The 55,824-nt window shown below is 60.9% G+C and carries 59 protein-coding genes (2 of these 59 running past the window's edge); 22 read left to right on the forward strand and 37 right to left on the reverse strand.

The features are described 5' to 3' along the window. On the forward strand, window positions 1-528 hold the final stretch of the coding sequence (locus GR198_RS13760) for an argininosuccinate synthase (protein ID WP_029870561.1). The gene continues 684 nt to the left of window position 1, outside the view; 528 of the gene's 1,212 nt are visible here — the last part of the coding sequence; its start codon lies beyond the left edge, outside the window; the stop codon is at window positions 526-528. Window positions 529-873: 345 nt separating this feature from the next. Continuing rightward, window positions 874-1,047 (forward strand): hypothetical protein, encoded by a 174-nt coding sequence (locus GR198_RS35385; protein ID WP_172643789.1) that lies wholly within the window; start codon window positions 874-876, stop codon window positions 1,045-1,047. Between the two features lie 35 nt (window positions 1,048-1,082). Here the strand turns inward: GR198_RS35385 and GR198_RS13765 are convergent, their stop codons facing one another. Beyond that, complete coding sequence (locus GR198_RS13765) at window positions 1,083-1,466, reverse strand: VOC family protein (RefSeq protein ID WP_029870560.1); 384 nt, start codon at window positions 1,464-1,466, stop codon at window positions 1,083-1,085. Window positions 1,467-1,678: 212 nt separating this feature from the next. On the opposite strand from GR198_RS13765, the gene ubiA reads away from it, so the two are divergent. From ubiA to GR198_RS13780, 3 genes are all read left to right on the forward strand, one after another. Then, on the forward strand, window positions 1,679-2,593 hold the full coding sequence (gene ubiA / locus GR198_RS13770; RefSeq protein ID WP_029870559.1) for a 4-hydroxybenzoate octaprenyltransferase: 915 nt from the start codon (window positions 1,679-1,681) through the stop codon (window positions 2,591-2,593). Window positions 2,594-2,615: 22 nt separating this feature from the next. Further along, window positions 2,616-3,392 carry a phosphodiester glycosidase family protein gene (locus tag GR198_RS13775; protein ID WP_029870558.1) on the forward strand — a complete coding sequence of 259 codons (777 nt, stop codon included), beginning with the start codon at window positions 2,616-2,618 and terminating at the stop codon, window positions 3,390-3,392. Between the two features lie 241 nt (window positions 3,393-3,633). Continuing rightward, window positions 3,634-4,260: a family 16 glycoside hydrolase gene (locus tag GR198_RS13780; RefSeq protein ID WP_029870557.1), complete on the forward strand. Its 627-nt coding sequence runs from the start codon at window positions 3,634-3,636 to the stop codon at window positions 4,258-4,260. A gap of 68 nt (window positions 4,261-4,328) precedes the next feature. On the opposite strand, the gene GR198_RS13785 is transcribed toward GR198_RS13780, so the two are convergent. The 3 genes from GR198_RS13785 to GR198_RS13795 all read right to left on the reverse strand — a co-directional run bounded on the left by GR198_RS13785 (window position 4,329) and on the right by GR198_RS13795 (window position 7,684). Then, window positions 4,329-4,925 carry a demethoxyubiquinone hydroxylase family protein gene (locus GR198_RS13785; RefSeq protein WP_029870555.1) on the reverse strand — a complete coding sequence of 199 codons (597 nt, stop codon included), beginning with the start codon at window positions 4,923-4,925 and terminating at the stop codon, window positions 4,329-4,331. A 140-nt stretch (window positions 4,926-5,065) separates the two neighbouring features. Beyond that, on the reverse strand, window positions 5,066-6,946 hold the full coding sequence (locus GR198_RS13790; protein WP_029870554.1) for an ABC transporter ATP-binding protein: 1,881 nt from the start codon (window positions 6,944-6,946) through the stop codon (window positions 5,066-5,068). 171 nt (window positions 6,947-7,117) lie between these two features. After that, window positions 7,118-7,684 carry a YybH family protein gene (locus GR198_RS13795; protein ID WP_029870553.1) on the reverse strand — a complete coding sequence of 189 codons (567 nt, stop codon included), beginning with the start codon at window positions 7,682-7,684 and terminating at the stop codon, window positions 7,118-7,120. Window positions 7,685-7,772: 88 nt separating this feature from the next. On the opposite strand from GR198_RS13795, the gene GR198_RS13800 reads away from it, so the two are divergent. Together GR198_RS13800 and GR198_RS13805 are read left to right on the forward strand one after the other, a co-directional pair. Next, window positions 7,773-8,744: a LysR family transcriptional regulator gene (locus GR198_RS13800; RefSeq protein ID WP_050573638.1), complete on the forward strand. Its 972-nt coding sequence runs from the start codon at window positions 7,773-7,775 to the stop codon at window positions 8,742-8,744. Window positions 8,745-8,850: 106 nt separating this feature from the next. Next, window positions 8,851-9,252: a GFA family protein gene (locus GR198_RS13805; protein WP_029870551.1), complete on the forward strand. Its 402-nt coding sequence runs from the start codon at window positions 8,851-8,853 to the stop codon at window positions 9,250-9,252. A 79-nt stretch (window positions 9,253-9,331) separates the two neighbouring features. Here the strand turns inward: GR198_RS13805 and GR198_RS13810 are convergent, their stop codons facing one another. Continuing rightward, window positions 9,332-9,805 carry a VOC family protein gene (locus tag GR198_RS13810; RefSeq protein WP_029870550.1) on the reverse strand — a complete coding sequence of 158 codons (474 nt, stop codon included), beginning with the start codon at window positions 9,803-9,805 and terminating at the stop codon, window positions 9,332-9,334. Window positions 9,806-9,945: 140 nt separating this feature from the next. Between GR198_RS13810 and GR198_RS13815 the strand changes: the two genes are divergently transcribed. Then, window positions 9,946-10,530, forward strand: coding sequence for a nucleotidyltransferase family protein (locus GR198_RS13815; RefSeq protein WP_029870549.1), 585 nt, complete (start codon window positions 9,946-9,948; stop codon window positions 10,528-10,530). A gap of 158 nt (window positions 10,531-10,688) precedes the next feature. Continuing rightward, window positions 10,689-11,291, forward strand: a complete 603-nt coding sequence (locus tag GR198_RS13820) for a histidine phosphatase family protein (protein ID WP_029870548.1) — start codon at window positions 10,689-10,691, stop codon at window positions 11,289-11,291. A gap of 239 nt (window positions 11,292-11,530) precedes the next feature. Here GR198_RS13820 and GR198_RS13825 read toward each other — a convergent pair whose 3' ends face one another. Both GR198_RS13825 and GR198_RS13830 read right to left on the reverse strand, forming a co-directional pair. Continuing rightward, window positions 11,531-12,535 carry a carbon-nitrogen hydrolase family protein gene (locus tag GR198_RS13825; RefSeq protein WP_164069129.1) on the reverse strand — a complete coding sequence of 335 codons (1,005 nt, stop codon included), beginning with the start codon at window positions 12,533-12,535 and terminating at the stop codon, window positions 11,531-11,533. Between the two features lie 181 nt (window positions 12,536-12,716). Beyond that, window positions 12,717-13,148 (reverse strand): VOC family protein, encoded by a 432-nt coding sequence (locus tag GR198_RS13830; RefSeq protein ID WP_029870546.1) that lies wholly within the window; start codon window positions 13,146-13,148, stop codon window positions 12,717-12,719. 192 nt (window positions 13,149-13,340) lie between these two features. Between GR198_RS13830 and GR198_RS13835 the strand changes: the two genes are divergently transcribed. Further along, on the forward strand, window positions 13,341-13,556 hold the full coding sequence (locus GR198_RS13835) for a hypothetical protein (protein ID WP_029870545.1): 216 nt from the start codon (window positions 13,341-13,343) through the stop codon (window positions 13,554-13,556). A gap of 131 nt (window positions 13,557-13,687) precedes the next feature. Further along, entirely contained in the window at window positions 13,688-14,458 is a 771-nt protein-coding gene (dapB, locus tag GR198_RS13840) for a 4-hydroxy-tetrahydrodipicolinate reductase (RefSeq protein WP_029870544.1), read from the forward strand. 9 nt (window positions 14,459-14,467) lie between these two features. Here dapB and GR198_RS13845 read toward each other — a convergent pair whose 3' ends face one another. From GR198_RS13845 to GR198_RS13855, 3 genes are all read right to left on the reverse strand, one after another. Further along, window positions 14,468-15,388, reverse strand: a complete 921-nt coding sequence (locus GR198_RS13845) for an ornithine cyclodeaminase family protein (RefSeq protein ID WP_164069130.1) — start codon at window positions 15,386-15,388, stop codon at window positions 14,468-14,470. A gap of 99 nt (window positions 15,389-15,487) precedes the next feature. Beyond that, window positions 15,488-15,994, reverse strand: a complete 507-nt coding sequence (locus tag GR198_RS13850) for a GNAT family N-acetyltransferase (RefSeq protein WP_029870542.1) — start codon at window positions 15,992-15,994, stop codon at window positions 15,488-15,490. A gap of 136 nt (window positions 15,995-16,130) precedes the next feature. Then, window positions 16,131-16,604 (reverse strand): hypothetical protein, encoded by a 474-nt coding sequence (locus tag GR198_RS13855; protein ID WP_029870541.1) that lies wholly within the window; start codon window positions 16,602-16,604, stop codon window positions 16,131-16,133. A gap of 313 nt (window positions 16,605-16,917) precedes the next feature. Here GR198_RS13855 and GR198_RS13860 point away from each other — a divergent pair, with 313 nt between their 5' ends. Together GR198_RS13860 and GR198_RS13865 are read left to right on the forward strand one after the other, a co-directional pair. Continuing rightward, window positions 16,918-18,321 (forward strand): pyridoxal phosphate-dependent decarboxylase family protein, encoded by a 1,404-nt coding sequence (locus tag GR198_RS13860; protein WP_029870540.1) that lies wholly within the window; start codon window positions 16,918-16,920, stop codon window positions 18,319-18,321. A 142-nt stretch (window positions 18,322-18,463) separates the two neighbouring features. Further along, window positions 18,464-18,784 (forward strand): low molecular weight protein tyrosine phosphatase family protein, encoded by a 321-nt coding sequence (locus GR198_RS13865; protein WP_012758013.1) that lies wholly within the window; start codon window positions 18,464-18,466, stop codon window positions 18,782-18,784. 81 nt (window positions 18,785-18,865) lie between these two features. On the opposite strand, the gene GR198_RS13870 is transcribed toward GR198_RS13865, so the two are convergent. Further along, window positions 18,866-19,342: a GNAT family N-acetyltransferase gene (locus tag GR198_RS13870; protein ID WP_029870539.1), complete on the reverse strand. Its 477-nt coding sequence runs from the start codon at window positions 19,340-19,342 to the stop codon at window positions 18,866-18,868. 154 nt (window positions 19,343-19,496) lie between these two features. Between GR198_RS13870 and GR198_RS13875 the strand changes: the two genes are divergently transcribed. Next, on the forward strand, window positions 19,497-20,282 hold the full coding sequence (locus tag GR198_RS13875) for a class I SAM-dependent methyltransferase (protein ID WP_029870538.1): 786 nt from the start codon (window positions 19,497-19,499) through the stop codon (window positions 20,280-20,282). A gap of 64 nt (window positions 20,283-20,346) precedes the next feature. On the opposite strand, the gene GR198_RS13880 is transcribed toward GR198_RS13875, so the two are convergent. From GR198_RS13880 to tyrS, 3 genes are all read right to left on the reverse strand, one after another. Further along, window positions 20,347-20,769, reverse strand: coding sequence for a TIGR02594 family protein (locus tag GR198_RS13880; RefSeq protein ID WP_012758016.1), 423 nt, complete (start codon window positions 20,767-20,769; stop codon window positions 20,347-20,349). 500 nt (window positions 20,770-21,269) lie between these two features. After that, on the reverse strand, window positions 21,270-22,445 hold the full coding sequence (locus GR198_RS13885) for an MFS transporter (RefSeq protein WP_029870537.1): 1,176 nt from the start codon (window positions 22,443-22,445) through the stop codon (window positions 21,270-21,272). Window positions 22,446-22,732: 287 nt separating this feature from the next. Further along, entirely contained in the window at window positions 22,733-23,998 is a 1,266-nt protein-coding gene (gene tyrS / locus GR198_RS13890; RefSeq protein ID WP_312876447.1) for a tyrosine--tRNA ligase, read from the reverse strand. Between the two features lie 341 nt (window positions 23,999-24,339). Between tyrS and GR198_RS13895 the strand changes: the two genes are divergently transcribed. Next, the gene (locus GR198_RS13895; protein ID WP_029870535.1) at window positions 24,340-26,241 is read left to right on the forward strand and encodes a potassium transporter Kup; all 1,902 of its coding nucleotides are present in this window, start codon (window positions 24,340-24,342) and stop codon (window positions 26,239-26,241) included. Window positions 26,242-26,270: 29 nt separating this feature from the next. Here GR198_RS13895 and GR198_RS13900 read toward each other — a convergent pair whose 3' ends face one another. Next, window positions 26,271-27,854, reverse strand: a complete 1,584-nt coding sequence (locus tag GR198_RS13900) for a Na+/H+ antiporter (protein WP_029870534.1) — start codon at window positions 27,852-27,854, stop codon at window positions 26,271-26,273. A 343-nt stretch (window positions 27,855-28,197) separates the two neighbouring features. Here GR198_RS13900 and GR198_RS13905 point away from each other — a divergent pair, with 343 nt between their 5' ends. Next, window positions 28,198-28,974: a dioxygenase family protein gene (locus GR198_RS13905; RefSeq protein ID WP_029870533.1), complete on the forward strand. Its 777-nt coding sequence runs from the start codon at window positions 28,198-28,200 to the stop codon at window positions 28,972-28,974. A 100-nt stretch (window positions 28,975-29,074) separates the two neighbouring features. On the opposite strand, the gene GR198_RS13910 is transcribed toward GR198_RS13905, so the two are convergent. From GR198_RS13910 to GR198_RS13920, 3 genes are all read right to left on the reverse strand, one after another. Beyond that, complete coding sequence (locus tag GR198_RS13910; RefSeq protein ID WP_029870532.1) at window positions 29,075-29,851, reverse strand: molybdopterin-binding protein; 777 nt, start codon at window positions 29,849-29,851, stop codon at window positions 29,075-29,077. Then, window positions 29,848-30,690, reverse strand: coding sequence for a cytochrome b/b6 domain-containing protein (locus GR198_RS13915; RefSeq protein ID WP_029870531.1), 843 nt, complete (start codon window positions 30,688-30,690; stop codon window positions 29,848-29,850). The genes GR198_RS13910 and GR198_RS13915 overlap by 4 nt, the downstream gene beginning before the upstream one ends. A gap of 86 nt (window positions 30,691-30,776) precedes the next feature. Further along, window positions 30,777-31,046 carry a pentapeptide MXKDX repeat protein gene (locus tag GR198_RS13920; protein ID WP_018485766.1) on the reverse strand — a complete coding sequence of 90 codons (270 nt, stop codon included), beginning with the start codon at window positions 31,044-31,046 and terminating at the stop codon, window positions 30,777-30,779. A 234-nt stretch (window positions 31,047-31,280) separates the two neighbouring features. On the opposite strand from GR198_RS13920, the gene GR198_RS13925 reads away from it, so the two are divergent. From GR198_RS13925 to GR198_RS13935, 3 genes are all read left to right on the forward strand, one after another. Then, a complete protein-coding gene (locus GR198_RS13925) occupies window positions 31,281-31,829 on the forward strand; it encodes a sigma-70 family RNA polymerase sigma factor (protein ID WP_029870530.1) in 549 nt (182 codons plus the stop codon). Beyond that, complete coding sequence (locus GR198_RS13930; protein WP_029870529.1) at window positions 31,826-32,470, forward strand: NrsF family protein; 645 nt, start codon at window positions 31,826-31,828, stop codon at window positions 32,468-32,470. The genes GR198_RS13925 and GR198_RS13930 overlap by 4 nt, the downstream gene beginning before the upstream one ends. Before the next feature lie 136 nt (window positions 32,471-32,606). Beyond that, complete coding sequence (locus GR198_RS13935; protein ID WP_029870527.1) at window positions 32,607-32,888, forward strand: hypothetical protein; 282 nt, start codon at window positions 32,607-32,609, stop codon at window positions 32,886-32,888. Window positions 32,889-32,954: 66 nt separating this feature from the next. On the opposite strand, the gene GR198_RS13940 is transcribed toward GR198_RS13935, so the two are convergent. The 9 genes from GR198_RS13940 to GR198_RS13980 all read right to left on the reverse strand — a co-directional run bounded on the left by GR198_RS13940 (window position 32,955) and on the right by GR198_RS13980 (window position 44,616). After that, window positions 32,955-34,448 (reverse strand): right-handed parallel beta-helix repeat-containing protein, encoded by a 1,494-nt coding sequence (locus GR198_RS13940; RefSeq protein ID WP_029870526.1) that lies wholly within the window; start codon window positions 34,446-34,448, stop codon window positions 32,955-32,957. A 437-nt stretch (window positions 34,449-34,885) separates the two neighbouring features. Next, window positions 34,886-36,373: a right-handed parallel beta-helix repeat-containing protein gene (locus GR198_RS13945; protein ID WP_029870525.1), complete on the reverse strand. Its 1,488-nt coding sequence runs from the start codon at window positions 36,371-36,373 to the stop codon at window positions 34,886-34,888. Between the two features lie 526 nt (window positions 36,374-36,899). Continuing rightward, window positions 36,900-37,871 (reverse strand): DMT family transporter, encoded by a 972-nt coding sequence (locus GR198_RS13950; RefSeq protein ID WP_029870524.1) that lies wholly within the window; start codon window positions 37,869-37,871, stop codon window positions 36,900-36,902. 138 nt (window positions 37,872-38,009) lie between these two features. Further along, a complete protein-coding gene (locus GR198_RS13955; RefSeq protein ID WP_164069132.1) occupies window positions 38,010-39,212 on the reverse strand; it encodes an ABC transporter permease in 1,203 nt (400 codons plus the stop codon). A 4-nt stretch (window positions 39,213-39,216) separates the two neighbouring features. Then, the gene (locus tag GR198_RS13960; RefSeq protein WP_029870522.1) at window positions 39,217-40,356 is read right to left on the reverse strand and encodes an ABC transporter permease; all 1,140 of its coding nucleotides are present in this window, start codon (window positions 40,354-40,356) and stop codon (window positions 39,217-39,219) included. Beyond that, window positions 40,353-41,057 carry an ABC transporter ATP-binding protein gene (locus GR198_RS13965; protein ID WP_164069133.1) on the reverse strand — a complete coding sequence of 235 codons (705 nt, stop codon included), beginning with the start codon at window positions 41,055-41,057 and terminating at the stop codon, window positions 40,353-40,355. The genes GR198_RS13960 and GR198_RS13965 overlap by 4 nt, the downstream gene beginning before the upstream one ends. After that, window positions 41,054-42,286: an efflux RND transporter periplasmic adaptor subunit gene (locus tag GR198_RS13970; protein WP_029870520.1), complete on the reverse strand. Its 1,233-nt coding sequence runs from the start codon at window positions 42,284-42,286 to the stop codon at window positions 41,054-41,056. The genes GR198_RS13965 and GR198_RS13970 overlap by 4 nt, the downstream gene beginning before the upstream one ends. 170 nt (window positions 42,287-42,456) lie before the next feature. Further along, window positions 42,457-43,530 (reverse strand): helix-turn-helix domain-containing protein, encoded by a 1,074-nt coding sequence (locus GR198_RS13975; RefSeq protein ID WP_029870519.1) that lies wholly within the window; start codon window positions 43,528-43,530, stop codon window positions 42,457-42,459. A gap of 105 nt (window positions 43,531-43,635) precedes the next feature. Beyond that, the gene (locus GR198_RS13980) at window positions 43,636-44,616 is read right to left on the reverse strand and encodes an SDR family oxidoreductase (protein WP_029870517.1); all 981 of its coding nucleotides are present in this window, start codon (window positions 44,614-44,616) and stop codon (window positions 43,636-43,638) included. Window positions 44,617-44,880: 264 nt separating this feature from the next. Here GR198_RS13980 and GR198_RS35390 point away from each other — a divergent pair, with 264 nt between their 5' ends. Both GR198_RS35390 and GR198_RS13985 read left to right on the forward strand, forming a co-directional pair. Then, the gene (locus tag GR198_RS35390) at window positions 44,881-45,057 is read left to right on the forward strand and encodes a hypothetical protein (RefSeq protein ID WP_003540910.1); all 177 of its coding nucleotides are present in this window, start codon (window positions 44,881-44,883) and stop codon (window positions 45,055-45,057) included. 8 nt (window positions 45,058-45,065) lie between these two features. Beyond that, window positions 45,066-45,440 carry a VOC family protein gene (locus tag GR198_RS13985; protein ID WP_003540912.1) on the forward strand — a complete coding sequence of 125 codons (375 nt, stop codon included), beginning with the start codon at window positions 45,066-45,068 and terminating at the stop codon, window positions 45,438-45,440. Between the two features lie 25 nt (window positions 45,441-45,465). Here GR198_RS13985 and GR198_RS13990 read toward each other — a convergent pair whose 3' ends face one another. The 5 genes from GR198_RS13990 to GR198_RS14005 form a co-directional block, all read right to left on the reverse strand. Further along, entirely contained in the window at window positions 45,466-46,077 is a 612-nt protein-coding gene (locus GR198_RS13990) for a dienelactone hydrolase family protein (RefSeq protein WP_164069134.1), read from the reverse strand. Between the two features lie 43 nt (window positions 46,078-46,120). Then, window positions 46,121-46,906 carry an ATP-grasp domain-containing protein gene (locus tag GR198_RS13995; protein WP_003540916.1) on the reverse strand — a complete coding sequence of 262 codons (786 nt, stop codon included), beginning with the start codon at window positions 46,904-46,906 and terminating at the stop codon, window positions 46,121-46,123. A 74-nt stretch (window positions 46,907-46,980) separates the two neighbouring features. Continuing rightward, on the reverse strand, window positions 46,981-48,969 hold the full coding sequence (locus GR198_RS14000) for a primary-amine oxidase (RefSeq protein ID WP_164069135.1): 1,989 nt from the start codon (window positions 48,967-48,969) through the stop codon (window positions 46,981-46,983). Between the two features lie 76 nt (window positions 48,970-49,045). Continuing rightward, complete coding sequence (locus GR198_RS35395; RefSeq protein ID WP_003540919.1) at window positions 49,046-49,219, reverse strand: hypothetical protein; 174 nt, start codon at window positions 49,217-49,219, stop codon at window positions 49,046-49,048. Continuing rightward, on the reverse strand, window positions 49,216-50,667 hold the full coding sequence (locus GR198_RS14005) for an APC family permease (RefSeq protein WP_029870514.1): 1,452 nt from the start codon (window positions 50,665-50,667) through the stop codon (window positions 49,216-49,218). Before GR198_RS14005 ends, GR198_RS35395 begins: the two co-directional genes overlap by 4 nt. Window positions 50,668-50,788: 121 nt before the next feature. Between GR198_RS14005 and GR198_RS14010 the strand changes: the two genes are divergently transcribed. Beyond that, the gene (locus GR198_RS14010; RefSeq protein ID WP_029870513.1) at window positions 50,789-51,826 is read left to right on the forward strand and encodes an AraC family transcriptional regulator; all 1,038 of its coding nucleotides are present in this window, start codon (window positions 50,789-50,791) and stop codon (window positions 51,824-51,826) included. Between the two features lie 65 nt (window positions 51,827-51,891). On the opposite strand, the gene GR198_RS14015 is transcribed toward GR198_RS14010, so the two are convergent. The 5 genes in view from GR198_RS14015 to GR198_RS14035 are tightly spaced (at most 45 nt apart) and all read right to left on the reverse strand, a layout consistent with a single transcriptional unit that may run on beyond the window. After that, entirely contained in the window at window positions 51,892-52,257 is a 366-nt protein-coding gene (locus tag GR198_RS14015; protein WP_029870511.1) for a cytochrome C oxidase subunit IV family protein, read from the reverse strand. 7 nt (window positions 52,258-52,264) lie between these two features. Then, window positions 52,265-52,984, reverse strand: a complete 720-nt coding sequence (locus tag GR198_RS14020) for a heme-copper oxidase subunit III family protein (RefSeq protein WP_029870510.1) — start codon at window positions 52,982-52,984, stop codon at window positions 52,265-52,267. Between the two features lie 11 nt (window positions 52,985-52,995). Then, window positions 52,996-53,715: a cytochrome c oxidase subunit 3 gene (locus GR198_RS14025; protein WP_029870509.1), complete on the reverse strand. Its 720-nt coding sequence runs from the start codon at window positions 53,713-53,715 to the stop codon at window positions 52,996-52,998. Then, complete coding sequence (ctaD, locus tag GR198_RS14030; protein ID WP_029870508.1) at window positions 53,712-55,490, reverse strand: cytochrome c oxidase subunit I; 1,779 nt, start codon at window positions 55,488-55,490, stop codon at window positions 53,712-53,714. Before ctaD ends, GR198_RS14025 begins: the two co-directional genes overlap by 4 nt. A gap of 45 nt (window positions 55,491-55,535) precedes the next feature. Continuing rightward, window positions 55,536-55,824: the final stretch of a cytochrome c oxidase subunit II gene (locus GR198_RS14035; RefSeq protein WP_029870507.1), read on the reverse strand. Its footprint extends 530 nt past the window's final position; the window shows 289 of its 819 coding nt (coding positions 531-819); the start codon falls outside the window, past its right edge; it ends in the stop codon at window positions 55,536-55,538.

Genomic DNA, 55,824 nt, shown 5'->3' on the forward strand with positions numbered 1-55,824 from the left:
GGCGATCCGGTTTCGGTGAACGGCAAGGCCATGACGCCGGCCGCATTGCTGACCGAACTCAATGGGCTGGGCGGCCGGCATGGCGTCGGGCGGCTCGATCTCGTTGAAAACCGCTTCATCGGCATGAAGTCGAGGGGAATTTACGAAACGCCGGGAGGCACGATCCTGCTCGCAGCCCATCGCGGCATTGAATCGATCACGCTCGACCGCGCCGCCGCCCATCTGAAGGATGAAATCATGCCCCGCTACGCCGAGCTGATCTACAACGGCTTCTGGTTCGCGCCCGAGCGGGAAATGCTGCAAGCCCTGATCGACCACAGCCAGGCTTTCGTCAGCGGCGAAGTGACGCTCAGGCTCTACAAGGGAAGCGCCTCGGTTATCTCCCGCGCCTCCCCCTGCTCCCTCTACTCCGCCGACCTCGTCACCTTCGAAGAAAGCACCATCGCCTTCGATCATCACGACGCGGAAGGTTTCATCAGGCTCAACGGATTGCGGCTCAGGAGCTGGGCCGCCCGCAACGGCAGATGACCGCCCGATCTTACGTCAGCCAGCGCACTCAACGCTCGACGCTCCAAACGCCTTTACTTCGACCGGCAGGAACCGGACGAAACGAGCGGTTCGGATCCCAATAAGCTGCGAGGGTCAGATGGGCGGATAGGTCAATGCCCGCATTGACGGCATCTTCCCTCGCGGTTGGCCGAAGCAGTCCAGGCATCCATGGAGAAGCCCCGAATCCAATTTCAAACGATTTTAAAATAGCCACTCCGAAAGCTAATCGATTTTAATTTTATCGTTAAAATTTTCTTGTTGCGGCGCAAAAGAATTTAGACATTAATTTTTGCAGATGCTCAGTTTATTCGTTGGAGAACTCGCATGACTGTGACATTTCCGCTAACCGAAAAGCGCGACGCCGAGACATTGCTGAGACACTTGACGTCGCACAATCTCAGCGTTCCGGGAAACTGCGTCGTGTCGCTCAAGGCGCACGTCGCCCAGGTCTCATCCTCCCATACGACCGCGCTCGGCACCGCCCGTACCGCCTGGTAGTCCCGAGACGTCGAATTGCGGCAATCAAACTGGCCTCAGCCGTCGTAGACGACAGCAATCTTGTTCCCAGCCGGGTCGCGCACGTAAGCGGAATACCAGTTCGGCCCGTAGTGCGGACGTAGACCGGGCGCGCCGTCGTCCGCTCCGCCATTTGTCATGGCCGCATCGTAAAAAGCGTCCACCTCGGCATGGGACTTGGCCATGAAACCAACCATCGAGCCATTTCCGGCGCTCGCCGGCTCGCCGTTGATCGGTTTGCAAACCCATAGAACGAAACCGTCGCCCTTCCCGCCTTCGGAATAGGCGCTCCATCCGGGAAATTCCCGATGTTTGCTCCATCCGATCGTTGCCAAGGTCGCATCATAAAACCCATTCGATTTGACGGAATCGATTGCACCGACTGTTGCGTAGACACTCATGATCTTCCTTCCCTGCTCCAAGATCGCAAGAATCCATATCGCAAGCATGTGAACACAACAAGAACAGGTAGCTGCATTTCCCGCGGAAGGTCAGCGACCAATCGCAGCGGATGGTTATTGCCGTGTCTGCAAAAATTCCTATTCTGGGCAGCGCCGATGGCGACAAAAACCTGAGGCTTCACGGCTATTTATGACAGGAAATTTGGATCATCATGACGATTGTGAGCCGCCCTGATCTCAGCGATATCCACCGTGGCGACTGGGTGGATCGCCGGTTGCCGGCCGCATGGCGGCCATATACGCGGTTGGCGCGGCTGGATCGCCCGGTCGGAATATGGCTCACGCTTTTCCCCTGCTGGGCCGCCCTGATCCAGGCATCGCACGGTCTCCCAGACCTCAGATGCCTCGCCATCTTCTCTCTCGGCGCCTTGCTGATGAGAAGCGCAGGCACCACCGTCAACGACATCGCCGATCGGAAGTTTGACGGCCATGTCGAGCGGACCCGCTTTCGGCCTTTGGCAAGCGGAGAAATCGCCATGCTGCCGGCCTTTGTCTTTTTGACCATTCAGCTTGCGCTTGCCGCTTTGCTTCTGTTTTTCCTGACGCCCTACACGCGCCTCATCGCGATATGTGTCCTGCCGCTCGTCCTCGTCTATCCGCTCTGCAAGCGCTTCACCCACTGGCCCCAGGCCGTCCTGGGCGCGGCGTTCAACTGGGGGATGCTGATGGCATGGGCCGAGGCTACAGGACATATCCCGGCTGGCGCCGTGCTGATGTGGGCCGGGGCCATCGCCTGGCAGATTGGCTATGATACGATCTATGCCTATGTCGATCTGAAGGACGACGCCCGCCTTGGCCTGAAATCGACGGCAATCCTGTTCGGCCGGCACGGCAAGGCCCTGATCGGCCTGTTCTATGCTCTGGCGGTCGGCGCGTGGTCACTCGGAGGCTGGCTATTGGAAATGTCGCCGCCTTATGCGATCGGAATGCTGGCAATCGCCGTCCATCTTGCCTGGCAGACACAGCGGATCGATCTTGCCCGCCCGGAGGTGAATTATCGCCTGTTCCTGGCGAATATCTTGACCGGGGTATTGCTCGCCTGCACGGCTTTGTCAGGCACATGGTAAGCAGCGCGAGGACGTGGCACAGATGACCTATCTCAAACATCCCGTGCTCGCGGCCGCCATAACGCTGGCAGCAATGATGACATCCCTGCATCAGGCGCATGCCGAACAATGTGAGCAGGAAAGCTTCGAAGAGGCAAAATACGTCGTCTGCACGCTGGAACCGGGCAAAGCCGACCTGCGATTGTTCTGGAAGAATGCCGACGGCGCGCCATACCGCACTTTTTCAAGCCTTGCCGAAGCCGTTCGCGCCGAGGGGCGAACGCTGACTTTCGCCGTCAACGCCGGGATGTACCGGGCCGATTTTTCGCCGATGGGACTTTACGTCGAGAACGCCAGGGAATTGCAGCCCGCCAATACGACAAAGGCCGAAAGCTCCTCGGGCCAGGTACCGAATTTCTATAAGAAGCCGAACGGCGTATTCTTTCTGGGTGAAGCAGGCGCCGGGATACTCCCGACCGATGAATTTCTGAAGCGTCGGCCCAAGGTGCTGTTCGCCACTCAGTCCGGCCCGATGCTCGTCATCGCCAACAAGCTGAACCCGATCTTCATCGTCGGCTCGACAGACCGGACCCGCCGCAGCGGTGTCGGAACCTGCGAGCGCGGCGCAGTTCGTTTCGCGATCAGCGAAGACGGGGTGAATTTCCACGATTTCGCACGCCTCTTCCGCGACCACCTGAAATGCCCCGATGCCTTGTTTCTCGACGGCGGACGAGGTGTCGGACTTTACAATCCTGAAATGGGCCGTAACGACTGGTCCTGGCACGGCGGCTACGGCCCTATCTTTGGGCTTGTCGAATAGCGCATGAGGGAGTCGTCTTCATCAAAGCCCGCGATCCCGTCAGCGGGCCTTTGGATCTGGCCGGACGCGGAGCGGCCGCTGTTCCGCCCGATATGCAAACAAAATCTGGAAGAGGCGCTTTGAAAATCAATTGCGGCAATCGCTACGATCCTATGTCTTTCTTTGCGCGGCGATTCTAACGTCGATCGGCTGATCGATTGGAAGTCCTCAGGAGGAGATGAGTGTGAGTGATCCAGCTTCGATGATCCTTGTTCTCGCCACGGTGCCACAGGGTTCCAAAGCAAGATCAGTCGAGGTCGCGACGGCAGACAAGGTCGGACGGACGGCTCTGAGCGTGACGTTCGATGAGCGCACGGCCCGAGGCACCCCGAATATCGACTACATCGACATGCCGACGTTTCTCGAACTGCCGATCGAGTTTGAGAACGGCGAGATTTCGGTCGACATCCTGGGCGAGCTCCGAGCAGATGCGCCCGACTACGCAAGAGCATTCGCCGGGGTCGCCTATCGCATAACCGAAATCGGATTCGAAGCCGTTTACCTAAGGCCTCTGAATGGTCTCCGGCTTGAGCCTAATCCTCCGCGCTCGCGTCGGGCCGTCCAGTATTTCTCCTATCCTGATTGGCGGTTCGAGCGTCTGCGCGAGGAATATCCAGACGGACGCTATGAGGCCGGAGCCGATATCAGACCCGGCGAATGGATAGAGTTGACACTTCGGATTCAGGATGATCACGTCGCAGCGTCCGTAAACGGCGAGACGGTTCTGGAGATAACGAAGGCCAAGTCACCGCCTTCGGCCGGCCGCATCGGCCTGTTCGTCGACATCGGAACGCAGGCCTATTTCTCAAACTTGAGGATAAGTTCCTAATTCATGTGAGCCAGCCGTCATCCGATCACAGCAAGACCCGGCGGCGGAAGCCGCCGTCCTCCACAAAGCTAGCTCCTCCCCGCACGCACCATTTCGGCGCGCATCCAACTCGAATCTCCCCATGTGGAGAGCCAGATCATTAAATCGGTAAGGGAACCAACGACGGGCAAGAGCAGGGCGTGGCTGAGGCCCCGCCCTTTCTGGCTGTTTTCGGCCGTCCTGAGATGCGCCAGTTCCTGTTCCTGGATCGACGCGATGAGGGCATGAAGCCCGGGATCGCGCTGCGGAAGGAAAGCCAGCTGGTCTTCGAGATGGCGATGGACCGTGCTTTCGACCGCCTCGGTGCAAATCCAGATCATGTTGCGCCCGCCGAGCGCCGTCAGAAATCCGAGGGCAGAACCGCCGAGGCTCCAGAATGACATGACACGGCAGGGCTTGGCGCTCCTTGCAGGCATCGCCTCGCGAAAAAGGCGGCAATGGTCGATCTCGTCCCGACGCATCTCTTCAAGCGCCGGCACGATGTCGGGGAACAGCCGCCGGGCCACCAGGATCTGGGCGCCATAAATTCTGATAGCACCGAACTCGCCCGCATGGTTGACCTTCAAGATACGACGGATGGTGACATCGGGGTCGCGCCTGCCCGACCTGCTCGACGGATTCATCATGACCAGCCTGCCCCCGATTCCCTTGCCGGCAATAAGCAGGACGGTCGCCGCCATCGTCAAGGGGCGCGGCGATGGAGAAGGTCCCGGCCGCCTGCTCCTAGTCCGCTGATGTTATCCCAATTTACGTGAGGACCAGCCACTCAGGTCGCAGACGAGATCGGCAAGGGTTCGTCGATCTCTTCGGGAATAAAGCCGCCGGTCTGGCGTTTCCACAAGCGGGCAAATAGGCCGTCTTGTTCGACCAGTTCGTCCGGCCTGCCCTCCTCCACGATGCGCCCATGATCGAGCACGACGATCCGGTCCATCTTGGCGATGGTCGACAGGCGGTGGGCGATGGCGATCACCGTCTTTCCCTCCATGACGAGGTTGAGCCTTTCCTGGATGGCGGCTTCGGATTCGCTGTCGAGGGCGGAGGTCGCCTCGTCGAGCACCAGGATCGGCGCGTCCTTCAGGAGAACGCGGGCAATGGCTACGCGCTGGCGCTGGCCGCCTGACAGTTTGACGCCACGGTCGCCGACGAAGGCTTCGTAGCCCTTGCGGCCTTCGCCGTCGGAAAGATCGGCGATGAAGACATCGGCACTCGCCATCTTCGCCACCGCTTCGATCTCGTCCTTCGTCGCCTCCGGCCGGCCGTAACGGATATTGTCGCCGACCGAACGGTGCAGCAGCGCGACGTCCTGCGCGATGACCCCGATGGAGCGGCGCAGGCTCGCCTGGGTGACGGCGCGGATATCCTGCCCGTCGATGAAGATCGCACCATCCTCTATGTCGTAAAAACGCAGCAGCAGGCTCACCAGCGTCGTCTTGCCGGCACCGGAGAGGCCGACGAGCCCTACCTTTTCGCCGGACCGAACCGTCAGCGACAGGTCATCGATAACAGGCTTGCCGGACTTGTAGGCGAAGCGGACATTTTCGAAACGGATTTCACCACGCTCGACCACGAGGTTCTTCGCATCCGTCCGGTCGGTGATAGTGGGCGGTGTCGTCATAACAGGCATGGCATCCTTGATCGTGCCGATCGCCTGGAAGATCTGTTGGCCCATTTGCAGGAAGGTGAAGGTGTGGCCGGACAGCCGTTGGAGGACATAGACGGCGCCGGTAAATTCGCCGATCGTCACGAACCCCTCGACGAGGCCGATAAAGCCGATCGACAGGATGGATAGCCAGTGCAGCACGTTGAGGACGACGACCGTCAGCTCAGCTGTGCGATAAATGCGTTGTTCGCTTTGCTGCGTCTCGATCGACTTGCCGATAATACCGCGGATGGTGCCCGCCTCGCTTTCTTCGGCGGCGAACTGCTTGACCATCTGCATGTTGGTGTAGAGATCGGTGATGGCGCCGGCGATCAGGCTGCGCCGCTTGGCGGAGCGGCGAGCGCGCTCGGTAAAGATCGGTGCCAGCCTGACGGCGAGCAGGACGTTGAGCGTGATCCAGATGACGGTCGGCACGGCGAGTTGCCAGGACAAGGCGCTGAGTAGGATTACGGAGCCCACCATCTGCATCAGGAAGCGTGGAATGGACTGGAAGGCGGAAATGAGTTGCTGCTGGACAGCAGAGGCCACTTGCTGCAGGCGCGAGGCGACCTGGCCGGCGTAGAGATCATGGAAGAAGCCGAGATCCTGCCGCTCCACCGCCTTGTGGCCCTGCCACTGGATGGCGGCCGGCATGCCGATGCCGAGCGTATGCGAAGTCAGCGTGTTGACGAGGAACGAGGCGATCGGGATGGCCGGAAAGAGCAGCAGGCCGAGGAAGGTCAGCAGCGGCCATTCACTCGCCAGGAAAGCGGATGCACCCTGTTGCGTAACACCGTCGACGATGACCGACAGCCCCCAGACAATGCTTAGATTCATGGCCTCGTTCGCCATGGTGCAAAGCGTCACCACAATCAGCACGCCGCGAAACATCGAGATGAAATGCAGGAGCACTGCCACCGGCCCCTTGGACGGCAGTGGCCGGTAGGGAATATCGAGCGGCCGGATCAGGCTTTCGAAAGGACGATAGATCGCATCTGAAATCGACATGGGCCACTCGGATTAAAATCGGGAGGAGGCGTGGACTCAGCTACGCAAGGTCGCAGAAAACCATCTCCAGACTGCAATCTCAATTATAAATTTCAGAAAATCTATGAAAGGGGCGTTGCCGCGAGAGCCGGGGTCCACGGCAAGGCGATCGTTTTCAAATCCGGACGGACATCATTCGCCCCGGGCCAGGGCTGCGGCCTGTTCCAGCGAGATCTTCTCAACCAGGGGATCGGCATGACGGTGGGCGAGCCGCCAATCTGATCCATGCCGGCGATAGACCTGAGTGACGCGCAGCGACCAGTTCTGGTCCGGCAGGCCGCCTACCTCACCATGCTGGCGCTCGATCATCACCAGTACGATCAGGTCGCCGCTGACATAGGACTTTTCCACCTCCAGGGTTCCGCCGCCATTGCGGAAGAACCGGGCGAGCTCAGCCAGATGCTCGGGACTGTCGTCGAAGCCATGGCTGGCGGAACCACCGAAAGGCTGCATCAGGGTGAAATCGTCATCGAGCCGGATGAGGCTCGCCCACCGTGTCATGTCGCCGGCCATAAAAGCCGCCGCCTGTTGTTCTGTGCGGCGGATGATGGCGAGCAATGCCGCATCGGATGCCGGAGCGGCCTGCGCGACGCGCCCTGTTGCGGCGACCGCCATTGCCAGGGTGGCTCGCCGGGAAAGGGTTGCGGCCTCGTGCACGGACTTGTCGCCGCGCGCCGTTTTGTTTTTGAAAGGGGACATTGGATCTTCCTGTCGGTGGCCAGCAATGGCGAGTGATTGTGTTTCCCACTTTTCAGGGTAATGAATCCAATGATATGATTTCAGCAATATGCTGAACCAAATTGATCTATCCAGAATCGACCTCAACCTGCTCGTGCTGTTCGAGACTGTCATGGAGGAACGCCATGTCGGGCGTTCGGGGCAGCGGTTGAACCTCTCGCCTTCGGCGATCAGTCACGGCCTTGGCCGGCTGCGCATGCTGCTGGGTGACCCGCTTTTTCTCAAAACACCGAAGGGCGTCGTTCCGACAGACCGGGCCGAGGAACTTGCAGCACCCATCGCCGATATATTGGCGCGTGTTCGCAGCGTGGTGGCGACAGCGGAGCCAGTCGATCCAGCGCGCTCTCAGCGACGATTTACAATCGGCGCGCCCGATGGTGTTTCGTCTGTGTTTCTGCCGCCGTTGCTCGACCTGTTGGCCAAGTCCGCTCCCGGCATCGCAATCAGCATCCGGCAATTGTTACCCAGACAGGGCGAGCCATCGCCTGATCTGGCTTGGCGCGATGCGTTAGCCGCGTTGGAAGCCCGTGACATGGACATCGCCATCATTCCTCAGGCCGAGTTTCCAGTCCGCTTTGCAAGCCTGCTGCTCTACGAGGAGGATTTTGTCATCGCGGCCCGTCAGGGCCATCCTTTGCTGACAGATCCGACACTGGCCAACTACTGCGCCGCGCACCACCTTGTGGTCTCGCATCTGGGCGATACACATGGCTTTGTCGACAATGTGCTGGCCAGCCATGGATGCTCCAGGCGGGTGGCGCTGACGGTGCCGAACTTCATGTTCGCGCTCGCCGTGCTTGCGGAAACCGACTTTATCTCGGCCTTGCCACGCCGTTTCGTCGAGATGCATGCCACGCGGTTCGGCGTCGTCAGCGTCAATCCTCCCCTGCCACTCGGACGCTTCGCCATAAGCGCGACTGTGCCGAAGGCGGCAATGCGTGACGAAGGCGTGGCCTGGCTCGTAAGGCTCCTGCAGGCATCGCTCGCAGCGGACGTCGGCCCGCGAAAGGTGCGCGCTTGAGCCGCCGATAGCGTAAGTCCCGGCGCCTGGATCGGCCAATTGCGGTCATCGCGCGATTGAGGCAGGATGCCGTCCTTGAATAGCAAACAGGATCGAACCGACGCTCATGCTGACGGGCTCATGTCATTGCGGCAAGGCAAGCTGGACACTCGAAGCTGATCCGGGCTCGATCACCGCCTGCAACTGCACGCTCTGCCGACGCTACGGCACGCTGTGGGCCTATGACTACGAAGGAGAGCGCATCGCTCTCACCGGGGAGACCGCCTCCTACACCCGCGCAGACAGGGACGAGCCGTCTCTCGAAATCTTGTTCTGCCCATCCTGCGCCTGTGTCTTGAGTTGGCGCGGCCTGCGGCTTCCAAAGGATGGCCGCAGGCGCATGGCCGTCAACATGCGGCTTGCGCCGCCGGATCTCGTTCAGCATCTGCCCATCGATCATTTCGACGGCCTGGACACATTTGAAGACCTTCCATCCAAGGGGCGCTGCGTGCGCGATCTCTGGTTCTGAGCCGACTGCGAAGATCGCCACACGGCCGGATCGCGCCAGATGCGAGCCCTGGTAAAAGATCGTTCTGCGCAAGGCTACCTCAGCCGCGCCTGGCGGCCTCGATCGCCGCAATGTCGATCTTCCTCATGGTCATCATCGCGTCAAAAGCACGCTTTGCCTGGCCACCACCTGCCGAAAGGGCTTCGGAGAGGACGCGCGGCGTAATCTGCCAGGATACACCCCACTTGTCTTTGCACCAGCCGCACTCGCTTTCCTGGCCACCATTGCCGACGATCGCGTTCCAATAGCGATCGGTTTCTTCCTGAGTGTCCGTTGCGATCTGAAAGGAGAAGGCTTCGTTGTGTTTGAACGCAGGACCGCCGTTCAGGCCGATGCAAGGAATGCCCGCAACGGTGAATTCAACAACCAGGACGTCTCCTTGCTTGCCGTCAGGATAATCTCCCGGTGCCCGAATGACGGCACCCACGGCGCTATCGGGAAAAGTCGCGGCATAGAAGCGGGCGGCGGCCTCAGCGTCTTTGTCGTACCATACGCAGATCGTGTTCTTTGCCATTGCGCGGTCCTTTCGCTCTTCGTTTCGCATTGCCCACTGAAATAAGAGGCAAACCGTCTTTCTCCAGCCCATAGAAGCGTTTTCACGCGAGCGATTGCGAAAAGAGAATCGACTATAGTCGCAGAGAGGAAGGGATAAACGTGACCATCACCACTGAACAATTTTTTGCCCGCATTCGACTTAATCCGGTCAACCATCTGCTCCTGGAGAAATTGCCGGCTCTGGGCCTACCGCAATGTATGCTGACGGCTGGCTGCCTCTTTCAGACGGTATGGAACTTGAAGACCGGAAATGATCCAGAGCACGGCATCAAAGATCATGACATTTTTTATTTTGACGACCACGATCTCTCATGGGAAGCCGAGGACAACGTGATCCGTCGTGGCAAGGCTTTGCTGGGAGACCTCGCAGACAAAGTTGACATAAAGAACCAGGCTCGCGTCCACCTCTGGTATGGCGAGAAATTTGGCAAAGACTTCCCTGCCTTCGAATGCACTGAAGACGGCGTTGATCGTTATCTTATCTCCTGTACTCGGCTGGGGGTGAGAGTTCATGACGGCAGCCTCTATGCACCCGATTACCTCGACGACATGTGGCACGGCATACTCAGGATGAACCCACTTAACGCTCAGCCCGAATTGTTCGCCCGGAAATGCAAGCAATATCAGCAACGCTGGCCGTGGCTGCGTGTCGAGCCAGGGGCATCGAGCGAGGAGGTCCAGTGAGTTCCTTGGTAGCCTTGAGCCAGTAGAAGAACGTCGGGTTCACTTGGATCGCTCCAATTGCAGTCATCATTGAACTGTCGCATGACCTAGCTGCTACAACCGCTCCTCGGGCGGGTAGCTCAGCTAATTGTTTCATCAATTCATTTAGGACAACGCCAATGATTTACCTGCTTCGCCACGGCGAGACCATTTGGAACACCTTAGGTCGGTTCCAGGGCCAAAAAGATTCACCGCTTACAGAGCGCGGTATCGAACAGGCCGAACAGATGGCGAAGCTTCTGAAAAAGGAAATGTCAGGAAGCGAACAATCTTTCCAACTCCATGTCAGCCCTCTCGGCAGAACGCAGGAGACCGCGGCTCGCATCGAACGTGTATTGCCGCTGACGGCTCGTCCGGAATCGCGGCTAATGGAGGTGACCGTCGGTTCTTGGGACGGCATGACCAAGTTCGAGATCGACAACGAGTTTCCAGGAATGCTGGACGGGTCCAACGCTTTTGATTGGTATTTCAAATCTCCAGACGGGGAGAGCTTCGATGCCGCCTGTGCGCGAGCAAAGGACTGGATCGTAGGCATACGTGCACCGACAGTAGCGATTTCTCACGGGCTGTTTGGCAGATTGGTTCGTGGTGTATATGCTGGCCTTTCGACGCAGGAAATGCTGAAATTGCCCGTTCCCCAAGACGGGTTTTATCGTCTTTGTGACGGTGAGTTCAGTCTGGTAAACGGTTCGGCTGATATGATATCCGGCGTGGTCGCTTAGGAAGGGTTCATCGCTGAGTGACCGCTCGGCCGCCAAGCGTCATTGCTGATTATAACGCGGCTCGCTGCCAGAGATTGACGCCTCGACTTGCGACCATCGACCTTCAGGCCCCTCAGAATGCGGCTCTTTTGGTGCTGCATCACCGGTGGGGTCGAGCCACCGGTGATAAAATTTAACGCGCCTGAGCCACAGGAAAATCATTGGGCAAGTGCGTCGCATGGATGAGGTTCGATACGGCTCTAAAACCTATCCCGCGCATCGCTGCGCGGGTCGCCGTCAACGCGATGCGGCTCGTAGAGGCCGCTCCGCGCCTTGCGCCGCCACGGCCGGGAAAGATCGCAGGGATTGTCGTCGATATCGGCAAGCGATATCGCGGCCGTTCCATCCGCAGGGCATTGCGCCGCCCACCGGCCGCCAGGCGCGACGATCCCGGAAGATGCCGGATCAGCCTGACCGGGATGGGCAAGAATCGAGAAGCTGACCCAGTAGCTGTTGCTCGCCGCATGCCCTTGTGCCTCGGCAGCAAAGGACGGCTCGTTGGCCGGCGAGCCCCCGGTCGTCGAGAACAGCACACAGTGGACGTCGAGCCGCTCATATTCGCTGAAAATCTCCGGATAGTGACACTCCATACCGAGCGAGCAGCCGAAGCGGATGCCGTCGACCTCGAAGGTCACGGGGATCGAACCCGGCGTGTACATGAAGGAAATCTTGGTATTCGACAGCAGGCGCTCATCGTAACGCGTCACCAGTTCGCCGCGGTCGGAGACAACATAAAGGCTGTTGTGCGGCCGGTGCGGCGCCGTCAGCGGGTGCACCGAGCCGATGACCGTCCAGAGCCCGAGTTCGCGCGCCAGTTTGCGCGTTGTATCCAGCTCCTCACGCAACACGGCCCATTCGAACCGCCGCCAATCGGACGGCCCGATCTCTCTTGGCCCGATTTCCGACATGATGCGCTTGTTCGGCGATGATGTCGTTCCTTCGGGAAAGTGAATAAGCCGCGCCCCTGCCTCTCGCGCCTGCCGCATCAGCAGGCGCATCTCCTGTCCGCTCTGGCGAAGCTTGTCGGCATCGCGGGGATCGTCGGCATGGGAGGTCTGGGCCACGGCAAGACGCAAGCGCCTTGCCTCAGGCAGTGCATCGTTCGCCGACCTGGGAAGAACATGCATGCGGGCGGCGGTGTAGGATTCACCCGTCTTGGCGGCGCGCGCACGCACCCGCCGCTTGAAATTTCCATTCTCAGTCATATCAGGGCCTCTCACGTTCCGGACATCGTTCCCCAGCAACAGGCCCGAAACATCAGGACCAAGGATCACGACCCGAGACGAAAGTCCCTTTGCCTCCGGTTGAAGACCCTGCTGGAGAAGGTCCTGGGAGGTTCGGCGTTAGGCCACGCCGACACAAAGATGCCGAGGCGACCGCGATTCGTCAATTCGGGGAACGGCCGGGATAGGCAGGCGCCGAGGCTGCCTGCTTCGGGCGGTCCACCTTATCCACGCGCCACGGCGGATCGGTGCGGTTCGGTCCGGCGAAATAAAGGATGATGCGGTTGCCGCCGGGGTCGAAAAGCTCCGCCTCGCGCCAGAGCCAGCTCTTGTCCTCCGGTCCGGTGACGAAACGAAGACCGGCCTCGCTGAGATTGCGGACCGTCTCGTCCAGCTTCTCGCACTCGAAATAGACCGTGGTGCCGCCACCGCCGCCTTCGCCCTGATGCAGGGAGAAGGTGCTGTCCCCGTCCGGGCAGACGAAACGCGCATAGCGAGGACGAGCGTCGACGACCGGCCTGAGACCGAGAGCGCAATAGAAGTTCCAGCCCGCATCGAGGTCAGGCATCGTAACGGTTACTTGATTCAGGCGCATGATCTATCTCCTCGGCTGAGTTCGCCAAAACTGTGCGGCGGCTTGGCACCACGACATTCATAAAAACAAAGACCTGAAGCCGTCGCATGAATCAAATTCTAAGCGAGCAGTTTTAGTGTCATCGACACAAAACTCGTGTCAGACTGTGCAAGCCACGCACACGCCGGCGCACCGATCGAGAGGGCCGAAGCCATGCACAAGTTCACCGTATCAATCACCCGGGAGATCGAGGCCGACACCGCCGAGGAGGCCGCCTTGCTCCTGTATCAGGAACTATCAAGGGGACCGATCCCCGACCGCTACTCGGTCACCGACGAGACGAAGGCTGCCACGGAGGTGAAGCTGGATCGGCAAAAGGCCGACGACTTCGCCAGCATCGATCACACCGCCGACCCCGGCAACTGGTAGGCGGCAGACGACCAGAGGAGATCCCTGCTTTGCGCCGGGAGCGCAAGTGCGGTAGTTGCAGATCCCGTTCGCCGGCGTAATGACGATGCAAATAGCCGTCCGTCGGAAATATCGCCAGCCAAGGAAAGTCCGTGACCTCACCAATCAAAATAGCCGTCGCCGGCGCGAATGGCCGCATGGGTCGTGCCATCCTGCCGCTGCTGGCGGCCGATCCGGATTTTGCACTCGTCGGCGGCATCGGCCGCGAGGGCTCCGCAGGCGCCGGGCTGATTGACCGTTCGACCGCGATTAAGGCGGCCGACGTGATCCTGGATTTCACGACGGGAGGTGCGGCCGCCGAACTTGCCGGCCTGTGCGCTTCGGCCGGCGGACCGGCCCTGGTGATCGGGGCGACGGGTTTCGAGCCGGATGAGCTCAAACGGATCGCAGAGGCCGCCCGCAGAATTCCGATCCTGCGCTCCGGCAATTTCTCCATCGGCGTCAACATGCTGGTTGGCCTCGTCGCCCAGGCCGCGCGCGCCCTTCCCGCTGAAGGTTGGGATATCGAAATCCTCGAAGCCCATCACAACAGGAAGATCGATGCGCCGTCCGGCACGGCGCTGATGCTCGGCGAAGCAGCCGCCGAGGGCCGTGGCGTTTCCCTCGCATCCGTCGAGCGGCGCGGGCGCGACGGCATCACCGGCGAGCGGCCGCCCGGTGAGATCGGCTTCGCCGTCTTGCGCGCCGGCGGGCTCGTCGGAGAACACAGCGTTCTCTTTGCCGCCGCCGAAGAAGTCGTGACGCTCTCGCATTCGGCTCTCGACCGCGGCATGTTCGCCCGCGGCGCGCTTGCCGCCGCCCGCTGGATCGCAGGACGCGCACCCGGCGAATACGCCATGGGGGATGTTCTGGGCCTCGCTTGAGAAACAGGCTCACAGCATATCAAGGATTGCCGAGGCGACGACGACCTCGGTTCCAGCCAATCCGACGGAGCAAAACAGCGTCGTATCGCCAGGCGATCCTCGCCCGACCGCTTTCCCGGCCATAATATCGGCAAGGTCGGCCATGCGGTGCTCATTGCCGGAGCCGGCGAGGAATAAGGGCGAAGCATAGGCGCGCGTCTGTTCGGGAGAGTCCGTTGCGATCACGGCTGCGGCATCGGCAATATCCAGGCCGAGTTCGTATCCCTCATGCGTTTTCGGGCCGACGGTGTTGACGTGCACGCCGGGCTTCAAATCCCTGGCATGAATGACGGGCGTTCGGCTCGTCGTCGCGCAGATGACGATGTCGGCGTCATCGATGGCTTCAGAGGCGCTTCCGGCAGGCTCCACTTCCATACCCAAGGTGTGCTGCATCTCAGCTGCAAAGGCGGCGCGATTATTCTCGTCGCGGCTATAGACGCGGGCGCGGTCCAGTTTTCGAACGGCGGCAGCCGCGGCAAGCTGGGTTCGCGCTTGCGCTCCGCTGCCGAGGATCCCGACGATGCTGGCGTCAGGCGCGCTGAGATGCCGGATGGCGAGCCCTCCGATCGCACCGGTTCTGAGGTTGCCGAGACGCTCCCCGAGAATAATGCCCTTGAGCTTCGCATCGTCGGCGGACCACACCGCGACGATCTGGGAATGCTCAGCCCCGTCGAATGTTTCATAGACCCGGAAGCCCGCAAGCGGTTTCTCACCGAGCATGCCGCCGACGGTGAAGACGAGATCGCCTCGACCGGGAAACGAGACATGGTGCCGGGGTGGAGAGATCAGTCGATTGCCTGCCCTCGCGAGAAAAGCGGTCTCGAGCGCATCGATTGCGACCACCATCAGCGCGCTGCCGACCAGATCCTCGTCTTTCAGAATTTTCGTCACGGCCAAACCTCCAGCCCATGCCGGCATGCTGCAACCCCAACCCCGCTTGAGGTCAATAGGTGAGGCAAGCCGATATGCGCTGAAACATCGGCGTGAGACCTAACCGACCAGACGGCGAGCCATCATGACGTCGTCGATCTCCCTGCCCTCCTCCAGAACCCCGCCGGGAACCCTGCCGATCTCGGAGAAGCCTTCCCGCTGATAGAAGCGTATTGCCGCCGGGTTTTCTGCGCTGACGAAGAGTTCCAGTTGCAGAATGCCGGTATCGCGCGCGTGATCGACCACCGCGCCGAGCAGTTTGCCGGCAAGGCCCGTTCCGCGCAGGCTCCTTCTCACGTAAACCATGATGATCGTTGCGCGATGGGCCATCTTGCTCGACCGCTGCCGAACTAGGCCGGTTATGCCGACGGGTTCGTCACCCTGAAAGGCGATGAAAACCGGCTCATTCAGGCGATTGCGCCACTCCTCGAGAGAAAGAGCCTCCCAGTCCTCGTAGCGGCTTGCAAAGAGAGACGGTTCGGTGCGAAGCGCTTCCAGACGGATGCGCCGGAAAGCCTCCACTTCGTCTGCCCTGACATGCCTGATCGTCGTGCCACTTCCATCCATCGGGACCTCCTGCGAGATGAGAGGTACTGTCAATACAGATGGCCTCAGCCGATGCAACCGGTGTCAGGAAGCTTCGTAGTTCAGCACATGCTCGAAGTGACGAGATCGAACGGAAATCCGTCGTCTCAGGCGCCGGTCACTGCGCCGGGCTCCCCAGCCGGCCACCCTTCCGGACGACCGGTTCGCCGGGCGGGCCGACCACCGATTGATCGGTCGGCCTCGCTGCCGGTTCGCCAGTTGGCCCGACCACCGGTTCACGGGCTGGCCCGTCGACCGGCTGGCCGGTGGATCGGACGACCAGGGGATCGGCTGGCTGGACGGCGGATTGATCGGTTGTTGGCCCGGGCACCGGCTTCCCGGTTGCCCCCGGCACCGGCTGGCCGGTTCCCGCGTTCAGGGGCTCACCGGTTGGTCGGGCCGCTGATTGCTCGGTTGGCCCGGCAACTGGCTCATCAATTGAGTCGGCCACCGATTGATCGGCTGGCTTGTCGATCGTGAACGGTACAACTTCACGGATGATGAAGAGAAGAACTATCCCGACCAACGTGCACGTCAGCGCGTAGAGAAGGAAATATTTCAGTGCATATCCCTCGCTGATTGGCAGCACCAACTTGACAATGGTGCAAGTGATATTTCCGCATCATTGAACGATACTTGAAGGGAAGGCAATCACTTTCAACAAGAGCCCCGAAATTTCAAAAATGCACAGAACGGGATAAGGTAGTTATTGTAGATATTTAGGAAGCACCTCCCCGAGGCTCACTTTGTCTTGAGGTCTCGGCAAGCCCAAGGAAGGCCTCGGAACCCAGATCCGAGATTTGTCAGGCGAAGACAGCCTCGGCGATATGGGCTAGATTGCGTGTGCCGGCAGCCTGCTTTCGAGGGTGAGGCCCTCCAGGATCGGTAGCGGCAGGGGGATCCGCATGACGGCAATTGCATCTCTGTTTCAGGAAGCAGCCCGCCTTGCGGCAGGATTCCGGCAGGCAGCGCCCGCCCGCCATATGCCCGCCCACGACTACGCAGCCTCGCTTGCCTGTTTCGAAGAGCCGCTGCCGGCGGCCGGTTCCGATATGCTTGATGTCATCAGGCGTCTCTCGGACGGCGCCGAACCCGGGCTGCATGCAACCACTGGGCCGCGCTTTTTCGGCTGGGTCATAGGCGGCTCCCATCCGGTCGGCGTCGCGGCCGATTTCCTCACCAGCGCCTGGGGCCAGAACGCCGGAAACCATGCCGCCGCCCCGGCCGCGGCAGCCGTCGAGACCGTCGCGGCGAGATGGCTTCTCGATCTCCTGAAGCTGCCGGCCGAAAGCTCGGTCGGCTTCGTCACCGGCGCAACGGTGGCGAACTTCACCTGCCTTGCCGCCGCCCGCGGCGAGGTGCTGCGCCAGGTGGGCTGGGATGCCGATGCAAAGGGCCTGTTCGGAGCGCCTGAGATTACCGTGCTGATCGGCGACGACGCCCACACGACCGTCTTCTCCGCGCTTCAGTTCCTCGGCCTCGGGCATGATCGCGTGCTACGCCTGCCCACCGACGCGATGGGACGGATAGACCCGGCCGCGCTGGCGGCCACGCTCGATACTGTATCTGGACCCGTCATCGCCGTTCTCCAGGCGGGGCAGATCAATACTGGCGCCTTCGACGATTTCGCCGCCATCATCCCGCTGTTGAAGGCGAAGCGCGCCTGGGTGCACGTCGACGGAGCCTTTGGCCTCTGGGCGCAGGCATCAGTGAAGACCAGCCACCTCAGCCCCGGCATCGAAGCGGCCGACAGCTGGGCGACCGACGGCCACAAGTGGCTGCAGACGCCCTATGATTGCGGCTATGCGATCGTCCGCAACGAGCTCGCCCATCGCCGCGCCATGACGATCGCCGCGAGCTACCTTCCGCTCGCCGGCGAAGGCGAACGCGATCCCTCGCACTACGTGCCCGAGCTTTCGAGACGGGCCCGCGGCTTTGCCACCTGGGCGATGCTGAAACATCTCGGCCGCGACGGCATCGCCGCCTTGATCGACCAGTGCTGCGCCTCAGCGCGGCTGGTTGCCGATCTCCTGTCGCAACAACCGGGCATCGCCATCCTGAACGAGGTGACGCTGAACCAGCTCGTCATCCGCTTCGGAGCCGACCTGCCCTCCGAAGAAGGCGACGCGTTGACCCGAAAGACGATCGAAAAGATCCAAGCTGACGGCATCATCTTCGCCGGCGGCGCCAAGTGGCGCCGCCGCGACGTGCTGCGCCTTTCCGTCACCAATTTCCAGACGACATCAGATGAGGCGCAACGCGCCGCACAAAGCATCATCGCTGCGTTCAAGAGTGTGAGCGGCGGCTGACGCAACGCGCGACAGCGAAGGCAATTCTTCTGCCGACCTCAACGGACGCAGGGCCGCCGGTATTCTGTCGATGGATACCTGGTTCGTTAGCGAGTGAAATTGTGCTATCGCGGGCCTCGCTCGCTTCAAGAGAGATCGAAACGTGAAAAACGTCCTGTTCGTCTGCAGTCAGAACAAACTTCGCAGCCCGACGGCCGAACAGGTCTTCGCAGGCTGGCCGGAGATCGAGGTCTCCTCGGCCGGCACCAACAACGATGCCGAAAACCCACTATCGAACGAGCTGATCGAATGGGCCGATATCGTCTTCGTCATGGAGAAGGCTCACCGTGCGAAAGTTCAGGGCAAGTACCGGTCAGCTCTCAAGGACAAGCGGTTGATCTGCCTTCATATTCCTGACGATTACGACTTCATGGATCCCGCGCTCGTGCAGCTGCTGAAGGCAAAGGTGCCTCGGCATCTCTAAGCTCGGTCATGCGACCGTAAAATCGCCGCCCCGAACAAGAAGGGGCGCGTGCCAATGGTGGCGAGCTGCGGGGGCCGATGGTCAAACTTGTTGAGAGACATATTCCGGAAACTCGGCCGCACCGCGACTTAGGGCTTTCACCATCAGCAGGCCGTCGTCGAAGTAGCCGTTTCTCGCGTAGAACTGGTGCGTACGCTCCCTTCCCAGCACCATGGCGATACGGACCACCGCGCATTCAGTTCGCTCCGCCTCCGCCTCGATCCACGCCATCATCTTGCCGCCGATGCCCTGACTGCGCACGGCGCTGTCTACGACCACATTGTCCGCCTCGATATACTTGCCGCACCACAACTGAGTGCCCGTCCAGAAACCCGACGCACCCACCATCCGTTCATCGATGTATGCTGCTATGCAGCGGTAGTTGCTCTGTGCGAACATGGCTGAAAGTCGTTGGCAAACCACGGCCTGACTCAGGCGACTAACCTGGCTGTACAGCGGGAAAATTGTCATCGTCTGATCGGGGCCGACCAGCTCGCGGATGATCACTTCGTCGGACACAGCAGCCCCCTATCCTCTCGATCACATGATAGTGCACGCGAACTCGGTCATGATCCATGGGTGTGAACCACTTACAGTAGACTGCCTGTCTTCCCATTGTAATCCGCTGCGCTTATAGCTCCCCGCCCGTTCCGATCGCACAAGGAGGAGAGCCATGAACGCCAATGATGTCGCCGCACATTGGGAGAGCAATGCCGAGACCTGGACGGTCTATAGCCGCGCCGGCTACGACAAATATCGCGACGCGCTGAACACACCGGCCTTTCTCAAGATGCTGCCGCCGGTGGCGGGCCTTGCCGGGCTTGATCTCGGCTGCGGCGAAGGTTCCAACACCCGCGCCGTCGCCCGCCTCGGCGCCCGCATGATCGGTCTCGACATCGCCCCGACCTTCATTCGTTATGCCCGCGAGACCGAGACGCAAGCGCCGCTCGGTATCGACTACGTGCTCGGCGACGGCCAGGGCATCGATTTCCCGGAGGCGAGTTTCGATTTCGTCACCGCCTTCATGTCGATGATGGACATGGCCGATCAGCGCCAGGTGCTGGAAGGAATTCACCGCGTCCTGAAATCGGGCGGCTTCCTGCAGTTTTCGATCCTGCACCCCTGTTTCGTGCCGCCGACACGCCGCAATATCCGTGACGAGGCCGGCAAGCCCGTCGCGGTGGAGATCGCCGATTATTTCGACGAGAGCGACGGACGGGTCGAGCGCTGGATCTTTTCCTCCATCCCCAAGGAAGAACGGGCGACGCTGACGCCGTTCGCCATTCCGCGTTTTCACCGGACGCTGTCGACCTGGGTGTCGATGATCGTCGAAGCGGGGTTGACGATCGAAGCTTTCGGCGAGCCCATGGCGTCAGTCGAGGTGGCGCTCGCCGAGCCGGTGGTCGCCGATACCCGCATCGCACCGATCTTCCTCCACATCAGGGCGCGCAAGGCGTAAGGCCTGTTTTCCCGCCGCCACCGAGGTTTGGAAGGTGGATGAGTTCTCACCTTCTCACCCAACATCATCGTCGCACGGCGACCACCGAGCTGGCGCGATAGCGCGACAGCTGGACGCGGTTGGATTGGTTGCCGCCGAACAGGTAGACGTACTGCCGGCGCTGGTCGATGTGATCGAACAGGCTCACATGAAAGCGCCGGCCGGTGCGGATCACCACGACATCCCCTCGCCTGGCGGAGCGGACACCGACCGGCTTGCCGAATTTCCTCCAGGACGCCGCCATGTTGGGGTTGGGCGGCGGTTGCCGCGAAGACCGCTTGGCGACAAAGGCCAGGAACGCCCCGCACCACGATACCCTGCGCGGATTGATGCTCAGGAAGGAGATGGAGCGTTCGTGCATACTCTTGTACTTGGACGCCGTGCCGAGCATGTCCGCCTCACAGGGCACGGCAAGCGCCGTGAGGACGATGACGAGAATAACCTTCATAGTTACCCACCATTGTTTGTATAATGTTGAAATTCCGAAATGTGGCGAAGAATAAAACAGGCGCGGCAACGTAGATGCGAATTATGGCGTGATTTAGAGACAACTAATAATGGCATTTTAGCAGCGGAAATTTGTCCGAAGCGAGGCGCGAAACTCCGTAGGCGGGCCTCCCTTTGCGGCCGGACACGGCCATCACAAACCCCGCAAAACATATGTTTTGCTAAGCCGAAGGCTGGAGTTTCGCTATCCCAACGAGGTCCATTCAGACGAGATGGACGGCGTCCGCAATGCTTGAGCAGCAAAACCATTCGCCAGGACTTGATGGCGGTGCGCGGAATTGGCTCCTCACCTATACGAGCTATATTTCCGATGGCCCCTCATAATACTTCGGCGCAATGGGAAATACATTGCGTTCGCCCGATTCATCAGCGAAAGCCGGAGGTTGCCCCTCCGGTTGCGGACGTGAACGAGCTTATGACAGCGGAGGCCGGCGTGGCGTGTCAACCGTGTGGTTGCGCCGGTTCGGGTTGGCCTGTGACCGGGGCAGGATCAGCGGCAAGTGCCCTGGTGACCAGCAGCGCTGCGGCGAGAACAGGGACGATCGCCCAGTACGAAAAGCGGATACCGAAGTGTTCGGCAACGAAACCGAGCAATGGCGGCCCGGCGAAAAACACAAGGAACGTCGTCTGCCCGAGCGCTGCAACGTTGACGGGTGCGGGTCGATCCGTGCGTCGGGCCGCAGCCGAGATGGCAAGCGGATAGACTGAAGAGCAGCCGATACCTGTCAGGCCAAAGCCTGCGAGCGCGATGGCAGGGTGTGTCGCCGTCGCAACCATGACAACACCGGTGGCAGCGATCCCAAGGAGAGTGATTGCGACCGGGCGCGGATTGAAGCGGTCGATGACAGGGTCCATGCCGAGCCGTCCGATGGCGATGAACAGGGAGAAAATGGTCACCCCAAGCCCGCCGATGAAGGGTTCGACCGCGAATACGTCACGCATATAAATCGCCGACCAATCGACGCTTGCGCCTTCGGCGAGAAGTGGAGCTGCGCCTATCAGGCAAAGGGGCAGCAGCCCGATCGTTGGAAAAGCGATGGGCGGACTATCTCCCGGGTGCGCGTCCTGCCGCTGGGGCGCGTTCTCGATCCTGGAGAAAACGATCGACCCCGCAATCAAGACGGTGACGAGGATGATCAAGCTATGCAGTTCGATGGAGACGGCAGCCTGCCGCATGCCGGCGGCAACAAGGGCGGTGATGCAGAAGCCGAGGCTCCACATGCCGTGAGCCCGGCTCATGATGCGGTACCCAAGCAGCGCCTCACGGCGATCGGTTTCGATATTGGCGTTGATCTCGAACGCGCCGGTGAAAATGCCGGCAATGAAGAACAATGGCACCGCCAGGAGAGCTGAAGGCATCCAGGGGATCAGCGCGAAAAACAGCGCCGCACCGAAGACGGTGACGAAAGCCGTGGTGCGCGCACCGAGCCTCTCGATCAACCTCACCGAGAACGTCAACCCGCAGAGAACCCCGGAGGACATGACAGCGAGCAAAAGGCCCAGCTCTCCCTCGGTCAGGCTGAACTTGACCTGAAGATCGGGCAGCCGCGAAACAAACGCGCCTAAGGAAAGGGCAACGGCAAACTGGATGAAGAAAATGCGGTGGTGCGGCTTCATCTCGGCACTCTGCTCCGATTGGGGCGGGATATCGGCGGCATAACCGGACATTCCGACGAAATGGCGACTGGCTGAGAAACCCGCGATCTCAGGATTATCGACCACCGCTGCTGACATCCCCTGTCAGCATGATGCCGCCGCCGCTGATTTCACAATTCAATGCCGAGCGGCCGCTCCAATTGAAGGCTGCAAAATAAGTCAGGCCGAAGGGCCACCTTGTCAACGGCACGCGCAGAGAGCGCGACAAGGAGGTTCGAGGTTGCCCGCTCCGAATTGTACAGACCACGCTAAACCGGCTGAAGGAGGACGTGTCGCTTCTTGCCGACCGACAGCCGGATCACCCCGTCCTGAACGTCGAAGTCGCCAAGCCGCATTGCCTCATCGCTCACACTGCCGCCGTTCACCCGCACACCGCCGCCGACGATCAATCGACGTGCTTCGCTTTTCGACTTGGCGAGTCCGGCAACGACCATGGCGTCGACAAGCGGAAAATCACCGCGAAGGCCATCGGGGAGCTTCACCGTCGGAAGCCCCGCCGGCACCTCGCCCGCTTCGAAGATGCGCCGGGAAGTTTCGGAAGCTTGTACTGCCGCATCGGCCCCGTGGCACAGGCGCGTGATCTGGTCGGCAAGGATCTTTTTCGCTTCGTTGATCTCGGAATCCCGAAGCACTTCCAGGCGTGCAATTTCGTCTAAGGGTAACTCAGTGAACAGCCTGAGGAAACGCCCCACATCGGCATCCCCGGTGTTTCTCCAGAATTGCCAGAACTCATAGGGCGACAGCCGATCGGCGTTTAGCCAAACTGCCCCCGAAACGCTCTTGCCCATCTTCGCGCCCGAAGACGTCGTTAGCAGCGGGGCAGTCAATCCAAACAGGGTGCGTCCACCGATCCGCCGTCCAAATTCGACGCCGCTGACGATATTGCCCCACTGGTCGGAGCCACCCAGTTGAAGCAGGCAGCCGCGGCTTTCTGCGAGAACATGGAAGTCGTAAGCTTGCATGACCATGTAGTTGAATTCCAGCAATGACAGCGATTGCTCTCGTTCCAACCGTTGGCGCACGCTCTCCGATGTAAGCATCCGGTTGACTGAAAAATGCGGCCCGATATCGCGCAGGAAATCGAGATAGTTGAGCCCGCCCAACCAGTCGGCATTATTGACCATGACAGCATCGATCTGGCCGTCCCCGAAAGCGAGGAAGCGCTCGAAGACTCGCCGGATGCCGATCAAGTTTTTCATGATCTGCTCTTGACTGAGAAAAGGACGCGACGTGTCGCGGAAGCTCGGATCGCCCAGGCGGCTTGTCGCATCGCCGAGCAATGCAATGGGTTTGTTACCCGTCTTCTGGAACCACCGGAGCATCATGATCGGAATGAGATGCCCGACATGCAGGCTGTCGGCGGTGAGATCAAATCCGTTATAGGCGGTGCCGGCTCCTGAACAAAGCCAGCTGTCGAGTGCTCCTAAGTCGGTGCATTGATGCAGGAAGCCGCGCTCGCTCAAAGTGCGAAGAAAGTCGGATCTAGGTCCGGTAGGCTGAGTGGATAGTATCACGAGGGTCTCCATTTGGGCCGATGAGGCCGGAGACCTTCTGTTGACACACGTGCCGCCGACCGTGCGGCGTCTCGAGTGTCAGGAATATGACCTTGCGCCGCTCTCTATGGGAGCAGCGAGTAATAGAAGCTCGAAAGGGTCCGGGCGCAGGTCATGTATCCTTATTACCACGCGAAAGCGCAATCACAAGGGGATGCGAATGAGGTTTGAACGGATCGCAACGCCACACCTCCCACGCCCACATCCACCCCTCAAAAAATTAGCACCCGCATCAATTTGCTTGCCGTTCCGCAATGCGGCATATGTTTGTGCTCATTGGCAAATGGCATGAGCGGGGAACCATGACGTCGACGCATATGGATAAGACGGGGGATGGCGCCGGCCGGAAGGGCTTTGTCGGATTGGTCATCGGCGCGGTCGGCGTCGTCTATGGCGATATCGGCACCAGCCCGCTCTATGCCCTTCGCGAGGCGCTGAGGCCCTTTGCCGCCGATGGCGTACACGAAGCCGAGGTCATCGGCCTGATTTCGCTGATGGTCTGGACGCTGACGATCATCGTAACCTTCAAATATGTGCTCTTCCTTCTCAGGGCGGACAATGACGGCGAAGGCGGCACGCTTTCGCTTCTCGCCCTTTTGATGAAGAAGATGGGGCGAAACGTGCCGGTGCTCTTCTTCGCCGGCCTGATCGGAGCGGCTCTCTTCATCGGCGATGCGATGATCACGCCTGCCTTGTCGGTCATGTCGGCGCTAGAAGGGCTGAAACTGGTCACGCCGGCCTTTGCCGAATACGTCCCGCTAGCTTCAGCTGCGATCATGATCGTTCTCTTTGCTGTCCAGTCGAAGGGAACCGCCGCCGTCTCGATCTTTTTCGGGCCGATAACGGTGTTGTGGTTTCTGGCTATGGCGGCAGGCGGCGTGATCCATATCGGCGACGACTGGAGGATTCTGGAGGCGCTCAATCCGATCAATGCATTCCTGTTCCTCACCCATGCCGGCAGCGTCGGCCTCATCGTGCTCGGCGCCGTCTTTCTGACGGTCACGGGCGCCGAAGCGCTCTATGCCGATCTCGGGCATTTTGGGCGCCGTCCGATCCAGATAGCATGGTTCGTGCTCGTCTTTCCGGCATTGCTGTTGAATTATCTCGGCCAAGGCGCACTGGTTCTTAGCCATCCCGAAACGGCTACCAATCCGTTCTTTCTGATGTATCCCGACTGGGCCCTGTTACCAGTGGTTCTCCTGGCGACGATGGCAACGATCATCGCCAGCCAGGCGGTGATCACAGGCGCATTTTCGCTGGCCCGCTCGGCGGTTCACCTCGGCTTCCTGCCGAGACTGCGAATCAAGTTCACGTCGGAAACCAACACCGGCCAGATCTACGTGCCGAGCGTCAATCTTCTCCTGCTGGTCGGCGTGCTGATGCTGATCTTCTCCTTCGGCGACTCCGAGTCTCTGGCGACGGCCTATGGCATCTCGGTGACCGGAACCATGGTCATCTCGACCATGCTGGTCTTCCAGTTTCTCCGAGCCGTCTGGGGCTACTCCCTCGTGCTCGCCGCCGTCTTGCTGCTACCGCTCTTCATCATCGAAGTCCTGTTCCTGGCGGCCAACCTCTTGAAGATCCACGATGGCGGCTGGGTTCCGGTCGCCCTTGCGCTGGCGATCATGATCATGATGTGGACATGGACCCGAGGCCAGGCCTATCTGAAGAGACTGCGCGCCAACAACGAGATCCCGCTCGATTCCTTCATCAGGTCGATCGAGCGAAAGTCGGACCATTCGCCCGTCACCGTTCCGGGAACGGCAGTCTTCCTGACCAGCGTCCCGGATCGCACCCCGAACGTCCTGCTCCACAATCTCAAGCACAACCACGTGCTCCACGAACAGAACGTCATCCTGACCGTCTGGACCGAGGACGAACCTTACGTCCCCGACAGCCGCCGCATCAAGATCAGCCAGCTCTCACCGCGTTTCGTGCGCCTCGACATTACCTTCGGCTTCATGGACGACCCCGACGTCACCAGGGCGCTAGCTCTCTGCCGGGAAAGCGGCTTCAAGTTCGAGATCATGAAGACGTCGTTCTATCTCGGCCGTAGGAACCTCGTGAGGACGCCGAATACCGGGCTGCCCGGCTGGCAGGAGCGCATATTCGTGGTGCTGGAAGGCTTCGCAATCGATCCGTCCGACTATTTCAACCTGCCGTCCAACCGCGTCGTCGAACTCGGCGAACAGATCGCCATTTAGGGCAGAACGCCGCTCGGCGGCGCTGAACCTCACGCCTTGGCCGAGATCGCGCTCAACTCCTCGAGATCGAGATCCCGTTCAAGCTCGTCCAACGTTTCGTCGTCAATGTCGCCGGCGCGATGGAGGCGAATGAGTTCCCGTCGTCCCGTGGCAACCGCTTCGAGAACGACGTCGAAGTGGGCATGAAGCACCGGTTTGTAATGCTCCGTTCTCTCGGCATAGTCGACGATCACTGTCGCCCTGCGCTGGTATCGGTCCAGCAATTGCGGGTGGATGAGTTGTCCTTCCGCATCATATGCCAGGCTTTGGACGGTCCCAAGCTGGGCCTGCGCCATGGCGACTTCGGCCTGGGTCATGGTCAGGCGCGCTCTTTCCGTCTCCGTCTCCACCAGCCGCGCCCAGGCAATCACCCGCCCCAATGTCGTGCCCTGCACGAGCACGGTTCCGAGAATGACGGCGAAAGATGTGACGAGGATGAAGTCACGGCCCGGGAACCCCTCCGGCAGGCTGAGCGCCAGGGCGAGCGTGATCACGCCGCGCACACCTGCCCAGCTGAGAACCGTCGCGCCGCCAGCGCCGAGCGGCTGAGCTCGCGTCACCCCCAGGGCTGCACATAACCTGATGACAAGATCGGAGGCGAAAACCCAGGCAAAACGCGCGACCACGAGTGTGACGAGGATCGCCAACATCGGCAGCCCCATCGTCGCGATCACCGTGGTCAAGCCGCCGCCGCGTTCGACGACATCCCGCAGCGAGAGGCCGATCAGCGTGAAAACCGAAGCTTCCATCAGGAAGATCATCACGGTCCAGAACGACGTGCCGCGCATGCGCGTTGCGGCTGAAAATACAGTGTGCTGGTGCCAGGACGCGATCAGGCCGGTGGTGACGGTGGCGATGACGCCGGAAACATGCAGCAACTCTCCGAGCAGATAGGAAATCCAGGCAAGCAGGACCGTGGCTGCGATGATCAGATATTCGTCGCCGAGACGCCGGACGAGCTTGACCCATGCCGTTCCCACAACGACGCCGACGACGGCGCCGCCGAGCGCCAGCACGAAGAAGCTGCCGACCGCCTCACCCGCGCTGAAGGCTCCGGTTGCGACGGCGGCAACGGCAAAACGGAAAAGAACCAGCCCGCTCGCATCGTTGAGCAGGCTCTCGCCTTCCAAAAGAATCTGCAGCCGCCGCGGCAGCCTGACGCGCTCGAGCACGGCGCGCGCCGAGACCGCGTCCGGCGGTGCAACGATCGCGCCAAGCGCTGCGCAGGCGGCCCAGGGAAGCGATGGAAAGATGAGATGGGCCACGACGGCCACCACCGCGCAGGTGAACAACACAGCGCCGACGGCCAGCGAGGCGATGCCGATCATATGGCGCCGCAATCGCGCCAGCGCGATGGCCCAGGCGCCGTCCATCAGGAGTGGCGGCAGGAAGATGACCAGCACCAGTTCCGGATCGACTGATATCGCCGGCAACCCCGGTACAAACGCCAGCAAGGCGCCACCCGTCAGCAGCGCGACGGACGGCGGCAGTCCGAGCCAGTGGGCGACATAGTGCAGCGCGATGATCGCAAGAAACATTGCGATGACGAGCTCGAATAAGTGGGTTGGTTCCATATGCCTCTGCCCTGGCTCGAAAACGAATTTTGGATGCCTACTGCATAGTTCAAAGTGGAATCGATTCAAGGATAAAATTATCCGGTAATTCAATGCCTTACAGCATATTTTACGCAACCGGAGCCCAATGGGCGCCTCGGAGCAACCATCCAGCTGCTAACATCAGCAGATTACGCTTTCCCGTCAATCCGCCTGCAAACAGGAATGGCCGCATCGGGACCCACCTGCCGTTTCGGCGGGCATTAGATGCAGATGATTTCGTTGCCGTCGATCATTGCGTGGATTTAATTGGAATTTCCTGCGCATCCTCCTTAAATCCTGCGTCTGAGGCAAAGGAAGACAGATGAAGAGGCGGACCCTTGTGCTTGGAGGTGCGGCCATTGTCGCATCATCCGTGGCTGCGGTGGCGGTCTGGCCGCGGAGGCATGTCACCGTTGCCGCCAGGACATTCGACTGGAAGGGAACGGATTTCGTAAGCGGCGGCACAAAGTCGGTTACCTTGGAAAAGCTGCCTGAGCCGCTCTTCCGTACCAGTCCGAATTGCGTTGTGACCGTCGCCCAGACCCTTGGCCCCTGCCATGTCAACAATGTCCCGGCCCGTCAGGACGTTTCGGAAGGAAAGGCCGGGCTGCCTTTGCGGTTGGCCGTTCGGATCGTCCACGCAGCCGATTGCCGGCCGGTCGAAAATGCCGATATCGAAATCTGGCATACCGATCACCGCGGCATCTATTCCGGCCGCGAGGCTGCTGAGATGTGCACCTTCGGCGATGCCGAGGCGATCAGCGGGCTCGCCTTTCGCGGCCGCCAGCTAACGGATGCCAAGGGGCAGGCAAGCTTTTTGACGGCCTATCCCGGATGGTACAAGGGCCGCACGCCGCATGTTCATTGCCGTATCCTCGTCGAGGGCAAGGAGCTTCTCGTCAGCCAGATCTATTTCGACGATGTGCTGAGCGATATCATCTATGGTGAGCATCCCGACTATATCGGGCGCCCTTCCCGCGATACGCGCAACGACGAGGACGGCCTCATCCCGGAGGATGCGGCCGACCACATGTTCGATTTCGAAAAGCTCGATAGCGGCGTGCTGTCCGCCACCATCACCATCGGCCTCTCTGCCTGAGCGCGGCAGCGACGGGGTTCCGCACCCTCGATCACGACGACCTCGTCGACCGTGGAACCCGACAAGAGGAAAGCGTCAAGGTCGGCATGTCGGTCGGGGACTATATGCCCGCATACCATTCATAACCGCGATCCTCCCAGAAGCCGCCATTGCCGCCGTAGAGCTGGCCGAGATCGGCGACGGCTTCGATGCCGGTCAGGTATTTTGCCTGTTTGTAGCCGAGCTGGCGCTCGACCCGGAGCCTCAGAGGCGCACCATGGGCGACTTCGAGATCGCGGCCATTCATGGTGTGGGCAAGGATCGTCTGGGGGTGGAACGCATCGACGAGATCGATGCTTTCGTAATACCAGCCGCTGCCGTCGAGCGTCTTTTCATATTCGTCGGCGCAGTGAAAGACGATGTAGCGAGCTTCGGGTTTCAGGCCCGCCGCCTGCAGCAGCGCGCCGAGCGGCACGCCGGTCCATTTGCCGATCGCGCTCCAGCCCTCGACGCAGTCATGCCTCGTGATCTGCGTGCGGGCCGGCAGGGCTTTCAGCTCCGCCAGCGACAATTGCATCGGCTTGTCGACCAGTCCGCCGACCTCGAGCTTCCAGCCCGAAAACCGCTGGTTCATCCAGTCGATATAGCGGGGATTATCAGGCATGCTCGTGCCGTTGGCGCGGAAGGTCGGCGAGATATCGGCTTCCGTGAACTCGCGGGCGAGCGCGTCGTCGCCGAGCAGGAAGCGCTGCGTCTTCATGGTGAAGCCTTCGGCGATCTTGAGCACCGATTTCGTCCGATCATTTTCGACGAGGGCATCGCAGCCGGCGAGCCCCAGCGCCGATGCCGTCATGGTCGCGCCGATCAGGAAGCGACGTCTGGTGATGATGCGGCTCATGACTTTCCTCCCTGCCCGATGTCGTAGTAACCGGTGATCATCGAGCGCAGATTGTTGAACACGCCCGAAACCAGCACCATCGCCACATGCACCGCGACGAAGGCGACGAGCGAGAAGGCGGTCAGGAAATGCAGCGTGCGGGCCGATTGCCGGCCGCCGAACAGATCGAGCAGCCACGGCGCGACAGCGTTGAAGCCCGGCGACATGGTAAGTCCCGTTCCGATCATCAGGGGCAGCAGCACGAAGACCACGGCGACATAGGCGAGTTTCTGCAGCGTATTATAGTGGCGGGCCTCGGCCCCCTTGGGAAAGCGCAGCCGGGCGTGACTGACGATCTCATGGCCGAGATGCGAAGGCTTCAGCTCTTCGGCAGCCGGCAGCAGATCGCGGCGGAAATGCCGGCTGACGAAACCATAGGCGAGATAGATGAAGCCGTTGATGACGAACAGCCAGGCAAAGAAGAAATGCCAGCGCCGACCCGATGCCAGATCCTGGTAGCTCGGCAAGGTCAGCCAGTTCGGAAAACCGCGCACCGCGGCCTCGCCGTCGACATTCGAAACCCCGAGAACGCCCGTCGTGACGAAGCTCAATCCGCCGATGCGGGTCACGCCCTTCAGCGCATCGCCTTCCTGTTCCGCCTCCATGGAAATGAAGGACGGATCGTCGTCGGCGCCGTACTGGCCCCAATAGAGCGCCGGATGGGCGTTGAATATCTGCAGGCCGCTGTACAGCAGCACCGTCATGCACAGTACGTTTACCCAGTGCGACAGGCGCACCAGCAGGCCATGGCGGTAGAAGAGCGTGCGTCCGCTCACCATGCCGGCATCGGTCGTGGCCATTGTGGTTCCTCCGGATCGGCGTGAAAGGTCTTCGCGAGAAAGGACGCGGCCGCCGGCCAAATAGTTTCAGCGGCCGCGGCTAAAGCTTACTTCATCGCGTCGCAGGCCTTCATCATCGTATCCTTCTTCATCGTGTCCTTCTCCATGCCGGCATTGTGCATGCAGTCGGCCTTGGTGCTGCCGGTCGCCATTGCGTCCTTCGACATTGCATCCTTCGACATCGCATCCTTCGACATCGTGTCGGTCTTCATGCTGTCTTTCTTCATGGCATCGCTGCTTTGGGCGCTGGCGGCGCCGGCAAGCGACAGGCCGATGACGAAGGTGCAGGCGGCAAGGCTGGAAAGGATCTTGGTCATGAGGGTCTCCTCGGATCGATTGACATGTCCGCCAGCACTCGCCGACGGCTCACAGTCCTGAATTCGATCCCCTTGCGAAGGCGGTTACAGCCTCACGCTTATGTGATAGCGCTACAGCGCCGCGCGTCTTTTGGAGACGCGCAAGGGACGCTGTACACTTTGAATTGCCGCCGGAAGATTTTTGAACCCGCCTGTAACCAAAGTGTCATCCACCCGAATGATATTGCAGACGACATGACGAGCGCCCATTCGGAACAAGCACTGAAAATGCTGATGCTTCTTTCCCTCGACGGGGACGAGGCAGCCTACCGGCGTTTACTCGTGACGTTGCGAACCCTGCTCGTCGGTTATTATGGCGGGCGGATCGGCACTACCGCGAAATCCGACACGGAAGATCTCGTGCAGGAGACGTTGCTGGCGCTGCATTCGCGCCGGGCGACCTATGACAGGGAGCGGCCGTTCACCGCGTGGTTCTTCTCGATTGCCCGCTACAAGCTGATCGACCATCACCGAAAGCATGGCAGCCGGTACAAGGCGGAAATGGAACTGGACGAGGAGATCGAAGACGACTTCAGGGAGGATGCGATTGCAGCGCGCATGGATGTCGAACGGCTGTTGAACGGCCTGCCGCAGCACCAGCAGGAGCTTATCCGTCAGGTCAAGCTCGAGGGGCAGTCGGTGGCCGACACGGCAAGCCGCACCGGACAGTCGGAATCGGCGGTCAAGGTCGGCGTCCACAGGGGCATCAAGGCGCTGGCGGCAAGATTGCGAGGTGGGATGTGAGAGAGACTGAGGACGTGATCGACAGCCTTGTCCGGGATCTGAAGCCGGTGTCGAGACATGCGCTCGAACGCCGCTTCGCGCTCGCCATCCTGCCGGCCTTAGCAGTCTCGCTGCTGCTGATGCTTATCGTCCTCGGCCTTCGCATCGATATGGCGCAGGCGCTGATGCTGCCGGTCTTCTGGATCAAGTCCGCCTACAATGCCTTGCTTGCAATCGCCGCCTTCGCAGCCGTTTACCGCCTGTCCCGCCCGGATGGCTCGGAGGGCCGCTTTTTCGGGATTGCCGCGGCCATCATACTCGCCCTCGCCGTCATGGCGGTCATCCAGCTCGCTTTGTCGCCGGCCGCAAGCTATCCCGTGCTGGTGCTCGGCTCCTCCGCTCTGCATTGCCCGCTGCTGATCTTTGCCTTTGCCATGCCGATCCTGATCGCAAATACCTGGGTTCTCCGTGGCGGCGCCCCGAGCAACCTCGGCATCACAGGCTTCATCGCCGGCATTGCCGCCGGTGCATCCGGCGCCTGGGTTTATTCCTGGTTCTGCACGGAAAACGGCCTGCCCTTCGTCACCCTCTGGTATTCGCTCGGCATCCTGCTGACCGGCGCAATCGGCGCGCTGCTCGGCCCCCGCCTCCTGCGCTGGTAGCACCGGCTGTTTGCGGCAGTGCGCCACTAATCCTTCATCCGGCATGAAACCAGATGCAGCATTCCTGCGTACTACTCGGGGGATGAGTATTGCGTACTCCCTCGATCGGGAAACACAGGCAGCGAGGAATGACGGCATGGTCAGGAAAGAAGGCGTAGCCCACCTCACCCGGCAAGCCGCGGAACAGGGGCTGGCCAGGCTGATGATGAGGCTGCCTGCGACGCGGGCAACGATTAGAGCAGTTGCGGCGAGCCAGCCCCATTTTTATGAATTATGTGGTGCCTACGGCGAAGCCTGCGCCGTCCTCGATCGCATGCGCCGGGATAGATCGGCCGATCCCGCAATCATCACCGAATACGAGATCATCTGCGCGGAAATTGAAGTCGACGTCATCAGGATCCTGCTCGGCGATCGATGAGACTTCGCAAGCGCTGGGCGGACTACCGCCGCGATGATGCAACGCCATTTGCCGCCGGCATCCCTGTCAGCCCAGGACGTCACCCACATGGATGGAGACGCTGAGCGTATCCGTGTCGAAATGCCGTGAAGTCCCATCGGAGATCTTGTAGTGGAAGGTGTCGCTCACGTCTCCGTTGAGTCCGGCGAGCTTTGCCGCGTCGGCCGTATAGGTGTAATCGCCGTCACTGTCGACATGGATGGTGCCGTATTGGCCGGTCAGCGTCACGCCGTCCTTGTCGACGAATTCGCCGTCGAAGCGGCGAAGCAGCAGGGTTCCATTGGCCGAGCTGTCGTTTTCGAGGAGATTGCCGTAATGGGCGGCGTCCAGGTCGGACGAGATTTTCAGGCTGTCATGGGTTGCGACAAGCGCCGGCGCCGTCTCGGTGTGCGTCACATCGCCGACCGCGAGACTATCGCTGCTCGCAAGCATCGCCGCCTGGGCTTCGTCGAGCGTCGTGTTGTTACTGACGGGAAAGGTGTTCGCGGCGATGATGGCGGGAGATATGCTGTAGGGCGTGACATCGCTGGCGATGACATTGTCGTGGAAGGAGCCGGATGCCGGCCTGTCGACCTTCAGCGCCGCTGAGGACAGGTCATCGAAAACGTTGCCGTAGATATTGATACCCTCGCGAAGGTAACTGGTCGTGCCGACGGCACTGATCGCCACGCCCCATACGCCGTCATGGATATAGTTGCCCGATATATCGTAGTCCCGCGTATTGCCCTGATCGCCGAGACCGATGGCATAGGACCAGCTGTAGCCGCCATAGCCTGAAATATCGTTGTCGTGGATAGCGACGTTGGTGCCGGCTTGTGCGGCGATCCCGAAGCCGCCACCGATAATCGCGTTGTCCTCGACCAAGGCATTTACGGGCCGAACGAGCGCGATGACACCCTTCGGCGTAGCTGCGCCCGTCTGGTCGAGGTAATTGCCGCTGATCACGATATTGCTGCTGTCATTCATCTGGACGGCATCTGCCGCGGTGCCATGGGCATTGGTGACGGTGTTGTTGAGAAAATTGACGCCGTTGATCTTCTCGATCCAGACGCCGTCGCCGTTCACGTCGTTGATCGTGCTGTTTTCGATGGTGATGTTCGAGCCGGTCCGGAAGGTGATCGAACCTGACTTGCCTGCCAGTCCGGTGTGATCGACCTCGACGTTGCGGACCGTCCAGTTCGAAACATATCCGCCATAGATGGCTGCCCCGCCGGTGTCCGAGATCTTGATGTTCTCGATGACGATGTTCGATGCATAAAGGCTGTGAATACCATCGCCGGGGCTATGGATGACTGGCGCATCGCCGACCCCGTAGCTGCCGATGGTGATCGGGGCACTCACCGTGCCGGAATATTTCAGGTCGAGCTGGTCGTTGAACACGCTTCCGGCGGCGAGCAGCACGCTGTCGCCCGGCTGCAGTTTCAAGTTTTCCACCGCCCAGAACGAAGAAAACGGCGTGTCCTCGCTCGTTCCGCTGTTGCCGTTGGAGCCTATCGCTGGATTCACATAATAGATTGTCATATCGCCTTGTTCTCGAATTGCCCGCGCAGCCGTCTGAATCGGCTGCGACGCGTGGATCGGATGCGGTCGGGGCTAAAGGCCATGTCAAAAGGCCTTCGATATTGCCCTCACGACGGTTGGCAGACCCTGTGGGCCTGCCTTGGTCCCGAGAACGCCTGGCGGAGGCGGTATCCTGGAAATGACAACTTATACGAAAACAATCTATTAAATAACGACCGAAAGGTGAATGAACGATAATCGTACACCTCGGCGACGTATGGTCGCAGAGGTGAGGCGTCCTGTTTCAGGTCAGTCGCAAGCCGAAACGGTTGAGGCGCATTGCAGCCCCTTCCCCTCACTGCGGAGCCATTTGATGGCGAGAGCAACGCTTTCCCGGGGGGAGTCCACGCCTCCCCGGAAGGAACGCCCGGCATAGCGCCGCTCCCGGCACCCTCACCTCAGCTCAGCAAGCCATCCAGATGGATGAAGACGGTCAGCGTATCCCCGTCGCTGTGATGCGAGCTTCCATCGTTGATCCCGTAGCTGAACGACTCGCTCACATGTCCGCTATGGTCAGGGAGCTTCGTTTCATCGAGCGTGTAGGCATAGTTGCCTTCCCGGTCCACGTGGATGTCGCCGTATTCCCCGGTCAGCGTCAGGCCGTGCTTGCCGACGGTTTCGTCCCCGAAGCGCCGAAGCACCAGGGTGTCGTTATCCGAGCTGTCGTTTTCGAGGAGATTGCCACGATGGGCGTCGCCCGTATCGGTGAAGATCTTCAAATTGTCATGGACGGCGACAACCGCCGGATCCGCGGAGGCCTCCGTGATTGCCGCGGTCTTGGCAACCGGGCTTGCCAGCGCCGTCTCGACATTGGCGACCGTATGGTTGCCTTTGACCGTGAAGGTATGCGCGTCGGCAATGGCCGGCGATATGCTGGTGGCCTTGGTGCCGGTCTCGATCGTATTGTTGTAGAAGGAGCCGGACGCTGGCCTGTCGACCTTCAGCGCCGCCTGCGAGAGGTCGTCGAAGACGTTGTCGTGGACCTTGATATTCGTGCGGGTATAGCTGGCGCCGCTGGGGCCACTGACGGCAACGCCCCATGCACCGTCATGAATATGGTTGCCTGAAATATCATAGTCCCGCGCATTGCCCTGGTCGCCGAGACCGACGGCGAAGGACCAACTGTAACCGTGATATCCGGATATGTCGTTGTCGCGGATGGCGACGTTCTTGCCAGCGGGCGCGCTGATGCCGAACCCACCGCCGGTGAGCACGTTGTCCTCGACCACGGCATTCGTGGCCCGCACCAGCGCGATCACGCCCTTGGGGCTGCTGGCATGCGTCTGGTCGAGATGATTGCCCTTGATCAGAATATTGCTGCTGTCGTTCACTTGCACCGCATCGGCCGTCGAACCGTTCGCGGTGGTGACGGTGTTGTTGAGAAGCTTGACGCCGTTGACCTTTTCGATCCAGAAGCCGTCGCCTTTGACGTCCGATATCTTGCTGTCTTCGACCGTGACGTTCTTGCTGCTCCGAAAGGTGACGGCGCCTGCGTTTTCCGACAATCCCGTCTTGGCGATCTCGACGTCGCGGACCGTCCAGTTCGTGACACTGCCGCCATAGATGCCCGAACCGCCGATATTCGATATCTTCAGGTTCTCGATGACGATATTCGAGGCATAGAGACTGTGGATGCCGTCGCCGCTGCTGTGGATGACGGGTGCCGCACCCGTCCCGTAACTGCCGATCTTGATTGGCGCACTCTCGCTGCCGGAATATTTGATATCGAACTGCTCGTTGAACACGCTCCCCTTGGCAAGAAGCACGCTGTCGCCGGGTTTCAGTTTCAAGGATTCCACTTTGGACAAAGTCGCAAAAGCCGAGTTCTGGCCCGTTCCACCGTTGCGGTCGGAGCCAGTCGCTGAGTTCACATAGTAGACTGTCATATCGCCATGTTGCCCTGTTCGTCGGATCGCTAAGTCGCCGCCGGAATCGCCCAGGATCGGCCGATCGGATGCGGCGGGGGGCAACCGGCCACGGCAAGAAGGCGATAAGATGTTGTCAATGGGGCAGCGGGCGAGTTCGCGCGCCTCATTCCACAGGCAATTGCCTGGTGTGACCAAAGTTACAACTTGGGCCGAGAAATCGGCGACTTCGAGGGGAATAAATCGCGGCGTGTTTGCGCGAGGCATACGTCGCCTTCGGTCTGTGCGCCATGTGATTCTTGCCCTCGCTTACGCTCAAGGTGTGAGGAGCGCCAGCGACGAACGCCTTGAGCGTAAGCAAAAGGCGCACTCCAAGGTGAAACCCTACCCCCTCGCCCTCAAAGCCGAGGTCAAAGGCAACCATGTCGCAGCGATGGGGAGACCTCAGGCCCTACAGCGCCGCGCGTCTTTTCAGACGCGCAAAGGACGCTGTAGCACTTTGAATTGCTGCATAATTTTATCCTTAAATCGATTCCGATTTAAGGAATTATGCAGTAGCCGCTTCGGCCTTGATCTTCGGCTTCAGCAGGATGATGAGAAGCAAGCCAGCGATGATGAGTGCCGCGCCTTCGAGGTGATAGCGTTGCAACTGCTCGCCGAGGATCAGATAGGCGAGCACGGCGATGAAGATGGTCTGAATGTAGAGGAGGGCGCCAGCCCGAGCCGCCCCCAGCGCCTCGATGCTACGATTGAAGAGGTAGTACATGACCGCCCCGCCAGGGATCGCAACATAGGCGAGCGCGATAAGCCCGCTGCCGTTGAGCGTCGAGCGTTCGTCTGAGAATAACTCGGACAGGTAGAAGGGCAGCGCCGTCAGCACCGCCGCACCGAGCAGCAGCACGAGGAGCGCAAGGCGATTCATATCGAATTTCGCGCGGCGGAGCAGGACGGTATAGAGACTGAAACAGAACGCGCCGGCGACGATCCACAGTTCACCCGGGTTGAAGTCAAGCCGCATCAGCGCGGCCGGACTGCCCTTGACGATGATGACCACGATCCCGAGAAAGGCCAGGATCGATCCGATCACCTGCCAGCGTCCCATCGGCTCGGCCAGCATCAAGCGGGCAAGGATCATGGTGATGATCGGGATCAGGGCGATGATGATGCCGGCAGTGGTGGCATCGGCATGTTCGAGGCCGACGAAAATCATGCCCTGGCAGATCGCCAGTCCCACACCGCCAATCGCAAGCAGTTCGAGGGCGCGAGCCCGCACCAGCGCGACCATGTCGCCGAAATGCCGGCGCACGATCGGCATCAGGATCGCGAAGGCGATCAGCACGCGCCAGAAGCAGAGCGCCCAGGGCGGCATCTCCGAAGAAACCCATTTCGCGGCGATATAGACGCCTGCCGACAGCAGCCAGCAGAGAACACCCACGGAATAGGCGGCGGCAAGCGAATTGCCTGCCGCCTGCTCCGTCCCGACCGTGTCGCGATGGACCGCCAAGACATTCATTGCCATGGCTCAGTTATGCCACAGTTTCCGTGGGCTGCACAGATCAGGCGGCGGCGCTCCGCCTGTAGCGGATGTCTCCTTCGGGCCGATCAGGACGGTCGCCGCGATGATGTGACCCGCCCGGAAGGTTTAGACAACCAGCCTCTACCCCCTCGCCGGCAACGCCGAAGTCAACGGCAGCCGTGTCGCCGCAAGTGCCGGCAACGCGCCGCCGATAATGCCGATGGCAAGCCCCAGCAGCCCGGCGGTGAGCGCGACGTCGGCGGTGACGTCGAGCTGGAAGGCCATCTTGGTATTGTCAGCGCCCATCGTGCTGGCCTGCCAGCCGTTGAAGGCGAGCCATGAGGCGAGGATGCCGAGGGCGGCGCCGGTGATCGAGAGAGCCACGGCCTCGACCCAGGTGGCAGTGAAGGCCGGCAGGCGGCCGAAGCCGAGCAGGCGGAGCGTGGCGATCTCTATTGCGCGGTCGGAGACCGAGCTCATCATCGTATTCAAAGCGCCGGCGGTTGCCCCGACCGCCATCAAGAGCGCCAGCGGCCAGCCGAACAGGCGGATGAGGCTCGCGGTACGCACAGATTGCGCGGCATAGAGATCGGCCTCGGAGACGGCGGTGAGCGGCGGGCCGGGAAATGCGGAGATATGCTCCTGCAACACAGGCAACCCGCCTGCCCCATCGAGACGCACGCGTAGGCTCTGCACCTGCCCCTGCCGGTCGAAGGCCGATTGCACGGCCTCCAGATCCGCCCAGATCTCGGATTCGAAAGCGCTGCCGCCTGACGCGAAATGCCCGACGACCGTCCAGTCCACCGCGCCGAGCCGCACCTTGTCGCCGACGGCGAAGCCGGAGAATTCATCTGCGATGCGCCCGCCGACGACGATCTCGCGGGCGCCCGGCGAAAACATCCGCCCTTGGGAGAGCGTGGCGCGGTCGCGTAAAGCAGAGCCGGCCAGATCCATGCCCCGCAGCGACAGCGTCTGCTCTGCGCCGTCGCTGCCCCTCACGACATCGACGGGAACGACGATCTCGCGCGACAGCGCCAGGCCGCCCGCGGCATTCCGCGCCACGCCGATCCCGCCGGTTGCGGCGGTCAGGTTGCGGATCGCTTCGGCCGGCACATCCGAGCCGGTCTCCTGGTTGGTGCCGCCGCCGAGAATGACGGCGATGCCGGTCGAACCCGCGCCTTGAAGGGCGGCCTCAAAGCCCCCGGCCATGGCGAGAAAACCCGCAAGCACCGCCACCACGAGCGCCACCGACAGCACCATCGACAGCGAGATCCATAGCCGCCGCGGCAGGCTGCCGAGATTGACTCTGATCATGAGAAAGATCTGCTTGAGCGTTGATGACATTCGACTATCTCGTTCTGAAAGCGTTGACGATGGGCAGGCGCATGGCATTGGCGGCAGGCAGCAATCCAGTCAGGAGGCCGAGACCGGCGATGATGGCGACGGATTTCAGCAGCACAGACGAGGTGAAGGCGAGGCCGAATTCCGGCCCGGCAAACAGCGTCGCGAGCTTGGCGAGAACGAGCCCGCCCGCCCCGCCGACGGCGAAGACGAACAGTGTCTCGCCGAGGATCAACGCAATGATCCGCCCCCTGGAAAAGCCGAGCACCTTCATGACGCCGATCTCGAAGCTGCGCTCCCTCACGGCAAAGAGCATGGTGTTGACCACGATCATCAGGATCGTCACGAAGGCGGCGCCGAGGACGAGGCTGACGATCAGGCCGATATCGGCGAACTGCCGCAAGAAAGCCTCGAGGAACTGCTTTTCCGATTGAGTGCGCGTCGGTGCCGCCGAATTGGCAAACAGCGCGTCGATCCTTGCCGCCAGCACGGCGGATGAAACGCCCGGTCGCGGTCGCACTACGAAGCCATCGACTGTATCCTTGCCGCGGGCGCGCGCCGCATTGACGGCATCATAGCGGGCGATCATGAAATAGGTGTCGGTGCTGGCGTCGGCCCCCTCGAAGATGCCGGCGATCTCAAAACTCCAGTTGCGGCTGCCGTCTTCCCTTGTCAGGTGGCTGGTGACCCCGATGCGCTGGTCGACCGACCAGCCCTGCGCCTCCGCCAGCGCCCGGCCGACCAGCACCCGGTCACGGCCCTCTTCCAGCGCTGATATCAGCTGCGGCGTCAGCCCGAGCTCGTCGCCATTGGCCGCGGCGATCAATCGTGGATCGACCGCGCTCGTCATCACGACATTCTTCTCGACATCGACGAAGCCCCGCATGCGCGTCATGTAGGCGACGGCGGCGACATCGCTATCGGCGGCGATCCTGTTGAGATAGGCAAGCGGCAGCGGCTGCGCCCGCCCCGATCTGTTGAAGACGCCGAGCAGCGTATCGCTCGCCCCGGCCGCCCCTTGCGAGCCGCTGAGGAAGCTCGCCGTCAGCCCATAGATCAGGAAGGCGACGCCGACCGAGAACATCAGAAGCGTGGCCCTGAGCGGCTTGCGCCAGGCATTGCGGCGCATCAGCTGGAAGAAGGTCATTGGGCCAACCTTTCCTGCTCGACGAATTCGCCCTTGTTGAGATGCAGCGTGCGCCGGGCAAAGGAAGCCGCCTCGGGATCATGCGTCACCATAATGATGGTCTTCCGCAGTTCTTGATTAAGAAAGCCCAGCATCTCGAGGATATCAGTGGCGGATTTCCGGTCGAGATCGCCAGTCGGTTCGTCGCAGAGCAAGAGGTCGGGGTCGCCGACGATGGCGCGGGCGATGCCGACGCGCTGCTGCTGCCCGCCGGACATGCTGGATGGAAACTGCCGCTGCCGCCCGGAGAGCCCGACCAGATCCATGACGGTCTCGACGCGCGCCCGCCGCTCCTTGCGCTTGAGCGGTTTCAACAGCAGCGGCAGCTCGATATTCTCGCCCGCATTCAGCATCGGCAGCAGGTTGTAGAACTGGAAGACGATGCCCATGCTGTGTGCCCGCCAGGCAGCTCTGGCGCCTTCGCCCATCTGCTCGATATGGCTGCGGCCGATCCTGATCTCCCCTCCGTCGGGGCTGTCGATGCCGCCGAGCATGTTGAGCAGCGTCGATTTCCCCGAGCCCGACGGACCCATGACGGCGACGAAATCGCCGCGTGCTATGGAAAGGTCGAGCCCGGAAAAGATCGGGATCGTCTCCGCGCCGATCCTGAATGCCTTCCGGACGCCGCGAAGTGCGATATAGGGTTCTTGCGTGTCTGTCATCGCTCTGCTCCTTGCTGATGGTCTGTGCTATCTCCGGCCTTACCCACCACAAGGCGGATACGCGCGGCCATGGCGGGGCGCATGTCTGACGGCGGTGAGGAAAGTGACAGGCGAAGCGTCACCGTTCCCTTCTCCCGCGAAATCATCGGCGCGATCTTCGATATTTCGACCGCAAAAGGCCGGTCGGGAAAGCCGTCGAGCACCGCCTCGCCACGCAAGCCCGGCCGCATCAACGCGATATTCGCCTCGGCCACATCGGCATCGATGACCATGGTTGTCATGTCGGCAATCGCAAGCAGGCTTTCATTCTCCCGGACGCTGTCCTCGCGCGACAGCACGGTGTCGCCGACATGTGCGGTAAGCCGCGTGACGGTGCCTGATATCGGCGCCCGGACGGTCAGCGCCTCCACCTGCTCGCGCGCCCTGTCGATATCGAGATCGGCCTTGGCCACGTCCTGCCGTGCCTGCAGGGCGGCATTTTCGGCGGTGTCGAACGCCGTCTTCGCCTCCTCCAGTGTCTGCGCCGACATCGCATCGCGCCCGGCAAGCCGCTCGGTGCGCGTGAGGGAAGACCGCGCCTGCGCCAATTCGATAGTCTTCGCCGCAAGCGCCAACCCCGCCGATTGCCAGGCGATCTCGGCCCCCTGAAGCGCAAAGCGGGCACCGGCATCATCGAGCCGCACCAGCACCTGGCCCGTTACGACCCTGTCGCCCGCCTCAACCTCGACGGCGACGATCCGGCCCTCATATTTGGAGAAGATGGTGGCGATATCAGGTGCCACGACGTAGCCGGAGCCGGTGACTTCCCGGGACGGCAATGCTCTGTCCGCTGGGTTATTGGAGGGCAGAGCCCGGATAGGACCGGCGGCGGGCACGTCTGTTCCATCGACGGATATTGCGGCCTCGTCCTTGCCTATGAGACCCGCAAGCACAGTCTCGATGCGCTCCAGCGTATCGGGCCTATAGAGAAGCGCCACCGCCAGCGATGCCGTCGCGGCAAGAGCCAGCATTGCTCCAGGGATCACACGCCGCCGGACACGGGGCTCCGGCGGCTCTGTCTTGAAGGCCGCGGGCTCGATCGAAAGCGATCTCAGCTTGGCGGCAAGGTCTCGGTCATGTTCTGATGTCGTGTTCATGCCGCCAGAATGACCAATAGCAACAAAACCGCGACCTCGAACGCGTTTCTGACAGTCCTCGATCGCGATTGTGTACTTGGCGCGGCAAGGCACCCCGGGTCAGCCCTCATGGTGAGGAGGCCCGAAGGGCCGTCTCGAACCACGAGTGCTGGTGATTGCGTGGATGCAGACTGGCTGGGATGACGCGCCGGTTGCCAACCCTGTCCTTCGAGGTCCCTACGGGGGGCGCTCAAGATGAGGCTGGAGAGAGGACAGGCTTCACTTCAGGACGAAGCCGAAGAGACGCCGGATCCGCCCTTCCTCTCCCGCCAGGCAAGCGGCGTCATATCCGTGACGCGGCGGAATTCGCGGTTGAAGTTGGACTTGGTCTGGAAGCCGACCTCGAACATCACCTCAGTCACCGATTTCTGGCTCGCGGCAAGCAGCCGGCAGGCCTCGCCGATCCGGTAGTCATTGACATATTGCGAGACGTTCTTGTCCATCGCCCGGTTGATCGCCGCCGAGATCTGGCGGGTGGGAATGCCGGCCTTGCGGGCCAGCCGGTCGAGATTGAGATTGGCATCGCGATAGAGTTTTTTTGCCTCCATCAGCGCATCGACCGTGGCGATTGTCTCCTTGTCTTCGGTCGTTTCGGACTTCAGCACCGCCTCCACTGTCTCGGCCGGCGCCCGGCTTCGGCTGGCGGCGGCTGCCGCAATACCGAGGATGACGAGAACGGCGAGATTGCTGATGCTGATCAGCGTCAGCGCATGCTCGCCATGCGCCCATGTGAAATCGAAAAAGACGAAGATATCGACCGAGGCCGACAGGCAGAGCGCCGCCGCCGCGAAGATGATGGCCCGATAGGCCGGCACCGCTCCCTCGAAGGGCGCAAGCCGAAGCGCATCCGCGCCCGGCCGCATCAGAAGCAGGATCGCCAGGGCATAGCCGACGAAAACAAACACCAGCGCGAGATCGATCGCATCCCGCCGGAACACCATCAAAAGCAGGATGACCGCGGCGGGCACCGCATGCAGTGCAATGCGCGTCGGCAGCGGCCGCCGGCTCGTCCTCACCAGCCTGGAAACCCCGGCATAGGCAAGCGGCGGCACCATCGCCGCGGTGACAGGCATGATCACGCCCACCGCCTGCACCCCGTACCCCCAGCGCAGGCCGGCGAGGACGGATTGCAGCACGGCGAACAGGATCAGTGCCAGAAACGGCCGGTTGGGCTGCGCCTCCTCGTCCCGCCTGAGGACGGTGACGAAGAGGATGAGCAGCAGCAGGGCAACGACGAAAGGAAGCGGAATGAACAGCATGGCCTGATAGGATCGGAGTGGCGAATGGATGGCCATCATTGCCGAGATCCTCAGCCGGCGCGACCTCCATCGTGTTTTAGGACGCGTTTTAGGCTGGGATTTTTTGTGAGCGGCATGCCGTGATGTTGCTCTACTGCGAGCTGCCTAGCCGAGATCGCTTTGTGCTGCGCAGATCCGATCGACCAAAGCATCGAGATCGCCCCTTGGCGGACGGTTCTTGGCCAGGCGCTGCTTGAGATGCATGATCGGCTCCGCCAGAATTTCATCAAGGCTTTCGGCGCAGGTGAAGTCGCCCGCCACGCTTTTGACCTTTGAATTGTCAAAGATCGCCGACCATGCCTTGTCGCCCCGCAGCGGCCCAACCCACTCCGGATTGTAGCGGACCAGGGTGTCCGTCGGCACGTGCACGATCCTGGCCTCGACATCAAGCAATCTGGCGATTGCCTTTTGAATATCGTCCCAGATATGGGCGCGGTCGGAGGTGATGTGGAAGATCTCGTTCAACGCCGCCGGCTTGCCGAAAAGCCCGACAAAGGGCACCGCGAAATCAACCGAGCGGGTCAGTGTCCAGGGCGTGTGGCCATCGCCCGCCACGATGATGGGCTCGCCGTCCAGCATGCGTCTCGCCATGACGTCGCTGTCGCCCATCATGATCGGCAGGCCGGTGCGAACGGTGTGACTGGGGCGGACGATGGTCCAGGCGAGATTCTGGGAGTTCTTGAGCAGTGTCTCGCAGGCAATCTTGTCCTGGCTGTAGCGCCAGTAGGGGTTGATCGCCGGTGTCTGCTCGGTAATCACATAATGGCGCGGCGGCTTTTCATAGACCGAAGCCGAAGAGATGAAGATGTACTGGCCGCAGTGCCCGGCAAACACATCGATGTCACGCGCGATTTGATCGGGCGTAAAGGCAATGAACTGGCACACGACGTCATAATTGGCCTTGGCCAAGTCCGCATAGGTGGGCGCCGCGAGATCGCCGACGATCGAGGTAACCCCCACAGGCAATGGGTCGCCTCTCAAGCTGCGGTTATAGACGCTGACATCGTGGCCCTGAACCACGGCGCGCTCGACGCATGGATATGAAATCTGGCCGGTACCGCCAACGAAAAGGATTTTCAAAGCCATGGGAAGGACCTCGGTGTCGGATGTGGCGGGATATGCGGTAGTCTTCATAGCGCGAAAGAAATCGGTCGTCTCCTGCAAAACACGTGCACCGGCTCACGTCGTTTGGGTCGACCTGTCCCGTAAACCAACGTGGTGGCATTCCAAATAAACCGATCGGACGACGTGAGGTTCGGCCGCAACCAGCCATTGCCGATACCGCAAAGATCTCTATCTCAAGCCAATAAAGCCCCTTCTGTTTGAGATCAGCACAAGACGGAGGCTTTCTTGAAGGATTATCTGCCCTATGCAGCCGGGGTGCTGGCAGGATTATTGGTCGCCTTCCTCATGTCTGGCCTGTTGGCGCTGACGGAGACACCGCAGCTCGTGCTTTTCGCATTGCTGCCGGCCGTCGGTGGCGCTCTCGTCGAACGCGTTTGCCGTCGACGGCCCAACAATTCTTGAAGGGTTCCATGGCAAGGCTGAAAGAAATCGTCATTGATTGCGACATTCCCTCGCGTGTCGCCCGGTTCTGGGCGGAGGCGCTCGATGGCTACGACGTGATGCCATATGACGACGAAGAACTGGCCCGCCTTGCCGCTCTCGGATTGACACCCGAGACCGACCCGACCGTGATGGTCGAAGGTCCTGGAACCCGCCTTTGCTTCCACCTTCGCCAGGGGGAACGCCCCGCCCGCAACCGGCTTCATCTCGATATTGCCACCCCCGATCGGGCCAGGGAAGTAGAACGGCTTCTGTCGCTCGGAGCGAGCTTCGTCCGAGAAGCAGATGACTACACGGTCTTGAATGATCCCGAAGGCAACAATTTCTGCGTGGCGTCCGAATAGTTCGATCCGGGCCGGAATGTCTGGGTCAGACACGATTCAGGAACTCGATCACGCGGAGGGTGAGCAGCGCGGTCGCATCCGCATCATAGGACGGCAGCGAGTTGTCGGCAAAGTAATGCTGATCGCCTGGGTACAGGAAAAGCTCCGCGTCCTCGACCTTCTCCACAATCTCGCGGGCGGCGTCGATGTCGCCCTCGCCGACGAAAATCGGATCGTTGTCCATGCCGTGGATCTGCACCGCGACGCCGTCCGGCCAGGGTCCGAAGGCCCACTCGCCGCTGATCGGCAGGCAGGAGTAGAAGAGCAGAGCCCCGCGGGCGCCGGGCCGCGTCTGCGTCAGCTTCTGCGCCGGCAGCACCCCGAACGAGAACCCGGCATAGATCAGCGTGGGCGGCAATTCGTCGGCGAGGCGCACGCCGCGCTCCCGCATGGCGTCGAATCCGATCTCGCCGATATAGGCGATCCCCGCTTCGATGCTTGGGAATGTGCGCCCGTCAAACAGATCGGGCGTGTGCACGATATGACCGGCTGCCCTGATGTCATCGGCGAACGCATGCACACCTGGGGTCAGCCCCTGCGCGTGGTGAAACAACAGGACCTGAGCCATACGGAGCCTCCATGTGGGATGGTCGGGCAAACATTCTGCAACTCTACAGCGTCATTCCCTCGCCGGGAAGACGTCAGGTGCGGGCCAGGCCGTCGATCGCCCTCGCCAGCTTCACGAGATCTGCGGCGTAGAACCCGGCGGCGTTGAGACAGTTCGTCTCGAGCAGCTTCAGTCCCTCTTCGGTCCGACAGATATCGATGACATAAGCTTGGGAGTAGCCGGGATTGATGTCGACCATGCGCTGCCCGAAGTTCAGCGCATCGTCATCGATCTCGTGGCGGTGGACGACACGCGATCCATCTTTGTAGAGCGAATAGGTGACGATCCGACCGTCGACGACCCAAAGACGCCATTCGCGCAGGATGCGAACAGGCTCAGTGAGCATCAGCAGCGTGTCGTGACGAAGCGAACCCTTGGGGATTTCATCTTCGTCGAGCGCCAGCACCCTCTCTGCCATACGGATGATCTCGCCGGTCGATTTGACATTTCCGGGCTCCTCCTTGCTGTCGTCGACCGGGCGCAGGAACCAGTCCCTGCCGTCATCCGCCAGACGCTCGGGGACATCCCGGAGTGTCAGGAACAGCGCATCGGCGCCATTGAGGAGGTAAGGATGCCACACCTGTTCGTGAACGAAAGGACGCAGCTTGAAGACACCCGGCCGGTAACCGTTCGCCTCAGCGTTCTTCCACAGCGTGTAGGAGCCGAACATGACCACTGAACCCGGATCAGCAACGACCGGCTTGGGGATGAGCTCGCCGACGAACGGTACGACCTTGTGCCATGTGTAGGAGATTCCGAGCTGGTCGAGAGCCTCGGCCAGCTTGTTGGTATCTTCGAACTGCTGGAGAAGCCACTGCATTCTGTTCCCTGCCCTTCTTACATCCGTCGGACTACCAAAAAGCTACTTAAAAAGGAACAGCCGTAGCATTGCAGCTACATGTGGCAGCAGGAACCGTTTCCGGTGTCGTCGGCCGAACGTTGCAGGCGATTGTCGACGCTCTGGCTGTTTCCTTCCGGCGGCAGGTCCATGGCGATGTTGGATGCGAAGAAGCCGTTCGGTTTCAGCGTGAAGCCAGCATATTCCACGGGCATGATCGGAAAATCCTCGGGTTTGCAGACATGGGTATGGCCGAAGGAATGCCAGAGCACGACATCGGCATTCTCGATTTCGCGGTTCTGCTTGACGTAACCCGGCAGGCCGTCGCCGCCGGCATGCACGTTCGGATAATCACCGCTCGCGTATTTTTCCCTGGCATCGAAGGCCGTGATCCAGATGTGTTTCTTGGCGAAGCCGCCGCGCTGGGCAACGGTCGAATCCGGCTGGGCAAGCATGACCGGCGACGGCATGACGACAATCTTGTAGCCCGGCGGCTTGCCGACGCTGTTCTTTACGTTGGGATTGGAGACTTTCCAGTAGCGGCCGGTCTCGCCATTGGCGAGTGCCGGCGAATCGAGTTCGCGTTTCAGTACACGGCTCCTAGTATCGAAGACATTGCCATAGGGATTGTCCTCCCCCCAGGGACGCGGCACGAACTCATGCTCGGTCACGGTATTGTCGCCGCCATCGACATCCATGTGCAGGCGCGCATTGAAGAAATGCTGGTGGGTCGGACCGCCGAGATTGTCATCGACCATGCCGCCCCATAGATAGGTTTCGCCGGTCGCGACCGCCGCCGTCTGGATGATGCCGGTGAGCTTGGCTTCGAGCTGGATCGTGCCGTCCTGGTAGAGATACCAGTAGAAGCCGTAATCGTAGTTGCCGACCGTTGCGAAGAAGGAGATGACGAGGCGGCGCGAACGGCGCACTTCGAAAATACCGTTGCGGAATTCGTAATGCTTCCAGAGGATGCCGTAATCCTCCTCATGCATGCAGATGGCGTTCTTCATGATGAAAGGCTGGCCGAGATCATCCGCCGCCGGCACGTCGAAATAGTGAATATGGCCGAGGCAGTCGCAGCCGAGTTCGAGGCAATTGGCCAGGCGTCCAAGGCCATATTCGCCAGCATCGAAGGCGCTCTTCCAATAGTGGTTCGCGGTCGGATCGGCATAGGGCACGACCATTTCGGTGACACTGGCGCGAAAGACGACGGGCCGCAGCCTGCCCTGATCCGTGATGCCGAGTTCATGCAGAACGAGGCCTTCGCGCGGGGTGAAACCGACACGGAAACTCCAGTTCTGCCATTCAACTTTCCAGCCGTCGACGGTAAAGCTCGGCCCTTGCGGCTGAACGATATCCAGCGGGGTGAGATCGGGCCGCGGTTCCGGGAAGGTTTCGCGGCCATAATTGCGCTTCTTCCTAGGGACCGGAATGATCTTTTCATCGTCGACAAGATCGACCACTCGGTTGGTGATCAGATCGACCACCGCCACCACACCCTCGATCGGATGCGCGTAACCGTTGTCACGGACATCCTCGCGCCAATAGGATACGGCGCGGACGATGCGCTTTCCCTTCTCGAATTCGCGGCCAAAATAGCCCGAGGAAAAAGGATCGATCTGGATGAGCGGAATATCCTCATCGGTAATGCCGCGCTTCTTGACGGCAGCGATCCAGCGCAGATCGGATTTGACGGTGCCTTCAACGGTTTCGAATTCGCACAGCATGATCGGCGGCTGACCGTAGGGCAGTTCATCGAGAGGCAGCCGGATATAGGAGGACACTGTGCCGGCAGTCAGGTCTACGATGCCCTCGAAGGTTTCGCCATTGCTGATGTCGATTGCCAGGATGAAAGCAAGCCGCGGCAGCCTGTCGCCCAGGCGATAGGCGGCAAGATCCGCCTTGGTCGGCTCCTCCAGCCGGGTGATCGGAAAGCGGAAGGTGGCTGCGAGTGTCTGCGTATCCTTGAGTATGGCAACGGCAGAAGCGATCTCGTCGAGGCTCAGAGGATCGAGCGGATGGGTGACTGCGACAACGGCGTCCATGGATATACCTCTTTGGTTTTTGGCCTCTTGGTTTCGGAAGAGACGACGCAACATGGCGCGTCGCAAGCTGCGGTGATCAGGATCGACCGGAGCAGATCTGCGTCTCGATCATCATCTGGTCTGCATGAATGCAGAACAGAGAGCAGAAGGCGTGTGCCTCGACGGCAACCAGCAATGTTGCGCCGGCGAGGATCGCGACCGCGAGAACCAGAAGGCGATCGACGGGTGAAAATTCAGCAACCGCACTCATTCGAAGACCTTTCCAAGCGAGGCGTAGAGAGCGGGCTTGGATCTCTTGACCCGGATCGCAAACAGCGCGCCAAGAATGCCCACCAGCACCATGGCATAGGGGAAAGCCTTGACGATCAGGCTTTCGCTGCCGGAAAGGAGTGAAAGATTAGAACTGACCAGCACCAGCGAACCCATGAGACCGAGCAGCGCCAGCACTGGCGCGGTCATCGTGGTCCAGGCGCTGTAGCTGTTCGGCGTCTTGCGAAAGAACATGATGATCGCGACGGAGACCAGCACCTGCACCAGCAGGATACCGATACCTGCCAGCGCCGCCATCCACGAGAACACGACAGTGTAGGGATCGGCACCGAAGATCACGAACAGGGCAAGGACGACGGCCGCGACCAGACTTTGCAGAAGACCTGCAGCATAGGGGGAGCCATGTTTGGTGTGAACCTTGCCAAGCACCTTGGCGGCTAGACCTTCACGGCCGAGAGCGAAGAAATAGCGGTTGAGCGTATTGTGGAAGGACAGGATGCAGGCAAACAGGCTGGTGATCAACAGCACGTTCATCACCTGGCTCGACCATGGGCCAAGCACGGAATTGGCGGCGGTGAAGTAGAAGCTGTCGAGACTGGCAGCAGCAGCGGCCTGCACCTTGCCCGGACCGTAGAATTGCACGATGGCCCAGGTGGAGAAGGCATAGAAGAGGGTAATCAGCAGCACAGCGACATAGGTGGCGCGGGGAATGGTCTTTTCCGGATCTTCGGCTTCCTCGCCGAAAATGGCCGTCGCTTCGAAGCCGATGAAGGAACCGATGACGAAGACCAGCGCCACGCCGAGACCGGGCGCAAAGACCGACGATGGCATGAAGGAGGAGAAGCTGATGCCTTCCGGTCCGCCGCCAGAAAAGACGATGGCAAGATCCAGAACCAGCAATATGGCGATTTCGGCAATCATGCAGACGCCGAGGATCGCGCCTGAGAAAGCGATGTTGCGCTGACCGCAGACCAGCACGACGACCAGTGCTGCGAAGGCCCAGGCCCACCAGGGCAGGACCAGTCCAAGCGGCGCTATGGCATTGGCCATGAAGAAACCGAACAGGCCATAGATGGCGATCTGAACCGCGCTATAGGTGACCAGCGCCATGAAGGCGCCACCCACACCAGCCGGCTTGCCAATGCCGTGGGTGATATAGGTGTAGAACGCCCCTGCCCCGCCCACATGCCGGCTCATGGCGGTGAAGCCGACCGAGAAGAGCAGGTAGAGCAGGCCGGCAAGCACGAAAGCGCCGGGGACGCCGGCGCCATTGCCGAAAGCAAAAGCGGCCGGCGAAGCGCCGACGACGGCGGTCAGCGGCGCGGCCGCGGCAACGACGAAGAACACGATATGGGCAAGGCCCACCGAATCCTTGGCCAGACGACGCTCCGGCGATGATGGTGCGGGCATGCTTGCTTCCAGTGTCATGGAGAACCCCTCTTTGCTTGTTTGTTGCCAAGAAGGTAAGCGCGGCGATCTGGCCCCGAAATTGCAGTTTATGCCAATGAATCGATAATTCGCGCCACGAAGGTCACCGGAGACGCTGAAAATGGCAGTTGCATCGCATTTGATCAGCCGCATGCCCGCAGTTGCTTCAATTCGAGCCTCCGTCTTGATCCCGCTGGTGCAACAAATCGATAAAAGATCTGGGAAAACCGACCTTCTTCTCGCTTCGCACGGCATTCTGCGCTCGCAATTGGAAGATCCCTACGCTGTCCTGCCCATGGCGCGTTATGTCGCGCTGTTCGAGGAGGCCGCGACGATAACAAGTGAACCGGCACTGGGAGCCCGCATGGGCACCGGCTTCAAGCCCGCCGACATCGGCCCCATCGGCATGGTCTTCGCGCTCTCGCCGACCATTCGCAGCGCTTTCGAGCGGCTGTCGAAATATGTCAACGCGGTCCAGGGCGCGACCAGTTCCGGCGTGTTCGAGGAGAATGGCGATTTTGTCTGGAGCTACCGGATCGTCGATCCCAGCATGTGGCCGCGCCGGCAGGACAGCGAATTCACGATTGCCGCCTCCTGTCAGCTCGTCCGTTCGTGTTTCCGCCGTGGCTGGCGGCCGATGGAAATCCAGCTCGAGCATCACGCCCCGCGCGACGCCAGCGTGCTGGAACGCATCTGTGGCGCGCCCATCCTGTTCGGCCAATCCGGCAACCGGATCGTCATGAACAAGGCGGAGGCTGACCGTGTGCACCGCGCGGAAGACAAAAGCCTGATCGAAATCCTGGAGCGGCATATCGGCGATCTGGTCCACGAGCCAGCGGCCGGCGATATCGTCACGGAAAAGGTCCAGGCTCTGATCAGCATCTATCTCGGCCGCAAACCGGTCACGGTCGCAACGCTTGCCGCCGAACTGAAGATGTCGCCGCGAAGCCTGCAGCGCCGGCTGTCGGAGGAAGGCGTGTCGCTTCGCGATCTCGTTCGCCAGCACCGCCAGACACTCGCCGCCCACTATCTCGGCGACCGACATGCCGCACCGATGTCCGAGATTGCGCGTGTGCTGGGTTATGCAGACAACACCGTGCTCTGGCGTGCGCTGCGATCCTGGGAAAAGAAGGGGAACTACCCATCTTCGACAGGTTGAACGGAGATGTAAAAATCAAGTAAATGAACGATCGGACCGGCAGCGGAGACCGTTCGATTGCTGCTCTACGGCGCCGCACCAAAGAACGCCAGCCGGGTGAAGATCGTATAGTCCGCTTCCGATACCATCAGCGCCACGAAGACCAGCACCAGCAGCGGCGGCAGCAGGATGGCGTAGACGAGCGCCAGCCGTTCCCAGGCCATGTGCATGAAGATGGCAACGATCAGCCCCGCCTTCAGCATCATGAAGATGAGGATCAACGTCCACCTGAGATAACCCTGGATGCCGAGATAATCGACCATGTAGGAAAAGGCGCTGAGCACGAAGAGCAGGCCCCAGACGAAGAGATAGAGCCGGATCGGGTGCTGCTGTCCGGTGTGTTCTTGTACATGCACCGTTTGCGCTTGTGCATGCGCCGTTGTCTCGCTCATGACGACCTCACCACAGATAAAAAAACGCGAAGATGAAGACCCAGACCAGGTCGACGAAGTGCCAGTAGAGGCCCATGATCTCGACGGCCTCGTAGCGGCCTCTCCGGCTGGTGAAGAAGCCGCGCCGCTCTACGTCGAAATCGCCCCGCCAGACCTTGCGGGCGACGATCAGCAGAAAGATGACGCCGATCGTGACATGGGTGCCGTGAAAGCCTGTTATCATGAAGAAGGTCGATCCGAACTGTGCCGCGCCCCACGGGTTTTCCCAGGGGCGCACTCCTTCAGTGATCAGCTTCGTCCATTCGAAGGCCTGCATGCCGACGAAGCCTGCGCCGAGAACGGCCGTGAGCAGCATCAGCATGGCAGTCATGCGGCGGTCGCGGCGATAGCCGAAGTTGACCGCCATCGCCATGGTGCCGCTGCTCGAGATCAGCACGAAAGTCATGATCGCGATCAGGATCAGCGGAACGTCCTGGCCGCCGATATGCAGCGCGAAGACCTCGCTCGGATTGGGCCATGGAACAGGCGTCGACATCCGGGCGGTCATATAGGCGATCAGGAAACAGCCGAAGACGAAGGTGTCGCTCAAGAGGAAGATCCACATCATCGCCTTGCCCCAGGAGGCGGTCTTGAAGGCGCGCTGATCCGAGCTGAAATCGGCGGCGACACCGCGCAGGCCGACCGGGCTGAGGCCTGGCTCGCCGTGTGTCTGGACAGGATGTGCCATCTGCAAATCTCCTAACTGAGCAGTGTGCGGCAGAGATCGACGAAATCATTCGCCCATCCGGCAAAGAGCGCGAAGAGCAACAGCCAAACGGCGAGCATGAAATGCGAGTAGATGGCGGAAAGATCGACGCTGAGGCGCAGCCTGTCCGTCGCCACAGCCGTTGAAAAAGCCCTGACCGTCGTGTGTGCGAGCACAGCAAGCCCGCCGAGGATATGCAGGCCGTGCAGGCCGGTCAGCATGTAGAAGAAACTGTTGGAAGGATTATCGGCCAGCACGTACCCGGCCGCCGTCAGCTCCCGCCATGCCTGGATTTGTCCGACGAGGAAGAAGATGGCAAGCGCAAGCCCTGCAGCAAGCGCCGGTCGCAGCACCTCCATGCGACCATGCCCTGCTTCTCTTTTCGCCCATTGCAAGGCAGTGCTGCTTAAGGCCAGTGCCGCAGTGTTCACCCAGAGCAGCCGGGGAACAGGTGTCGCCCACCAGTCGGTCGACGCCATGCGCATGAAATAGGCGCTGACGGCAAGGCTGAAGACGGCGCCGACGACGCCGAGAAACACGAAGAGCCCGATTTTCACCGCCGGCGCCGGCAGCCTTTGCCGCTCGGCACCGTCATGACCCGGCAGCTGCACCGACCCGGTTTCGAGCCAGGGCTTCGAGGTCAACCGCTGCCCGGAAAGCCACCAGAAGATAATGGCGGCGACCGCGGCAAGGAAGATCAGCATGACGTTCATGCGTGGACCTCCCGTGTGACGCCGCCGCCTGACGGCACCGTCTGCGGAATGAAGTCCTCGGCCGCCCCAGGCACGCTGTAGTCATAGGCCCAGCGGTAGACGACCGGCAGATCCTTTCCCCAGTTGCCGTGGGCGGGCGGCGTCTGCGGCGTCTGCCATTCGAGCGTCGTTGCCCGCCACGGATTGCCGCCGGACTCCCTGCCCCGGAAAATGCTCCAGACCAGATTGAACAGGAAGACCATCTGTCCAGCCCCGACGATCAGCGCCATGACGGTGATGAAGATATTCAGCGTATGGGCCGAAGGCGGAACGAAGGCCGTCTCTCCCATCTCGAAGTAGCGGCGTGGCACCCCGAGCAGGCCGAGATAGTGCATCGGAAAGAAGATCGCATAGGTGCCGAGGAAGGTGATCCAGAAGTGGATGTGGCCGAGCACGTCGTTCAGCATGCGTCCCGTCACCTTCGGATACCAGTGATAGATCGCCCCGAAAATGACGAGGATCGGCGCCACGCCCATGACCATGTGGAAATGCGCGACGACGAACATCGTATCCGACAACGGCACGTCGACGACGACGTTGCCGAGGAAGAGACCGGTCAGGCCACCATTGACGAAGGTGACGATGAAGGCGAGCGCAAAGAGCATCGGCAGGGTCAGGTGGATGTCGCCGCGCCACAGCGTCAGCACCCAGTTGTAGACCTTGATCGCCGTTGGGACGGCGATGATCAGCGTCGTCGTGGCGAAGAAGAAGCCGAAGGCCGGGTTCATGCCGCTGACGTACATGTGGTGCGCCCAGACGACGAAGCTGAGCGCGCCGATGATGACGATCGCCCAGACCATCATGCGGTAGCCGAAGATGTTCTTGCGCGCATGCGTGCTGATCAGGTCCGAAACGATGCCGAAGGCAGGCAATGCGACGATGTAGACCTCCGGATGCCCGAAGAACCAGAAGAGGTGCTGGAAGAGGATCGGGCTGCCGCCGCCATGTTGCAACTGCGTGCCCATTTCGACGATGGCAGGCATGAAGAAGCTGGTGCCGAGCAGGCGATCGAACATCATCATGACGCAGGCGACGAAGAGGGCGGGAAAGGCGAGCAGCGCCATGACGGTCGCTGTGAAGATGCCCCAGACGGTGAGCGGCATGCGCATCAGTGTCATGCCGCGAGCGCGCCCCTGCAGCACAGTCACCACATAGTTCAGCCCACCCATGGTGAAGCCGATGATGAAGACGATCAGCGAGGAGAGCATCAGCAGGATGCCCCAGTCCTTGCCGCCAGGCGTGCCGGAGAGAACGGCCTGTGGCGGATAGAGGGTCCAGCCGGCCCCCGTCGGGCCGCCGGGGGCGAAGAAGCCCGCAGCGAGGATCAGCACTGCGAGCAGGTAAATCCAATAGCTCAGCATGTTGGCGTAGGGAAACACCATATCGCGCGCGCCGACCATCAGCGGAATGAGGTAATTGCCGAAGCCGCCGAGGAACAGTGCGGTCAGCAGATAGATCACCATGATCATGCCGTGCATGGTGATGAACTGATAATAATGATCGGCATCGATGAAGGTGAAATAGCCGGGAAAGGCGAGCTGAATCCGCATCAGCCAGGAGAGTACCAGCGCCACCAGGCCGATTGCGATCGCCGTGAGCGAATATTGCACGGCAATGATCTTGGCATCCTGGCTGAACACATATTTTGTCCACCAGCTTTTCGGATGATAGAGTTCGACATCCTCGACTTCAGCAGAGGGGACGGCGCCTGCGCTGTCGGATGGAATCTCGACCATGATCTCTCTCCCCTTCGTCTCCCAGCGGTCTGCGACCGCTGGGGGTCAGTTTGCCGGCGGCATCTCTCCCGATGACGCCGTAAGCTGGGTGAATGTCTGCTGCTGCCCGAGCCAGGTCTGGTAATCCGCATCCTCCTCGACAACGACGGTGCCGCGCATTTGCCCATGGCCGACGCCACAGAGTTCGGCGCAGAGGATGTCGAAGGTCCCTGTCCGCGTCGGCGTGAACCAGAAATAGGTGATCATGCCGGGTATCATGTCCATCTTGGCGCGGAATTCCGGCACGTAGAAATCATGGAGCACGTCGACCGAGCGCAGCAATATGTGCACCGGC

The organism is Rhizobium leguminosarum (genome assembly GCF_010668065.1).
In the GTDB taxonomy this organism is placed as follows: domain Bacteria; phylum Pseudomonadota; class Alphaproteobacteria; order Rhizobiales; family Rhizobiaceae; genus Rhizobium; species Rhizobium leguminosarum_S.

Bases quoted from the DNA above. Each gene is read 5' to 3' on its own strand.
- GR198_RS35385 (WP_172643789.1), top strand. From the start codon at position 874: ATGACTGTGACATTTCCGCTAACCGAAAAGCGCGACGCCGAGACATTG.
- GR198_RS13765 (WP_029870560.1), bottom strand. From the start codon at position 1,466: ATGAGTGTCTACGCAACAGTCGGTGCAATCGATTCCGTCAAATCGAAT.
- ubiA (WP_029870559.1), top strand. From the start codon at position 1,679: ATGACGATTGTGAGCCGCCCTGATCTCAGCGATATCCACCGTGGCGAC.
- GR198_RS13775 (WP_029870558.1), top strand. From the start codon at position 2,616: ATGACCTATCTCAAACATCCCGTGCTCGCGGCCGCCATAACGCTGGCA.
- GR198_RS13780 (WP_029870557.1), top strand. From the start codon at position 3,634: ATGATCCTTGTTCTCGCCACGGTGCCACAGGGTTCCAAAGCAAGATCA.
- GR198_RS13785 (WP_029870555.1), bottom strand. From the start codon at position 4,925: ATGATGAATCCGTCGAGCAGGTCGGGCAGGCGCGACCCCGATGTCACC.
- GR198_RS13790 (WP_029870554.1), bottom strand. From the start codon at position 6,946: ATGTCGATTTCAGATGCGATCTATCGTCCTTTCGAAAGCCTGATCCGG.
- GR198_RS13795 (WP_029870553.1), bottom strand. From the start codon at position 7,684: ATGTCCCCTTTCAAAAACAAAACGGCGCGCGGCGACAAGTCCGTGCAC.
- GR198_RS13800 (WP_050573638.1), top strand. From the start codon at position 7,773: ATGCTGAACCAAATTGATCTATCCAGAATCGACCTCAACCTGCTCGTG.
- GR198_RS13805 (WP_029870551.1), top strand. From the start codon at position 8,851: ATGCTGACGGGCTCATGTCATTGCGGCAAGGCAAGCTGGACACTCGAA.
- GR198_RS13810 (WP_029870550.1), bottom strand. From the start codon at position 9,805: ATGGCAAAGAACACGATCTGCGTATGGTACGACAAAGACGCTGAGGCC.
- GR198_RS13820 (WP_029870548.1), top strand. From the start codon at position 10,689: ATGATTTACCTGCTTCGCCACGGCGAGACCATTTGGAACACCTTAGGT.
- GR198_RS13825 (WP_164069129.1), bottom strand. From the start codon at position 12,535: ATGACTGAGAATGGAAATTTCAAGCGGCGGGTGCGTGCGCGCGCCGCC.
- GR198_RS13830 (WP_029870546.1), bottom strand. From the start codon at position 13,148: ATGCGCCTGAATCAAGTAACCGTTACGATGCCTGACCTCGATGCGGGC.
- GR198_RS13835 (WP_029870545.1), top strand. From the start codon at position 13,341: ATGCACAAGTTCACCGTATCAATCACCCGGGAGATCGAGGCCGACACC.
- GR198_RS13850 (WP_029870542.1), bottom strand. From the start codon at position 15,994: ATGGATGGAAGTGGCACGACGATCAGGCATGTCAGGGCAGACGAAGTG.
- GR198_RS13860 (WP_029870540.1), top strand. From the start codon at position 16,918: ATGACGGCAATTGCATCTCTGTTTCAGGAAGCAGCCCGCCTTGCGGCA.
- GR198_RS13875 (WP_029870538.1), top strand. From the start codon at position 19,497: ATGAACGCCAATGATGTCGCCGCACATTGGGAGAGCAATGCCGAGACC.
- GR198_RS13880 (WP_012758016.1), bottom strand. From the start codon at position 20,769: ATGAAGGTTATTCTCGTCATCGTCCTCACGGCGCTTGCCGTGCCCTGT.
- GR198_RS13885 (WP_029870537.1), bottom strand. From the start codon at position 22,445: ATGAAGCCGCACCACCGCATTTTCTTCATCCAGTTTGCCGTTGCCCTT.
- GR198_RS13895 (WP_029870535.1), top strand. From the start codon at position 24,340: ATGACGTCGACGCATATGGATAAGACGGGGGATGGCGCCGGCCGGAAG.
- GR198_RS13900 (WP_029870534.1), bottom strand. From the start codon at position 27,854: ATGGAACCAACCCACTTATTCGAGCTCGTCATCGCAATGTTTCTTGCG.
- GR198_RS13905 (WP_029870533.1), top strand. From the start codon at position 28,198: ATGAAGAGGCGGACCCTTGTGCTTGGAGGTGCGGCCATTGTCGCATCA.
- GR198_RS13910 (WP_029870532.1), bottom strand. From the start codon at position 29,851: ATGAGCCGCATCATCACCAGACGTCGCTTCCTGATCGGCGCGACCATG.
- GR198_RS13915 (WP_029870531.1), bottom strand. From the start codon at position 30,690: ATGGCCACGACCGATGCCGGCATGGTGAGCGGACGCACGCTCTTCTAC.
- GR198_RS13920 (WP_018485766.1), bottom strand. From the start codon at position 31,046: ATGACCAAGATCCTTTCCAGCCTTGCCGCCTGCACCTTCGTCATCGGC.
- GR198_RS13925 (WP_029870530.1), top strand. From the start codon at position 31,281: ATGACGAGCGCCCATTCGGAACAAGCACTGAAAATGCTGATGCTTCTT.
- GR198_RS13935 (WP_029870527.1), top strand. From the start codon at position 32,607: ATGGTCAGGAAAGAAGGCGTAGCCCACCTCACCCGGCAAGCCGCGGAA.
- GR198_RS13940 (WP_029870526.1), bottom strand. From the start codon at position 34,448: ATGACAATCTATTATGTGAATCCAGCGATAGGCTCCAACGGCAACAGC.
- GR198_RS13945 (WP_029870525.1), bottom strand. From the start codon at position 36,373: ATGACAGTCTACTATGTGAACTCAGCGACTGGCTCCGACCGCAACGGT.
- GR198_RS13950 (WP_029870524.1), bottom strand. From the start codon at position 37,871: ATGGCAATGAATGTCTTGGCGGTCCATCGCGACACGGTCGGGACGGAG.
- GR198_RS13955 (WP_164069132.1), bottom strand. From the start codon at position 39,212: ATGTCATCAACGCTCAAGCAGATCTTTCTCATGATCAGAGTCAATCTC.
- GR198_RS13960 (WP_029870522.1), bottom strand. From the start codon at position 40,356: ATGACCTTCTTCCAGCTGATGCGCCGCAATGCCTGGCGCAAGCCGCTC.
- GR198_RS13965 (WP_164069133.1), bottom strand. From the start codon at position 41,057: ATGACAGACACGCAAGAACCCTATATCGCACTTCGCGGCGTCCGGAAG.
- GR198_RS13975 (WP_029870519.1), bottom strand. From the start codon at position 43,530: ATGATGGCCATCCATTCGCCACTCCGATCCTATCAGGCCATGCTGTTC.
- GR198_RS13980 (WP_029870517.1), bottom strand. From the start codon at position 44,616: ATGGCTTTGAAAATCCTTTTCGTTGGCGGTACCGGCCAGATTTCATAT.
- GR198_RS13985 (WP_003540912.1), top strand. From the start codon at position 45,066: ATGGCAAGGCTGAAAGAAATCGTCATTGATTGCGACATTCCCTCGCGT.
- GR198_RS13995 (WP_003540916.1), bottom strand. From the start codon at position 46,906: ATGCAGTGGCTTCTCCAGCAGTTCGAAGATACCAACAAGCTGGCCGAG.
- GR198_RS14000 (WP_164069135.1), bottom strand. From the start codon at position 48,969: ATGGACGCCGTTGTCGCAGTCACCCATCCGCTCGATCCTCTGAGCCTC.
- GR198_RS35395 (WP_003540919.1), bottom strand. From the start codon at position 49,219: ATGAGTGCGGTTGCTGAATTTTCACCCGTCGATCGCCTTCTGGTTCTC.
- GR198_RS14005 (WP_029870514.1), bottom strand. From the start codon at position 50,667: ATGACACTGGAAGCAAGCATGCCCGCACCATCATCGCCGGAGCGTCGT.
- GR198_RS14010 (WP_029870513.1), top strand. From the start codon at position 50,789: ATGGCAGTTGCATCGCATTTGATCAGCCGCATGCCCGCAGTTGCTTCA.
- GR198_RS14015 (WP_029870511.1), bottom strand. From the start codon at position 52,257: ATGAGCGAGACAACGGCGCATGCACAAGCGCAAACGGTGCATGTACAA.
- GR198_RS14020 (WP_029870510.1), bottom strand. From the start codon at position 52,984: ATGGCACATCCTGTCCAGACACACGGCGAGCCAGGCCTCAGCCCGGTC.
- GR198_RS14025 (WP_029870509.1), bottom strand. From the start codon at position 53,715: ATGAACGTCATGCTGATCTTCCTTGCCGCGGTCGCCGCCATTATCTTC.
- ctaD (WP_029870508.1), bottom strand. From the start codon at position 55,490: ATGGTCGAGATTCCATCCGACAGCGCAGGCGCCGTCCCCTCTGCTGAA.